The 56526-nt window shown below is 70.7% G+C and carries 49 protein-coding genes and 8 pseudogenes (2 of these 57 cut by a window edge); 34 read left to right on the top strand and 23 right to left on the bottom strand.

All coding sequences use genetic code 11. The features are described from left to right. Positions 1–42 (bottom strand): annotated as a pseudogene (locus ACFXAE_RS11030) (helix-turn-helix domain-containing protein) (it extends 903 nt beyond the left edge of the window). 305 nt (positions 43–347) lie between these two features. On the opposite strand from ACFXAE_RS11030, the pseudogene ACFXAE_RS11025 reads away from it, so the two are divergent. Continuing rightward, a pseudogene (locus tag ACFXAE_RS11025) lies at positions 348–599 on the top strand (ATP-binding protein); the annotation flags it as partial. 252 nt (positions 600–851) lie between these two features. On the opposite strand, the gene ACFXAE_RS11020 reads toward ACFXAE_RS11025, so the two are convergent. Beyond that, positions 852–2795 (bottom strand): pentapeptide repeat-containing protein, encoded by a 1944-nt coding sequence (locus ACFXAE_RS11020; protein ID WP_384711331.1) that lies wholly within the window; start codon positions 2793–2795, stop codon positions 852–854. 249 nt (positions 2796–3044) lie between these two features. Next, positions 3045–4022, bottom strand: a complete 978-nt coding sequence (locus ACFXAE_RS11015; RefSeq protein ID WP_384711328.1) for a helix-turn-helix domain-containing protein — start codon at positions 4020–4022, stop codon at positions 3045–3047. Between the two features lie 251 nt (positions 4023–4273). Here ACFXAE_RS11015 and ACFXAE_RS11010 point away from each other — a divergent pair, with 251 nt between their 5' ends. Beyond that, positions 4274–4864, top strand: coding sequence for a L,D-transpeptidase family protein (locus ACFXAE_RS11010; RefSeq protein WP_384711325.1), 591 nt, complete (start codon positions 4274–4276; stop codon positions 4862–4864). A gap of 29 nt (positions 4865–4893) precedes the next feature. On the opposite strand, the gene ACFXAE_RS11005 is transcribed toward ACFXAE_RS11010, so the two are convergent. Beyond that, positions 4894–5697: a VOC family protein gene (locus ACFXAE_RS11005; RefSeq protein WP_384711322.1), complete on the bottom strand. Its 804-nt coding sequence runs from the start codon at positions 5695–5697 to the stop codon at positions 4894–4896. A 320-nt stretch (positions 5698–6017) separates the two neighbouring features. Between ACFXAE_RS11005 and ACFXAE_RS11000 the strand changes: the two genes are divergently transcribed. Next, positions 6018–6869, top strand: a complete 852-nt coding sequence (locus ACFXAE_RS11000) for a sulfurtransferase (protein WP_384711319.1) — start codon at positions 6018–6020, stop codon at positions 6867–6869. Positions 6870–6959: 90 nt separating this feature from the next. Here ACFXAE_RS11000 and sepH read toward each other — a convergent pair whose 3' ends face one another. The 3 genes from sepH to ACFXAE_RS10985 form a co-directional block, all read right to left on the bottom strand. Beyond that, positions 6960–8009 carry a septation protein SepH gene (gene sepH, locus ACFXAE_RS10995; protein ID WP_384711316.1) on the bottom strand — a complete coding sequence of 350 codons (1050 nt, stop codon included), beginning with the start codon at positions 8007–8009 and terminating at the stop codon, positions 6960–6962. A 313-nt stretch (positions 8010–8322) separates the two neighbouring features. Next, complete coding sequence (locus tag ACFXAE_RS10990) at positions 8323–9642, bottom strand: D-arabinono-1,4-lactone oxidase (protein WP_384711313.1); 1320 nt, start codon at positions 9640–9642, stop codon at positions 8323–8325. Next, positions 9602–10840, bottom strand: coding sequence for an MFS transporter (locus ACFXAE_RS10985; RefSeq protein WP_384711459.1), 1239 nt, complete (start codon positions 10838–10840; stop codon positions 9602–9604). The genes ACFXAE_RS10990 and ACFXAE_RS10985 overlap by 41 nt, the downstream gene beginning before the upstream one ends. 148 nt (positions 10841–10988) lie before the next feature. On the opposite strand from ACFXAE_RS10985, the gene ACFXAE_RS10980 reads away from it, so the two are divergent. Together ACFXAE_RS10980 and ACFXAE_RS10975 are read left to right on the top strand one after the other, a co-directional pair. Next, on the top strand, positions 10989–12116 hold the full coding sequence (locus ACFXAE_RS10980) for a ferrochelatase (RefSeq protein WP_384711310.1): 1128 nt from the start codon (positions 10989–10991) through the stop codon (positions 12114–12116). Between the two features lie 8 nt (positions 12117–12124). Next, on the top strand, positions 12125–12940 hold the full coding sequence (locus ACFXAE_RS10975; RefSeq protein WP_384711307.1) for an inositol monophosphatase family protein: 816 nt from the start codon (positions 12125–12127) through the stop codon (positions 12938–12940). Positions 12941–13002: 62 nt separating this feature from the next. Here ACFXAE_RS10975 and ACFXAE_RS10970 read toward each other — a convergent pair whose 3' ends face one another. After that, positions 13003–13176 (bottom strand): hypothetical protein, encoded by a 174-nt coding sequence (locus ACFXAE_RS10970; protein WP_167748545.1) that lies wholly within the window; start codon positions 13174–13176, stop codon positions 13003–13005. Between the two features lie 449 nt (positions 13177–13625). On the opposite strand from ACFXAE_RS10970, the gene ACFXAE_RS10965 reads away from it, so the two are divergent. The 4 genes from ACFXAE_RS10965 (at position 13626) to ACFXAE_RS10950 (ending at position 17179) form a co-directional block, all read left to right on the top strand. Continuing rightward, complete coding sequence (locus ACFXAE_RS10965; RefSeq protein ID WP_007387794.1) at positions 13626–14279, top strand: response regulator transcription factor; 654 nt, start codon at positions 13626–13628, stop codon at positions 14277–14279. A 6-nt stretch (positions 14280–14285) separates the two neighbouring features. Further along, positions 14286–15530: a sensor histidine kinase gene (locus ACFXAE_RS10960; RefSeq protein ID WP_384711303.1), complete on the top strand. Its 1245-nt coding sequence runs from the start codon at positions 14286–14288 to the stop codon at positions 15528–15530. A 394-nt stretch (positions 15531–15924) separates the two neighbouring features. Further along, positions 15925–16221 carry a DUF4193 domain-containing protein gene (locus ACFXAE_RS10955; RefSeq protein ID WP_003993510.1) on the top strand — a complete coding sequence of 99 codons (297 nt, stop codon included), beginning with the start codon at positions 15925–15927 and terminating at the stop codon, positions 16219–16221. A gap of 13 nt (positions 16222–16234) precedes the next feature. Continuing rightward, positions 16235–17179, top strand: a complete 945-nt coding sequence (locus tag ACFXAE_RS10950) for a hypothetical protein (protein WP_384711300.1) — start codon at positions 16235–16237, stop codon at positions 17177–17179. 43 nt (positions 17180–17222) lie between these two features. Here the strand turns inward: ACFXAE_RS10950 and ACFXAE_RS10945 are convergent, their stop codons facing one another. Then, positions 17223–17693 carry a DUF3093 domain-containing protein gene (locus ACFXAE_RS10945; protein ID WP_384711298.1) on the bottom strand — a complete coding sequence of 157 codons (471 nt, stop codon included), beginning with the start codon at positions 17691–17693 and terminating at the stop codon, positions 17223–17225. Between the two features lie 58 nt (positions 17694–17751). Between ACFXAE_RS10945 and ACFXAE_RS10940 the strand changes: the two genes are divergently transcribed. The 8 genes and pseudogenes from ACFXAE_RS10940 (at position 17752) to ACFXAE_RS10905 (ending at position 25161) form a co-directional block, all read left to right on the top strand. After that, the gene (locus tag ACFXAE_RS10940; protein ID WP_384711295.1) at positions 17752–18336 is read left to right on the top strand and encodes a PaaI family thioesterase; all 585 of its coding nucleotides are present in this window, start codon (positions 17752–17754) and stop codon (positions 18334–18336) included. After that, complete coding sequence (dut, locus tag ACFXAE_RS10935; protein ID WP_384711292.1) at positions 18333–18893, top strand: dUTP diphosphatase; 561 nt, start codon at positions 18333–18335, stop codon at positions 18891–18893. The genes ACFXAE_RS10940 and dut overlap by 4 nt, the downstream gene beginning before the upstream one ends. A gap of 1 nt (position 18894) precedes the next feature. Then, positions 18895–19647, top strand: coding sequence for a DUF3710 domain-containing protein (locus ACFXAE_RS10930; protein ID WP_384711289.1), 753 nt, complete (start codon positions 18895–18897; stop codon positions 19645–19647). Between the two features lie 247 nt (positions 19648–19894). Further along, a pseudogene (locus ACFXAE_RS10925) lies at positions 19895–20608 on the top strand (ABC transporter ATP-binding protein); the annotation flags it as partial. A gap of 56 nt (positions 20609–20664) precedes the next feature. Further along, entirely contained in the window at positions 20665–23217 is a 2553-nt protein-coding gene (locus ACFXAE_RS10920; RefSeq protein WP_384711285.1) for an ATP-binding protein, read from the top strand. Then, positions 23214–23894, top strand: a complete 681-nt coding sequence (locus ACFXAE_RS10915; RefSeq protein WP_384711282.1) for a response regulator — start codon at positions 23214–23216, stop codon at positions 23892–23894. The genes ACFXAE_RS10920 and ACFXAE_RS10915 overlap by 4 nt, the downstream gene beginning before the upstream one ends. A gap of 100 nt (positions 23895–23994) precedes the next feature. Then, entirely contained in the window at positions 23995–24393 is a 399-nt protein-coding gene (locus tag ACFXAE_RS10910; RefSeq protein WP_073930701.1) for an OB-fold nucleic acid binding domain-containing protein, read from the top strand. Positions 24394–24396: 3 nt separating this feature from the next. Then, on the top strand, positions 24397–25161 hold the full coding sequence (locus ACFXAE_RS10905; protein WP_384711279.1) for a DUF3159 domain-containing protein: 765 nt from the start codon (positions 24397–24399) through the stop codon (positions 25159–25161). A 48-nt stretch (positions 25162–25209) separates the two neighbouring features. Here the strand turns inward: ACFXAE_RS10905 and ACFXAE_RS10900 are convergent, their stop codons facing one another. Beyond that, on the bottom strand, positions 25210–25878 hold the full coding sequence (locus tag ACFXAE_RS10900) for a TrkA family potassium uptake protein (RefSeq protein WP_217129030.1): 669 nt from the start codon (positions 25876–25878) through the stop codon (positions 25210–25212). Further along, entirely contained in the window at positions 25878–26549 is a 672-nt protein-coding gene (locus tag ACFXAE_RS10895) for a potassium channel family protein (RefSeq protein WP_384711276.1), read from the bottom strand. Before ACFXAE_RS10895 ends, ACFXAE_RS10900 begins: the two co-directional genes overlap by 1 nt. Before the next feature lie 116 nt (positions 26550–26665). Between ACFXAE_RS10895 and ACFXAE_RS10890 the strand changes: the two genes are divergently transcribed. The 4 genes from ACFXAE_RS10890 (at position 26666) to ACFXAE_RS10875 (ending at position 33127) form a co-directional block, all read left to right on the top strand. Next, entirely contained in the window at positions 26666–26896 is a 231-nt protein-coding gene (locus ACFXAE_RS10890; protein WP_384711273.1) for a hypothetical protein, read from the top strand. Between the two features lie 310 nt (positions 26897–27206). Next, entirely contained in the window at positions 27207–29252 is a 2046-nt protein-coding gene (locus ACFXAE_RS10885) for an APC family permease (RefSeq protein WP_384711270.1), read from the top strand. Positions 29253–29319: 67 nt separating this feature from the next. Next, entirely contained in the window at positions 29320–30648 is a 1329-nt protein-coding gene (locus ACFXAE_RS10880; protein WP_384711267.1) for a class I SAM-dependent RNA methyltransferase, read from the top strand. A 1666-nt stretch (positions 30649–32314) separates the two neighbouring features. Continuing rightward, positions 32315–33127, top strand: coding sequence for a LysR family transcriptional regulator (locus ACFXAE_RS10875; protein ID WP_384711264.1), 813 nt, complete (start codon positions 32315–32317; stop codon positions 33125–33127). Between the two features lie 112 nt (positions 33128–33239). Here ACFXAE_RS10875 and ACFXAE_RS10870 read toward each other — a convergent pair whose 3' ends face one another. After that, on the bottom strand, positions 33240–34796 hold the full coding sequence (locus ACFXAE_RS10870; RefSeq protein ID WP_384711261.1) for an MFS transporter: 1557 nt from the start codon (positions 34794–34796) through the stop codon (positions 33240–33242). A 100-nt stretch (positions 34797–34896) separates the two neighbouring features. Between ACFXAE_RS10870 and ACFXAE_RS10865 the strand changes: the two genes are divergently transcribed. The 4 genes and pseudogenes from ACFXAE_RS10865 to ACFXAE_RS10850 all read left to right on the top strand — a co-directional run bounded on the left by ACFXAE_RS10865 (position 34897) and on the right by ACFXAE_RS10850 (position 39611). Beyond that, entirely contained in the window at positions 34897–37731 is a 2835-nt protein-coding gene (locus ACFXAE_RS10865; RefSeq protein WP_384711258.1) for a BTAD domain-containing putative transcriptional regulator, read from the top strand. 544 nt (positions 37732–38275) lie between these two features. Further along, the gene (locus ACFXAE_RS10860; protein WP_384711256.1) at positions 38276–38620 is read left to right on the top strand and encodes a condensation domain-containing protein; all 345 of its coding nucleotides are present in this window, start codon (positions 38276–38278) and stop codon (positions 38618–38620) included. Between the two features lie 5 nt (positions 38621–38625). Further along, a pseudogene (locus ACFXAE_RS10855) lies at positions 38626–38889 on the top strand (hypothetical protein); the annotation flags it as partial. A 77-nt stretch (positions 38890–38966) separates the two neighbouring features. Next, on the top strand, positions 38967–39611 hold the full coding sequence (locus ACFXAE_RS10850; RefSeq protein WP_384711456.1) for an AIPR family protein: 645 nt from the start codon (positions 38967–38969) through the stop codon (positions 39609–39611). A gap of 785 nt (positions 39612–40396) precedes the next feature. Here ACFXAE_RS10850 and ACFXAE_RS10845 read toward each other — a convergent pair. Together ACFXAE_RS10845 and ACFXAE_RS10840 are read right to left on the bottom strand one after the other, a co-directional pair. Further along, positions 40397–40744, bottom strand: a complete 348-nt coding sequence (locus tag ACFXAE_RS10845) for a hypothetical protein (RefSeq protein ID WP_384711253.1) — start codon at positions 40742–40744, stop codon at positions 40397–40399. Between the two features lie 778 nt (positions 40745–41522). Beyond that, on the bottom strand, positions 41523–41732 hold the full coding sequence (locus ACFXAE_RS10840) for a hypothetical protein (protein ID WP_384711467.1): 210 nt from the start codon (positions 41730–41732) through the stop codon (positions 41523–41525). Between the two features lie 9 nt (positions 41733–41741). On the opposite strand from ACFXAE_RS10840, the pseudogene ACFXAE_RS10835 reads away from it, so the two are divergent. The 4 genes and pseudogenes from ACFXAE_RS10835 to ACFXAE_RS10820 all read left to right on the top strand — a co-directional run. Then, positions 41742–42017 (top strand): annotated as a pseudogene (locus ACFXAE_RS10835) (ATP-dependent helicase); the annotation flags it as partial. Positions 42018–42069: 52 nt separating this feature from the next. Continuing rightward, positions 42070–42474, top strand: coding sequence for a CBS domain-containing protein (locus tag ACFXAE_RS10830; protein ID WP_384711250.1), 405 nt, complete (start codon positions 42070–42072; stop codon positions 42472–42474). 52 nt (positions 42475–42526) lie between these two features. Further along, positions 42527–42826: pseudogene (locus ACFXAE_RS10825) on the top strand (SCO5918 family protein); the annotation flags it as partial. 348 nt (positions 42827–43174) lie between these two features. Then, positions 43175–44413, top strand: a complete 1239-nt coding sequence (locus tag ACFXAE_RS10820; protein ID WP_384711453.1) for a PP2C family protein-serine/threonine phosphatase — start codon at positions 43175–43177, stop codon at positions 44411–44413. Between the two features lie 341 nt (positions 44414–44754). Here ACFXAE_RS10820 and ACFXAE_RS10815 read toward each other — a convergent pair. Next, a pseudogene (locus ACFXAE_RS10815) lies at positions 44755–45095 on the bottom strand (transposase family protein); the annotation flags it as partial. Positions 45096–46279: 1184 nt separating this feature from the next. Between ACFXAE_RS10815 and ACFXAE_RS10810 the strand changes: the two are divergent. Beyond that, a complete protein-coding gene (locus ACFXAE_RS10810) occupies positions 46280–46828 on the top strand; it encodes a Uma2 family endonuclease (protein WP_384711450.1) in 549 nt (182 codons plus the stop codon). Between the two features lie 313 nt (positions 46829–47141). Here ACFXAE_RS10810 and ACFXAE_RS10805 read toward each other — a convergent pair whose 3' ends face one another. After that, a complete protein-coding gene (locus tag ACFXAE_RS10805; protein WP_384711248.1) occupies positions 47142–47651 on the bottom strand; it encodes a hypothetical protein in 510 nt (169 codons plus the stop codon). Positions 47652–48375: 724 nt separating this feature from the next. Here ACFXAE_RS10805 and ACFXAE_RS10800 point away from each other — a divergent pair. Continuing rightward, complete coding sequence (locus ACFXAE_RS10800) at positions 48376–48891, top strand: GNAT family N-acetyltransferase (RefSeq protein ID WP_384711245.1); 516 nt, start codon at positions 48376–48378, stop codon at positions 48889–48891. A 469-nt stretch (positions 48892–49360) separates the two neighbouring features. On the opposite strand, the gene ACFXAE_RS10795 is transcribed toward ACFXAE_RS10800, so the two are convergent. The 3 genes from ACFXAE_RS10795 to ACFXAE_RS10785 all read right to left on the bottom strand — a co-directional run bounded on the left by ACFXAE_RS10795 (position 49361) and on the right by ACFXAE_RS10785 (position 51474). Then, entirely contained in the window at positions 49361–50341 is a 981-nt protein-coding gene (locus ACFXAE_RS10795; RefSeq protein WP_384711242.1) for a threonine/serine dehydratase, read from the bottom strand. Further along, on the bottom strand, positions 50290–50838 hold the full coding sequence (locus tag ACFXAE_RS10790) for a recombinase family protein (protein WP_384711239.1): 549 nt from the start codon (positions 50836–50838) through the stop codon (positions 50290–50292). Before ACFXAE_RS10790 ends, ACFXAE_RS10795 begins: the two co-directional genes overlap by 52 nt. Positions 50839–51141: 303 nt before the next feature. Next, positions 51142–51474, bottom strand: a complete 333-nt coding sequence (locus tag ACFXAE_RS10785) for a winged helix-turn-helix transcriptional regulator (RefSeq protein ID WP_384711236.1) — start codon at positions 51472–51474, stop codon at positions 51142–51144. 158 nt (positions 51475–51632) lie between these two features. Between ACFXAE_RS10785 and ACFXAE_RS10780 the strand changes: the two genes are divergently transcribed. Next, positions 51633–52523 carry an NAD(P)-dependent oxidoreductase gene (locus ACFXAE_RS10780; RefSeq protein WP_384711233.1) on the top strand — a complete coding sequence of 297 codons (891 nt, stop codon included), beginning with the start codon at positions 51633–51635 and terminating at the stop codon, positions 52521–52523. Positions 52524–52715: 192 nt separating this feature from the next. Beyond that, positions 52716–53588 carry an NAD(P)-dependent oxidoreductase gene (locus tag ACFXAE_RS10775; RefSeq protein ID WP_384711230.1) on the top strand — a complete coding sequence of 291 codons (873 nt, stop codon included), beginning with the start codon at positions 52716–52718 and terminating at the stop codon, positions 53586–53588. Between the two features lie 176 nt (positions 53589–53764). On the opposite strand, the pseudogene ACFXAE_RS10770 reads toward ACFXAE_RS10775, so the two are convergent. From ACFXAE_RS10770 to ACFXAE_RS10760, 3 genes and pseudogenes are all read right to left on the bottom strand, one after another. Continuing rightward, positions 53765–54040, bottom strand: a pseudogene (locus ACFXAE_RS10770) (Tn3 family transposase); the annotation flags it as partial. Beyond that, positions 53965–54141, bottom strand: coding sequence for a hypothetical protein (locus ACFXAE_RS10765; protein ID WP_384711447.1), 177 nt, complete (start codon positions 54139–54141; stop codon positions 53965–53967). The gene ACFXAE_RS10765 and the pseudogene ACFXAE_RS10770, both read right to left, overlap by 76 nt. Before the next feature lie 266 nt (positions 54142–54407). Then, positions 54408–54971, bottom strand: coding sequence for a hypothetical protein (locus tag ACFXAE_RS10760; RefSeq protein ID WP_384711227.1), 564 nt, complete (start codon positions 54969–54971; stop codon positions 54408–54410). A 295-nt stretch (positions 54972–55266) separates the two neighbouring features. On the opposite strand from ACFXAE_RS10760, the gene ACFXAE_RS10755 reads away from it, so the two are divergent. After that, positions 55267–55395: a hypothetical protein gene (locus tag ACFXAE_RS10755; RefSeq protein WP_384711224.1), complete on the top strand. Its 129-nt coding sequence runs from the start codon at positions 55267–55269 to the stop codon at positions 55393–55395. An 853-nt stretch (positions 55396–56248) separates the two neighbouring features. On the opposite strand, the gene ACFXAE_RS10750 is transcribed toward ACFXAE_RS10755, so the two are convergent. Beyond that, a protein-coding gene (locus tag ACFXAE_RS10750) for an MBL fold metallo-hydrolase (RefSeq protein ID WP_384711221.1) crosses the window boundary here: on the bottom strand, positions 56249–56526 show its end. 658 nt of this gene lie beyond the right edge of the window; 278 of the gene's 936 nt are visible here — the last part of the coding sequence; its start codon lies off the right edge, out of view — the gene reads right to left on this strand; its stop codon occupies positions 56249–56251.

Genomic DNA, 56526 nt, shown 5'->3' with positions numbered 1-56526 from the left:
AACCGCCTCGACCCCGGCCTCCGCACCCTTGCGCTCAGTCATGTCACCACCGCCCCTTTCGCTCAACGCCTCCGTAAGGGACGCCGTCACGGCGCGCGGTTCCGACACGCGCGTGCAACACGGGTACAGCCGCCCCCTGTCGCTGTGTCACCACTGCTCACGCCACGCGACCGACGGGACCGTGAGGGGCGTGACGACGAAACCCGTCAATCCCACTGACACCACCCAACCCGCCACTCTCCGCACCCCCTTGAAGGCACCCTCGCCGCCGGGCCCCGCCTTCGGAGACGCGCTTCACCTCCACACCGCGCGGAGCCCGTCTCGCCCGCCGCCTCGCGGCCGTCCGGCTGGACGCGTGGGGCATCCCGTACGGCACCGACCCGCACGACGTGATCGTGCTGATCGTCGCCGAGCTCACCGCCAACGCCGTGAACCACGGTCACGTCCCCGGCCGGGACTTCCACCTCCGCCTCCACACCACTTCCGACGGCCGCACCGTGCGCGTCGAGGTCACCGACACCCGGACCGAACGCCACCCTCGCCGCCCCACCGCCCCGGAGGAGGCCGACGGCACCGGCCGCGGACTGCTCCTCGTGACGCAGCTCGCGACCCGCCGGGGCCGGCACCCGCGCCCGGACGGCCCGGGCAAGACCGTTTGGGCGGAATACGCCTTTCCGGCGGTCCGGGAGTACCCCCGTGGCCACCGGGATGAGCGTCGGGTCGTACGGAAGACCGCAGCGGGCGCGACTGCGAACCGGGCATTGGAGTCCTCAGGGCGGTTTGGGTGCACCGGATGCTGTGGTGTTCCAGTGGTCCGTGTCCTGCGGACCTCTTGCCGCCGCAGCGCACGGTCACCGTTTGACACGGTTGCGGACGGCCAGGACCGCCAGGCCCAGCAGGACGGGCTCTGCCACGCGGGAGGCCATCTCGATGTAGGTGCCGGCGGTGGTCAGGTCCTGTCCGCTGGAGCGGAACACCACGGAGTTGAGCGTGACGTTCAGGGCCTTCTCGAAGCGCTTGCCGGTGAACCTGTTTCCGGTGGGATTCCGCGGGTCGGCCTCGTCGATCTCGAAGGTGACCTTGCCCCCGCCGGGCGGCACGGTGCCGGTCGCTTGCTGCTTCAGGGAGTTCTGGGGGAGTCCGAAGCCCATCAGCAGCACGATGGTGACGAGCATGGCGGCAGCGAGCCAGCCCAGGGCGCGGGAGGCGCGCAGTCCGTAGCCGGACAGTATCCAGTAGCCGTGCAGCAGTCCGCGTTCGGCACGGGGGGTGCCGGTGCGGTCGTGGCGGCGCATCTCCATCTCGCCGTAGTAGAAGTCCGCCGCCCCCGGTTCGTTCTTGCCGTCCTCGAACGCCTTGCGGAGTGCTCGGTACACCGGCGCCAGCTGCGCCGGCCCGGCGTGCCCGGCGCCGAGCACCGCTGGATTCCAACCCCGAACGGCTCTCGGCCGACGCGCGCGCCAGTGGTGTTCTTCGGCGAGGGTACGTCGCTGGGTGAACCGCACCGGGCGTCGACGCCGCCAGTGCGTGCGGGACAGGACCGTGTCGAAGGAGCAGGCGCCCTCCAGCCGCAGCTGGTCCAGGTGGACGGTCCCGGTGAACAGGCACTCCGACAGGTCGACGTCGGCGAGAACCAGATGGGCGGCGTCCACCCCACGCAGCGAGGCGATCCGCACCGCGGTGTCGGGTGCGTGGGCAAGAGCCTGTTCTGCCACAGGCTGTCCGTCGGGAAGCACGAAGGGGTCGGCCTCCGCGGCGATCGTGAGGGGGTACTCGAAGACGGCGTGGGCGAAGTCCACTGTGGCATAGCGCAGACCCAACTCGGCCGTCGACGACCAGCGGGTCCGTCGGCACTCCAGGCGACGGGCGGCGAACGAGAGGGTCGCCGGGCAGCTGAACACCGCTCCGGACAACTTCACCCGCCCGGCGCACACCAGTGGACCAAGGCTGACCGACTGCTGGAAAGCCGCCTGTTCGAACCACGCGTCTCCCTGAAAAATCACCGACTCGAACCGGGTGTCGCGCTGAAACGTGGCCGACTCGAACCAGGCGTTCCCCTGGAAGGTCGCCGAGGCGAACAGGACGTCGCCCGAGAAGATCGCCCTCTCGAACCAGGCGTCCCCCCGGAAGGTCGTAGTACGGAACCGGGCGACGCCTTGAAAGGTTGCCGAGCCGAATCGGGCGACGTGCCCGAAGGCGGCCGTCTCGAACCAGACGTCCCCCTGAAAGGTCGCTGAATTGAACCGGGCGGTGCTCTGGAAGGTCGCCGTCTCGAACCAGGCGACGTGCCCGAAGGCCGCAGACTTGAACCAAGCCTCCCTCTGAAACGTGGCCTCCTCGAACCGGGCGTCGTCCTGGAAGGTGGCCTCCTCGAACCCGGCGACGCCCTGGAAGGTCGCCGACACAAACCCGGCGACGCCTTGGAAGGTGGCCTCCTCGAACCCGGCGACGCCCTGGAAGGTCGCCGACTCGAATCGCGCGACGCCCTGGAAGGTCGCCGCATCGAACCGTGCGGAACCGAGGCGGGGATGTCCGGTGGCGGGGTCGCGGAGGGCGTCGAGAAGCGAGTCGAGAAGGGATTCGGTGAAGGAGGTGCCGCGGTGGTCGATGCCGACGCCGGGGGTCAGACCGGCCAGGTAGGCGTCGCGGTCGGCGTCGGCCAGGTGAGCGAGGCACGCGGTGTGACCGGGGACGTGGATGCCATGGCAACCGACCGGGTCCTCCGGGTCGGCGCCGTGGCCACAGTGCGGCCAATCGGGCGGAGACGTGGACGGTGCGGGGCTGGGATGCGTCATGTCCGAAGGACGATCACGCGCGGTCGGACGGTTTCCCGCCGCTGCCGGGCCGCTGTACCTACCGAAGGAAACGCTGGGGTGGATCGTGCGCTCCTGAAATCCTCCCCTGCGCTTCCGTGGCGGTCATCGTTTCCGACGACTCCGTGTGGGCCACCGGGATCGACCACTGGCTGGCCGGAACGGACAGCATCACCGCCGAGGAACGCCAAGCGGTCTCCGTGCTCCCCGCGCCGATGCCCGGCCGTCCCGTCATTCCCGTCCGATCAGGAACACCTGATCGTCGGCGTCCCCTTCCGCGCACTGTTCCACCGCGACCGCCGCTCCTGCCTCCTCCGCACCCCCGCGAATGCCCACGCACAGCCCGCCGTCCCGCGCCGGCCGCAACCGCCACCCGTCCGTGCCGTCGGCCCGCTCGATGCGGAACCACTGGGATTCGCCGCCCGCCCGGCAGTCGGTCCAGGGTTCGAGCGTGCCCTTGAACGCTGCGTCGTTCAGGACGGTGAGACAGCCGGGGCCGTGCACCGGGTGGTGGAACAGGATCTGGTAGAGGCCGTCGTCCGCCCGCTGGAGGTCCACGCGCGGAGGAACGGCCTCCGCGCAGGGCCGCTGCACCGCGAGCAGCTTGGATTCCCCGGAGCCGTCCGCGCGGACGTCCCCGTCGGTCAGGCACAGCTCGGGTGCGCGCGCCGGGCGGACGCGTGAGAAGCCGGCGGGCGGGCCGGGGGCGACCGCCGGTTTCGTGGTCGCGCCCTCGCGCGCCGCACCGCCGGTGGGTGTCCCGTCGTCCTGCCCGAACAGCACCGTCGCGCCGACGGCGAGCAGCGCCACCGTGCCGAGGGAGGCGACCGCGGCGGTCAGCGCGGTTCTGCCGCGACCGGTGCCGGCCGGCTCCGGCGACCCGTCCGGGGGTTCCGGTTCCCGAACCGTCCCCTCGGCCGCAGAGGCCTCCCCGGCCGCCAGCCGCTCCCTGGCCGCCAGCCACTCCGGCACGTCCCGCCCGGCACCGCACGCCCGGACCAGCGCCGCGACCACCTCCGCGCGCGGCAGCGCGTCCCGCCGCAGGACGTCGGCCAGGGTGCTGCGCGCCAGCACCTCGTCGCGCTCGGCGGCCCGCTGCTCCAACTGGCGGTAGGTCAGCCCGCTGTGCTCCTTCAGCTCCCGCAACAGGGCGACGTACTCGCGTGCCGTTCGCGCATCCGCGGGATTCACGCCCTCCGAGACCACCATGCCGTCATTCTCATCACCCCCGTCACGGTAGGCAACTCTTGTCCGGCGTGGATCGGCCAGCCCAACTTCACTGTCCGAAGGAGCCGTTGACCAGGCCGGACAGTCTTCTTCCTGTCCCGGACACCTCAAGTCCTTGCCGGACAGGATCCGCCCGCCAAGACTCCGGTGCTGTCGACGCGTTCCGGACCCACGGGGGTGGACCGGACGCGGAGCCGTCACCGAACCCCCTCCATGACAGAAGGAGTTGTCCCATGCTCACGCACGCTCTGCGCACCCGGATCGCCCCGCTCGCCCTCACCACCGCCCTGGTCGGAGGTCTGGCCGTCACCACGACCGCGACCGCCCCGGACGCCCACGCGGCGGGCGGCAGCTACTACCTGTACTTCAAGAAGAACACGTCCAACCCGATCAACTCCAAGCTCTACCTGATGAAGAGCATCGCCAACGCCAAGGACAAGGTCGTCGCCAAGTACCGCGCCGGCTCCGGCAACGGCAGCCAGAACGAGTGCGCCGTCAGCAAGGGGTGGCTGCCCGGAACCAACACGAAGAACGGCAAGTACAAGATCGAGTTCCACCGCACGAACTTCGACGGCATCATCAACGGCTACGTCATCAAGCTGTCCGACAAGAAGTGCAGCAAGGGCACCAAGCGCACGGAGCTGTTCGTGCACAGCGAGATGAAGCCGAACGGCAAGCAGGGCACCATCGAGTCCGAGCGCTGGGACGGCACGCGCGACTACTACTCCAACGGCTGCGTCAAGCTGAAGCCGGCCGACATCAAGGACCTCTTCGCCAAGGCCAAGCGCTACGGCTGGCCGAAGACGCTGTACGTCGTCAAGTAAGTCGCCGGCGGCAGGCGGGAGTCCGCGCGTCAGCGCGGGCTCTCCAGCACGGCGAAACGTGCGCCCTCCGGGCCCGTCACCAGGGCGACCCTGCCGTGGTCCCCGTCGCGGGCCGGTGCGAGGACCCGGCCGCCCAGGCGGAGGACCCGGTGCACGGCGTCCTCGGTGTCCCGCACGGTGAAGTACGTCGTCCAGTGCGGGCCCCGGTCCCGGGGAAGGGCGTTGCCCACGCCGTGGATGCCGACCACCGGGCGGCCGTCCAGGCGCAGGGTGACGTGGTCGGGGTCGGCGGAGACAGCCGGTTCCTCGTCGTAGCCGAACACGGTCTCGTAGAACTTGGCGGTATGGGCCGACTCGAAGGTCGTCAGTTCGTTCCAGGCGGGCGTGCCGGGCACACCGGTGACGGCGGTGCCCGGGCTCGCGGCCGCCTGCCAGACGCCGAAGACGGCACCGTGAGGGTCGGAGCCGATCGCCAGCCGGCCGGCGTCGGCGGCGTCCAGCGGGCCCACCCCGACAGTGCCGCCGCACGACCGCACCACGTCCGCCGTCAGGTCCACGTCGTCCGAGGCGAAGTAGGGCGTCCAGGCGACCGGCAGATCACGGTCCGGCGGCAGCACGCCGATGCCGGCCACCTCACGCCCGTCGAGCAGGGCACGCACATAGGGGCCGAGCTGCTGGGGGCCGGGGCGGAACTCCCAGCCGAACAGCGCCCCGTAGAACTCCTCGGTCGCCTCCAGGCCGTGCACCATCAGGCTCACCCAGCAGGGTGTGCCGGGTGTGTGCCGGGTGGGCGCCTCGCCGTTCGGGCGGGCGTTCCCCCGTGGATCGGTCATCGTCACTCTCTTCTCGGCCGTCGCGCGGTGGCCGTGCTCTCCTCGACCCGGCGGGGTCGCATCGTGTGCGATCCGCGGGTGATCCCCGTGCCGATCGGGGCACCGGCGCGGTCCGTGCCGGTGCGCGCTTCCGCGCGGGCCTTGTTCCCGGAGGATGCCCGACGCGCGGGTCCTCGTCCCCTTCGGCGCGCTTGCCGACGGGTGTCGATCGGTTGTACAGCATGTGCCCGATCCGGTACGCCTTGTGATCGGAGCCGCCCGGCCGAGCAGAGTAGCCGGACGTGGACGGATCGGCCACCCCGTGCGCGAGGATGGTGGCCATGAACGCCATCATCTCCGCATCCGAACTCGCGGGCGCGTCGGCGGGCGCCAACCCGCCGGTGCTGCTCGACGTCCGCTGGCAGCTCAGTGTGGCCGCGGCGGCCGGTGAGCCGCCGTTCGACGGGCGGGCCGCGTACGAGGCCGGGCATCTTCCCGGCGCCGTCTTCGTCGACCTCGACGAGGAACTGGCGTCCGCGCCGGGCGGTCACGGACGCCATCCGCTGCCGGACCTCGCGGTGTTCGGCGCCGCGATGCGGCGGGCGGGCGTGTCGTCCGGGACGCCGGTGGTCGTGTACGACGGGGGCATGGGCTGGGGTGCCGCCCGCGCGTGGTGGCTGCTGCGCTGGACGGGTCACCCGGACGTGCGAGTCCTCGACGGCGGGTTGCCGTCCTGGGAGGGGCCGTTGGAGACGTCGGTGCCGCAGCCGGCCGAGGGGGACTTCGTACCGGTGCCGGGGGCGGCCGGGCTGCTCGACGCCGACGGTGCGGCGGCGCTGGCGCGTTCGGGGGTGTTGCTGGACGCCCGCGCGGGGGAGCGGTACCGCGGTGAGGTGGAGCCGATCGACCGGGTGGGCGGGCACATTCCCGGCGCGGTCTCGGCGCCCACGACGGAGAACGTCGGCGCCGACGGCCGCTTCCTGCCCGCGGACGAACTGAGCGCCCGCTTCAAGGAACTGGGCGTGTCGCGGGGTTCACCGGTCGGTGTGTACTGCGGCTCGGGTGTCTCCGGCGCGCACGAGGTACTGGCGCTGGCGGTCGCGGGCATCCCGGCGGCGCTGTACGTCGGTTCCTGGTCGGAGTGGTCGTCCGACCCCGGGCGGCCGGTCGCGGTGGGCCCGGACCCGCAGTAGACCGGAGCCCGGACGTGTGTGAGGGCGCTCGCCATGCGGGGAGCGCCCTCACTGCGTCAACCGGACGCGGTCACGGATCGCCCGACCGGGCTACTCCTGCTTCTTCCGCCGCGTCCCGAACACGATCTCGTCCCAGCTCGGCACCGCCGCGCGGCGGCCCGGACGGACGCCGTCCGCCTCGGCCTGACGGTCGGTCGAGCCGATGAGCCGGTCCCGGTGGCTGGTGACGGAACGCGGCATGAGGACATCCGCGTACGCGGACCCGGCCGAGGCCGCGGGGGCCGGCGGCTCCTCCGCCTCGGGCTCGGCGTCCGGCTCCTCGGGAGCGGTCTCGGGCGTGCGCTCCGGCACCACCAGGTCGCCCCGGAAGCTCGGCACCGCCTCCAGCAGGCTGGTCAGCGAGTCCCGTTCACCCGACGCCGTGGCCGTCAGGGACTCCTCGTCGGGCTCGGACGCCTGCGCGGGCAGGCTCGGCCGCTCGCGGTCGACGGGACGGTCGAGCGGGCGGTCCCGCGGCAGCCGGGCGATGCGCGGCACGAACGGGAAGCTGGGCTCGGGCGCGGCGAGGTCGTCGGACTCGCCGATCAGCGAGCGCGCCTCGTCGTCGACGGCCTGGACGAGCCGCCGGGGCGGGTCGTACGTCCAGCTCGCCGAGTGCGGCTCGCCCGCGACCCGGTAGACCAGCAGCACTTCCCAGGTGCCGTCGTCACGGCGCCAGGAGTCCCACTGGACGGTGTCCTTGTCGGCGCCGCGCAGCAGCAGTCGCTCCTGTACCGCCTCGCCGAGCGGAGGGCCGGAGTTCTCGCCGGGGCGGCGGACCGGGGTCTTGCGGGCCCGCTCGGCCATGAACGCGCGCTCGGCGAGGACCGGGCCCTCGAAGCGGCGTACGCGGTCCACGGGGATGCCGGCCATCTGCGCGACCTCTTCCGCGGTCGCGCCGGCCCTTATACGCGCCTGGATGTCGCGGGGGCGGAGATGGCTCTCCACCTCGATCTCGATCTGGCCGAGGCGGGGACGGTCGCCCCGCACGGCGGCGCGGAGCCGTTCGTCGATCGGAAGCGTGTACTCCGTGCTGTCCGCAGCCTTCAACACCAGCCGTGTGCCGTCATTCGAGACGGCCACGACACGCAGTTCCGGCATGGGGACCTCCCGGGTGGTGCCTGCCGACGTCACGTGCGTCGCTGCTTCCGCTAGTCGAGTGTGGCCTGCCCGGGTGCAGCCTGCCACAACCTTGCCGAGTTGCCCGGCGTGTCGGGCGCGGGCCCTGGAACGCCGTTATGGCACGGTTACTTATTCGCAACGCTAAGTGACCAACTGCCTCACCCTGTGCAACTAGTCCCCTCCCGGCGGTCCTCAAGGTCCCGAGCACCCTGCCGGGACAGCGGACCCAGGGCTCGCAACAGTACTCCATTTGGGCCACCTGCGTGGATTGGCACGCCGCGCAACGAATCCTCTACGACCCCAGGACCCTCCGCAAGTAGTCGTTCCGGAAGCGGCGTTCCGGGTCGAGCCGGTCCCGGAGCGCCGTGAACTCCTCGAAGCGCGGATACACCCGGGAGAGGTACTCCGCGTCCCGCGTGTGGATCTTCCCCCAGTGGGGCCGCCCCTCGTGCGCGGTGAAGATGCGCTCGGCCGCGGTGAAATACCTCTGGTGGGGAGTGCCCCTGAACATGTGGACGGCGATGTAGGCGCTGTCCCGGCCGGACGCGGTGGACAGCGTGATGTCGTCGGCCGGCGCGGTGCGCACCTCCACGGGGAAGCTGACCCGCAGCGGCGAGCGGTCGACCATCGCCTTCAGCTCCCGCAGCGTCTCCACCAGGGCCGTGCGCGGAACGGCGTACTCCATCTCCACGAAGCGCACCCGGCGCGGCGAGGTGAACACCTTGTACGGGATGTCGGTGTACGTCCGCGCGGACAGTGCCTTGCTGGAGATCCGCGCGAGGGCCGGAACGCTCGCGGGGACCGCGCGGCCGACCCAGTTGGCCGCCTGGAACACCCCGTTGGAGAGGAACTCGTCCTCGAACCAGCCCTTGAGCCGCGGTACCGGCCGCTCCGGGCCCGCGCTGCGGTTGTTGCGCTTGGTGTTGGTGCTGCCGGTGTGCGGGAACCAGTAGAACTCGAAGTGCTCGTTCTCGGCGTGAAGTTGGTCGAACTCGGCGCAGACCCGGTCGAAGGGCATCGGTTCCTCGCGGGCCGTGAGCAGGAAGACCGGCTCCACGGCGAAGGTGATCGCGGTGACGACGCCGAGGGCGCCGAGCCCGATCCGGGCGGCGGCGAAGACGTCGGGGTTCTCCCGCTCGGAGCAGGTGAGCACCGAACCGTCGGCGGTGACCAGCTCCAGGCCCCGGATCTGGGCGGCCACGGAGGCCGAGTCGCGGCCCGTGCCGTGGGTGCCCGTACTGGTGGCCCCGGCGACCGTCTGCTCCATGATGTCGCCCATGTTGGCCAGCGACAGACCCTCCCGCGCGAGGGCCACGTTCAGTCTCCTGAGCGGGGTGCCGGCCTCCACCGTGACCGTGCCGGCCGCGCGGTCGACGTGCCGTATGCCCGTCAGCAGCCCGGGGCGGATCAGCAGGCCGTCGGTGGAGGCTATGGAGGTGAAGGAGTGCCCGGTGCCGACCGCCTTCACCGGCATGCCGTCCTCGGCGGCCCGCCGCACGGCGGCGGCCAGCTCGTCGACGGAGGCGGGCGTGGTCTCCCGCGCGGGGCGGACGGAGACATTGCCGCCCCAGTTACGCCACGTGCCGTTCCTCGCGCTCGCTGTGCTGCCCAACGGAGCCTCCCCGACCCGGAGCCGGCCGCTTGAGCCGACGGTACCCGAGGAAACCGACCGCGACCGCGACGGCGCCGGCCACCGCCGGAACCCCGTACCCGGCACGCGCCCCGGCCGTGTCGATCACCCAGCCGGCCGCGGAGGAGCCGAGTGCGACCCCGACCGCGAGCCCGGTGCTCACCCAGGTCATGCCCTCGGTGAGCTGCGCGCGTGGTACGTGCTCTTCGATGAGGGACATCGTCGTGATCATCGTCGGAGCGATGGACAGACCCGCAACGAACAGCGCCACGGCCAGAAACGGCAGGTTCCCGACCAGTAGGAGTGGGATCATACTCACGGCCATGGCGCACACACCCAGGAGCCAGCGCCGTTCCGGCGCCCCCGCGAAGTGCAGCAGCCCGAACACGACGCCCGCGACGCAGGAGCCCAGCGCGTACACGGCGAGCACCACACTCGCGGTGGCCTTGTGCCCCTCCTCCTCGGCGAACGCCACGGTGACCACGTCCACGGCACCGAAGATCGCCCCCGTCGCCACGAACGTCGCGGCCAGGACCTGAAGGCCCGGGGCGCGCAGCGCCGTGCCGCCGCGCCGGTGCTCGCGCGGGTGCGGCTCGGGCTCGGTGGCGCGCTGCGCGGTGAGCCAGAAGACGCCGGCCGCCAGGAAGCAGGCCGCGAGCAGCGGGCCGGCCTCCGGGAACCAGGCCGTGGACAGCCCGATGGAGATGATCGGCCCGAAGATGAAGCACATCTCGTCCACCACGGACTCGAACGAGTACGCGGTGTGCAGCTTCGGGGTGCCCCGGTACAGGGCGGCCCAGCGGGCCCGGATCATCGAGCCGACGCTCGGCACGCAGCCGATGCCGACACACGCGACGAACAGCACCCATTCCGGCCACTCGTAGTGCGCGGCGAACAGCAGCACCGCCGCCGCGGTGAGCGAGACCAGCGTCGCGGGGCGCAGCACCCGCCGCTGCCCGTACCGGTCCACCAGACGCGAGACCTGCGGGCCCGCCACGGCGGCGGCCAGCGCGATGGTCGCCGACAGCGCGCCGGCCAGCCCGTACCTCCCGGTGAGCTGGGAAATCATCGTCACCACGCCGATGCCCATCATGGACAGCGGCATCCGGCCGAGGAATCCCGCGGCGGAGAAGGCCCTGCTGCCGGGTGCGGCGAACAGGGCACGGTACGGGCTGGGCACGGGTTCTCCGAACATCTCAGTAAGGTGCGACCGCAACCGATACAGCTTACGGGTCAGGTCACCCCGACGCACCCGGAAATCCCGCGTCGTAGCCGGTGGAACCCCCCGCCCCGTCCCGGCTGTCAGCGTCGGGTGGCAGGATCGAGACATGCCAGACGTGCTCGATGCCAGCCCTTACGACGCCCTGCTCCTGCTCTCTTTCGGTGGTCCCGAAGGCCCGGACGACGTGGTCCCGTTCCTGGAGAACGTGACGCGCGGGCGCGGCATCCCCAAGGAACGCCTGAAGGAAGTCGGGCAGCACTACTTCCTCTTCGGCGGGGTCAGCCCCATCAACGACCAGAACCGCGCCCTGCTCGACGCGCTGCGGGGGGACTTCGCCGAGCACGGCCTGGACCTGCCGGTCCACTGGGGCAACCGCAACTGGGCGCCCTACCTCACCGACACCCTGCGCGAGATGGTCCAGGGCGGCCGCCGCCGCATCCTCGTCCTGGCCACCAGCGCCTACGCCTCCTACTCGGGCTGCCGCCAGTACCGCGAGAACCTCGCCGACGCCCTCGCGACCCTGGAGCAGGAGGGGCTGGAGCCGCCGAGGATCGACAAGCTGCGGCACTACTTCAACCACCCCGGCTTCGTCGAGCCCATGATCGACGGGGTCGTGCGGTCGCTCGACGACCTCCCCGAGGACGTCCGGGACGGCGCGCACATCGCCTTCTGCACCCACTCGATCCCCACCTCCGCCGCCGACACCTCCGGCCCGGCCGAGGAGCACGGCGACGGCGGCGCGTACGTCCGGCAGCACCTGGACGTGGCCCGGCTGATCGCCGACGCCGTCCGCGAGCGCACCGGCGTCGACCACCCCTGGCAGCTCGTCTACCAGTCCCGTTCCGGCGCCCCGCACATCCCCTGGCTGGAGCCCGACATCTGCGACCACCTCGAGGAGCGGCACGCGGCCGGGGTCCCGGCCGTGGTCATGGCCCCCATCGGCTTCGTCTCCGACCACATGGAGGTCATCTACGACCTCGACACCGAGGCCACGGCCAAGGCGGCGGAGCTGGGCCTTCCGGTACGCCGTTCGGCGACCGTCGGCGCCGACCCGCGGTTCGCCGCCGCGATCCGTGAGCTGATCGTGGAACGCGCCGCCGCCGAACGCGGGCAGGACGTCGCGCCGTGCGCCCTGGGCGCGCTCGGCGCGAGCCACGACCTCTGCCCGGTGGGCTGCTGCCCGGCCCGCGCCCCGCGCCCCGCCGCCGCGGGCGCCGACAGTCCCTACGCATGAGGAGCGCCGTGACCGACCCCCTGCACACGGAACTGCTGGAGCTCGCCCGGGAGGCGGCCCGCCGCGCGGGTGAGCTGCTGCGCGACGGGCGCCCGGCCGACCTCGCGGTCGCCGCGACCAAGTCCAGCCCGATCGACGTCGTCACCGAGATGGACATCGCGGCCGAGAAGCTGATCACCACGCTGATCGCCGAGCGCCGCCCGGAGGACGGCTTCCTCGGCGAGGAGGGCGCCTCCACCGAGGGCAGCAGCGGCATCCGCTGGGTGATCGACCCGCTCGACGGCACGGTCAACTATCTGTACGGCCTGCCCACCTGGGCCGTCTCCATCGCCGCCGAGCAGGACGGCGAGACCGTGGCCGGGGCGGTCACGGCCCCCATGCGGGGCGAGGCGTACCACGCGGTACGCGGCGGCGGCGCCTGGGCCACCGGTGCCTGGACGGGCGAGCGGCGGCTGACCTGCCGTCCCTCGCCGCCCCTGGACCAGGCCCTGGTGTCGACCGGTTTCAACTACGTCGCCGAGGTCCGCACCCACCAGGCCGACGTGGCACAGCGGCTGATCCCCCTGCTGCGGGACATCCGGCGCGGCGGCTCGGCCGCGATCGACCTGTGCGACCTCGCCGCGGGGCGCCTCGACGGCTACTACGAGCGCGGGCTGCACCCCTGGGACATGGCAGCCGGTGACCTGATCGCCCGCGAGGCGGGCGCCCTGACCGGCGGCCGCCCCGGGGACCGTCCGTCCTGGGACCTCACGGTCGCCGCGACCCCGGGCGTCTTCGAGCCGCTCCAGCGGCTGCTGGAGGACCACGGCGCCTGGCACGACTGAGGCACACGGACACGAACGGGCCCCGGCGCTGGATTCGCCGGGGCCCGTTCTGCGCGAGCCGGTCAGACGCTGTACGCGCCGACCTCCACGCCGTGCTCGGCGGCGAGGCGGCGCAGGTCGTCGAGTTCGCCCTGTTCCACGTCGACGAGGAAGTCGTCGCCGTCGTCACGGGCCCGCGACAGATCGGACTCGGTCGCCTTTATGCGCTGCAGAAGTCCTGCGGTGAATGCGTCCATGCTGCGCCCCCTCGTCCTGGGTCGGTGGGTCGGTGGCACGGGGGTGTGCCGTTCGGAAGGGATGATCACGTCCGAGGCGGATGCCCAGCGCCGCTCGGCCGGGCGGCGACGGTGCCGGACATCCACGCCCGCTCTGCGGAAGCGGACTGATACGTACCGCATGGTGGTGCGGTACGTGCAGAGCGTGATCGCGGGATGTAAAACCCGTCCTCCCCAAGCTCTCTTCCGGGGAAACCTAACCGCGCGAGAAATTCTCGTATTCCCACCCCGTTCGCCCGGATGTTCCCCGGTCCCGCGCCTGCCCGCCACCGCCCCCTCACTCCGCCTTACAGCCGACTTACGGCCGAAAAGGGCAGGATGGAGGTCAACACACCCACCCGTACCCCTGCCCGAGTGCGCCCTCAAGGCGCTGTCCGACCAAGGGCGGGACATGAGGAAGGACAAGCGACGTGCGCGTACTCGTCGTCGAGGACGAGCAGCTGCTCGCCGATGCGGTGGCCACCGGACTGCGCCGGGAGGCCATGGCCGTCGACGTCGTGTACGACGGTGCGGCCGCCCTGGAGCGCATCGGCGTCAACGACTACGACGTGGTCGTCCTCGACCGCGACCTCCCGCTCGTGCACGGCGACGACGTCTGCCGCAGGATCGTCGAGCTCGGCATGCCCACGCGCGTGCTGATGCTCACGGCGTCCGGCGACGTCAGCGACCGTGTCGAGGGCCTGGAGATCGGCGCCGACGACTATCTGCCCAAGCCCTTCGCGTTCAGCGAGCTCATCGCGCGCGTGCGCGCCCTCGGGCGGCGTACGAGCGTGCCGCTGCCGCCCGTCCTGGAGCGTGCCGGGATCAAGCTCGACCCCAACCGCCGCGAGGTCTTCCGCGACGGCAAGGAGGTGCAGCTCGCGCCGAAGGAGTTCGCCGTCCTGGAGGTGCTCATGCGCAGCGAGGGCGCGGTCGTCTCCGCGGAGCAGCTGCTGGAGAAGGCCTGGGACGAGAACACGGACCCGTTCACCAACGTGGTGCGGGTGACCGTGATGACCCTGCGCCGCAAGCTGGGGGAGCCGCCGGTCATCGTGACCGTGCCCGGCTCCGGATACCGGATCTGATGACTGATGGCCGCCACACCCGCGCCCCCCACGGCGCCCCCCAAACCCACCTGGGACCCCCGCTCGGCCACCCCGCTGCCGTGGCTGCGTCCCACCATCCGCATACGGCTCACGCTGCTGTACGGCGGCATGTTCCTGATCGCAGGCATCCTGCTGCTGTCGATCATCTACCTGCTCGCCGCCCAGGCCCTGCGCACCGGCAGCCAGCCCTTGTTCAAGATCGTCGACTTCAACGGCCTGAAGGTCTCCAGCAACGACTGTCCGGGCATCGCCAACGGCAACCTGGAGCTGTCCGAGTTCAACGCCCGGATCAGTGAGTGCATCGACCACCAGCGCCAGGTCGCCCTGGACAACCTGCTCAGCCGCTCCCTGCTGGCCCTGCTGGGCCTCGCCGTCATCGCCTTCGCCTTCGGCTACGCCATGGCCGGCCGGGTCCTGTCGCCGCTGGGCCGGATCACCCGCACCGCCCGCGCGGTGGCCGGCTCGGACCTGTCCCGCCGGATCGAGCTGGACGGCCCGGACGACGAGCTGAAGGAGCTGGCCGACACCTTCGACGACATGCTGGAGCGGCTCCAGCGGGCGTTCACCGCCCAGCAGCGCTTCGTGGGCAACGCCTCGCACGAGCTGCGCACCCCGCTGGCGATCAACCGCACCCTGCTGGAGGTGCACCTCTCCGATCCCCATGCTCCGGTGGAGCTCCAGCAGCTGGGCAGGACGCTGCTGTCCACCAACGAGCGCAGCGAACAGCTCGTGGAGGGCCTGCTGCTGCTCGCCCGCAGCGACAACCAGATCGTCGAGCGCAAACCCGTGGACCTCGCCGAGGTCGCCACCCAGGCCATCGACCAGGTGCACGGCGAGGCGGAGGCCAAGGGCGTGGAGATCCGCGGCACGCGCCGGCCCGCGGTCGTCCAGGGCAACGGTGTGCTGCTGGAGCGGATCGCGCTGAACCTGCTGCAGAACGCCGTGCGGTACAACGTGTCCGGGGAGGGCTGGGTCGAGGTCGCCACCGACGTGGAGCACGGACAGGCGGTCCTGGTGGTGTCGAACACGGGCCCGGTGGTACCCGCGTACGAGATCGACAATCTCTTCGAGCCGTTCCGGCGGCTGCGTACCGAGCGCACGGGCAGCGACAAGGGCGTCGGACTCGGTCTGTCCATCGTGCGATCGGTCGCCCGGGCGCACGGCGGACACATTTACGCACAACCGCGCGAGGGGGGCGGGCTCGTGATGCGTGTCACCCTGCCGATCTGAGATGATGCCGCCGACACGACGAGGTGTTCGCTTTGAGCGGAATTTTCGGGGCACCTCTCCGGTGATTCCATGTGTGATCGATCACAAGAGCGATTCCCCGGCTGCCCACTCTCCGTGATCATGTATCCCCTCAAAAGTCGGGAAAATCCCGGTTTTCGAGGGGCTTGATCACGGGAAGTACACGGTGAGGCGCCTTTGAAGTGCGACATTCGGACCGTGTACGGTCCCCATCGCCATCCAAGCCGATCACTCATGAGGAGTCCGGTTGGGTGTCGATTGAGTAACAGACCTTGATGTGAGGCAAAATCTCCGCCTCAGGTCGGGCACAAGTCCGGCCTCTCACGCGTTACGTGCGCTGGAGACACCGCATACACCCAGAGGGGGAGAGCGACCAATGGCAACCGACTACGACACTCCACGCAAGACCGACGACGACGTCGACTCGGACAGTCTCGAAGAGCTGAAGGCCCGGCGGAACGACAAGTCGGCCTCGGCCGTGGACGTCGACGAGTTCGAGGCCGCCGAGGGCCTGGAACTGCCCGGAGCGGACCTCTCGAACGAGGAGCTGGCCGTCCGGGTCCTGCCCAAGCAGCAGGACGAGTTCACCTGCATGAGCTGCTTCCTGGTCCATCACCGCAGCCAGCTGGCCCGCGAGAAGAACGGCCAGCCGATCTGCCGCGACTGCGACTGAGGCGGGGTCGGCCGTGACTGGCTCGACCCCTCCGCGGAAGCGCCGCTTCTTCAAGAGGGGAGCGGACCCGGGGCCCCAGGGGGGCCCGCAGCACGACACGCGTGACCAAGAGCGGGGCTCAACCGGTACCGGGGCGGCCTCGCTCGAAGCGGCAGTCGGTCGGGGTGACCTCCCGGCATCCCTGGAGGTCACCGCGCCGGCGGCGCACCGGCGGGCCGCCGTGATCCGTGAGAAGGCCAGGGAAGGCGCCCGCAAGGGCGGTGCCCGCGCCCGTGCGGGACTGGCGCATCTCGCGGACCGGATCATCGAGATCGCCCCGCGGGTGCCCGTACGCGACCTCGGGACGCTGCGCCGGCAGTTCCCCGGCCTCGGCCCCGAGGAGCTCGCGGACAGACTCGTGGCGGGCGCCGCGAAGGCCACGGCGACGGTCGGGGCCGGGGTCGGCGCGGCGGCCATGATGCCCGTACCGCCCGCGATGCCGGCGGAGCTGGCCGCCGAGATCACCGGCGTCGCCGCGATCGAACTGAAGCTGATCGCCGAACTCCACGAGGTCTACGGCGTACGGCCGGCCGGCACCCTCGGCCGGCGCAGCACCGTGTATCTCAACTCCTGGTCGGAGGAGCGCGGGGTCGAGGCCACCAAACCCTCGACCGTGAGCGCGGCGCTGAACAGCCGCATGAAGCGCGAACTGCGCCAGCGGATCATGAAGCGCACGGTCCGCAACCTGCCGAACCTGATGCCGTTCCTGGTGGGAGCCGCCGTGGGCGCCGCCATGAACCGCAGGGACACCAGAAAGCTCGCCGCACGCATCCGGGACGACCTGCGCAGAATCCAGGTGCCCTGGGACGCGCTGCCGGCCCTCCCCGCCCTGGAGCGCCCCGACGACGCCCTCCCCGAGGACGCCCTCAAGGAGCTCGGCGGCCACCCGGGGAAGGGTGACGGGCACCAGGCCCCGTGAGTCCTCCGGGTGGCGTCCCGCCCGCGTGTTCCCCGTACCGCCGCTACGCGGCGTCCGCCGCGTCCTTCGCCGCCCGCAGCGCCCGCGCCAGCCGCTGAGGCTCGCGTGTCGACAGGAAGACGTAGGGGGTCGGGTCCTCGGGGTCGGTGACGTCCACGCGCAGCGCGCCCGGAATGTACGCCCGCAACAGCATGAAGCAGCGCGGGTCGGCCTTGTGGGTGCGCCAGGCCCGGGCCTCGTCGGCGTCCAGGATCTCCGCCTCGCCCAGCGCCGACACCGGGATCTTCGCCTCGCCCGCGATCAGATGGCCGCCCACGACCCGGATGCGCACCGAGCCGTACGAACTGGCCACCACGGCCGCCGCGGCGGTGCCGCCGGCCAGGCCGCCGAGCATCGGCAGCGTGCCGAACGGCAGCAGGATCAGCGCCAGGGAGACCCCCGCCAGGAAGGAGAGCAGCCACCAGGAGCGGGGGGCGGTGAGGCGTTCTTCGTACGGGGAGGCCGAGAGCTGCATGAATCCAAGCTTGGCACGGTGTCGGGCCCGGACTCACGCGCGGGTAAGGTCTGCGGCTGTGAGTGGTACTTCCGCAGCTCTTCAGCCCCCGGCCGACGCCGTGACCCCCGTGCGCCACCCGGACGCCCCCGCACCCGGCGAGCTCCTGGGCGCGCACTACGGCCGGTGTTTCGGCTGTGGCGGCGAACAGCCCCACGGGCTGCACCTCGAGGCCCGCGCCGGCGAAGGCGTGTCGATCACCGCCGAGTTCACCGTGCAGCCCGCCCACCAGGGCGCCCCGGGACTCGCGCACGGCGGGGTGCTCGCCACCGCCCTGGACGAGACGCTCGGCTCGCTCAACTGGCTGCTGCGCACCATCGCGGTGACCGGCAGGCTGGAGACCGACTTCGTCCGGCCCGTGCCGGTCGGCACCGTGCTGCACCTTCGGGCCGAGGTGACGGCGGTGGCCGGGCGGAAGATCTACTGCACCGCCACCGGACACATCGGCGGCCCCGACGGGCCGGTCGCGGTCCGCGCCGACGCCCTGTTCATCGAGGTCAAGGTCGACCACTTCGTCGACCACGGCCGCCAGGAGGAGATCCGGGCCGCCATGGAGGACCCCGACCAGGTCCGCCGCGCCCGTGCCTTCGAGGTGAACCCGTGAGCGGGCCCCGATCCGGCGCACTCGAGGTGCTGATCAGGCGCGTCGACCCCGACGTGCCGCTTCCGGCGTACGAGCACCCGGGGGACGCGGGGGCCGATCTGCGGACCACCGAGGCCCGCGAACTGGCTCCCGGAGAGCGGGCCGTGCTGCCCACGGGGGTGTCTGTGGCGCTGCCCGACGGGTACGCGGCCTTCGTGCACCCGCGATCCGGTCTTGCCGCCCGCTGCGGCGTCGCCCTGGTGAATGCCCCGGGGACGGTTGATGCCGGGTACCGTGGGGAGATCAAGGTGATCGTGGTGAATCTCGACCCGCGCGAGACCGTGCGGTTCGAGCGCTTCGACCGGATTGCCCAACTGGTCGTCCAGCAGGTCGAGAGGGTCCGCTTCGTACCGGTGGCGGAGCTTCCCGGCTCGGCGCGGGCCGAGGGGGGCTTCGGGTCCACCGGCGGGCACGCCTCGGTGGAGGGCGAGAACGGCACAAGCGGTCAGGCCGCCGTCGGCGGCACAGCGGGTGGGAATCGATACGCTTCGGTCGTATCCGACCGGGAAGGACAGTGACGTGTTCGGACGTCGCAAGAAGAAGGATGCCGCCGACGGTGCGGCCGGCGAGGCCGAGCAGGTCGTCGACGGTGTCGACGCGGAGGCGGGCGAGGAGGCCGAGCGGCTGAGGCTCGAGCCGGCGCCGCGGCCCGACGGACCCTGGGACAGCACCGAGGTCAGTGAGCCCGGCGAGGGCCGGGTCGATCTGGGCGGCCTGTTCGTGCCCGGTGTCGACGGCATGGAGCTGCGGGTGGAGGTCGCGGGCGACGCGATCGTCGCGGCCACCGTCGTGCTGCGGGACAGCGCCATCCAGCTGCAGGGCTTCGCCGCGCCCAAGCGGGAGGGCATCTGGGGCGAGGTGCGCGAGGAGATCGCGGCCGGCATCACCCAGCAGGGCGGCATCATCGACGAGGTGGAGGGCCCGCTGGGCTGGGAGCTGCGGGCCCAGGTGCCGGTGCAGCTGCCGGACGGCACCGGCGGCTTCCAGGTCGTGCGGTTCGTCGGTGTGGACGGCCCCCGCTGGTTCCTGCGCGGGGTGATCTCGGGCCAGGGCGCGGTGCAGCCGCAGGCCGCCGGACTCCTCGAGCAGATCTTCCGGGACACGGTCGTGGTGCGCGGTGAGGGCCCGATGGCCCCGCGCGACCCGATCGTCCTGAAGCTGCCGAACGACGCGCAGATGGTCCCCGAGAACGTGCAGCAGGAGGAGGGCTCCCGCTTCGCCGGCGGCATGGGCCAGCTCCAGCGCGGACCGGAGATCACCGAGGTGCGCTAGTCGGCGGCCTCCGGCCATGGTCCGTGCGAGGGGCAGCGTCCCGTTTCGGCGGGACGCGGCCCCTCGCCGTGCGTGGAGCGGCTTCTCCGGTGTGCGGCCCCGTCGGCCGGACGCACCCGCCCGTCCGTCGACACCCTCTTCGCCGCCCGGGGCCCCTTCACCCACGGGGGACGATCCGGCCCGACCGTTGATCGACCGGGCGTCGGGCGGGGATACCGGCGCCCGGTCCACGGGGGAGGGCGGTCGGATGGGTCAGGTGGTCACCGGAACCATGGTGCGCGTCGAGGACGTGCACAAGTCCTACGGCACCGGAGCCGCCGCCGTCCACGCGCTGCGCGGTGTCTCCTTCGACGTCCCGCGCGGCGAACCGGTCGCCCTTAAGGGCCGCTCCGGATCCGGCAGGACCACGCTCCTGAACATCGTCGGCGGCCTCGACGCCCCCGACCGGGGGCGGGGCGCCGTCGACGGACGCGACCTCGCCGGCCTCGACGAGAACGGGCTGCTCGCCCTGCGCCGGGACCACGTCGGCTTCGTCTTCCAGTCCTTCGGCCTCATCCCTGTCCTCACCGCCGCCGAGAACGTCGGCGTCCCGCTGCGGCTGCGCCGCGCCGACCCGCGCGAGCGCGAGGAGCGTGTCGACCTGCTGCTGTCCCTCGCCGACCACGCCGCCCAGCGGCCCGGCGAACTCTCCGGCGGCCGGCAGCTGGGGGTGCCCCCAGGCCCGTTCAGGCACTGGGGGAGGGTCGCCGTCGCCCGCGCCCTCGCCAACAGCCCCTCCCTCCTCATCGCCGACGAACCGACCGGCCGGCTGGACGCGGAGACCGGGCACGCCGTGACGGAGCCGCTGCGCGCGGTCGTCCGCAGCGAGCACGTCACCGCGCTCGTCGCCACCCACGACACCACTCTCCTCGATCTCGCCGACCGCGTCCTGGAGCTGAGCGACGGCGGGATCGTCGAGCACCGACCCCCGCCGGGCCCCGCGTCCGGCCGGGCGGCACGGCGGAAGACAATGAGGCCATGGGACGCGGCAACCTTCGGATCCATCTCGGTGCGGCACCGGGCGTCGGCAAGACGTACGCGATGCTCTCCGAGGCCCACCGCCGTGCCGAACGCGGCACCGACTGCGTGGTGGCCCACGCCGAACCGCACGGCAGGCCCCGTACCGAGGCGCTGCTGCACGGACTGGAGCAGATCCCGCACCGGGACATCGAACACCGCGGGGCAGTCCTGACGGAGATGGACCTCGACGCCGTCCTCGCCCGCCGCCCCAAGGTGGCCCTCGTCGACGAACTCGCCCACACCAACGTCCCCGGCTCGCGCAACGCCAAGCGCTGGCAGGACGTGGAGGAACTGCTCGCCGCCGGGATCGACGTGCTCTCCACGGTCAACATCCAGCACCTGGAGTCGCTGGGCGACGTCGTGGAGTCGATCACCGGCGTACGGGAGCGGGAGACCGTACCCGACGAGGTGGTGCGGCGGGCGGACCAGATCGAGCTGGTCGACATGACGCCCGAGGCACTGCGCCGCCGCATGGCGCACGGGAACATCCACCAGCCGGACGAGGTCGACGCCGCCCTGTCCAACTACTTCCGCCCCGGCAACCTCACCGCGCTCAGGGAGCTTGCGCTGCTGTGGGTGGCCGACCGGGTCGACGCCCACCTCCAGCGCTACCGCAGCGAGCACGAGGTCTCGGCGATATGGGGCTCCCGCGAGCGGATCGTCGTCGGCCTGACCGGCGGCCCCGAGGGCCGCACCCTCCTCCGGCGGGCCGCGCGGCTGGCGGAGAAGGGCGCCGGCGGCGAGCTGCTCGCCGTCTACATCTCCCGCAGCGACGGGCTCACCGCGGCCTCACCCGGGGAACTGGTCGAGCAGCGCACCCTGGTGGAGGACCTCGGCGGCACCTTCCACCACGTCGTCGGCGACGACATACCCGCCGACCTGCTGGCCTTCGCGCGCGGGGCCAACGCCACCCAGATCGTGCTCGGCTCCTCGCGCCGCCCGGCCTGGCAGTACGTCTTCGGGCCCGGCGTCGGAGCGACCGTCGCCCGGGACTCGGGACCCGACCTGGACGTGCACATCGTCACCCACGAGGAGGTCGCCAAGGGCCGCGGGCTGCCCGGAGCCCGGGGCGCACGGCTCGGGCGCTCCCGGCTGGCCTGGGGCTGGGCGGTCGGCGTGGCAGGACCGGTGGCGGTGGCGGCGCTGCTCAGCGCCGTGGACCTGGGACTCGCCAACGACATGCTGCTGTTCCTGGCCCTGACGGTGGCGGCGGCCCTGCTCGGCGGGCTCTGGCCGGCGCTGGCCTCCGCGGCGGTCGGCTCGCTGCTGCTGAACTACTTCTACACCCCGCCCCTGCACCGTTGGACCGTCTCCGACCCGAAGAACATCACCGCCATCGTGATCTTCGTCGCGGTGGGCGCGGCGGTGGCGTCCGTGGTCGACCTCGCGGCCCGGCGCACCCACCAGGCGGCCCGGCTGCGCGCCGAGTCGGAGATCCTGTCCTTCCTGGCCGGCAACGTACTGCGCGGGGAGACCGGCCTTGAGGACCTGCTGGAGCGGGTCCGCGAGACCTTCGGCATGGAGTCCGCCGCCCTCCTCGAACGCGCGGGCGACGTCGAGCCGTGGACCTGCGCCGGCCGGGCAGGGCGCGGACGCCCGGTCGAACGGCCCGAGGACGCGGACGTGGAGGTGCCGGTCGGCGACCACATGGCGCTGGCGCTGACCGGCCGGGTGCCGCCCGCCGAGGACCGCAGGGTCCTGGCCGCCTTCGCCGCGCAGGCCGCCGTCGTCCTGGACCGCCGCCGGCTGCGCGAGCAGGCCGGCCGGGCCCTCGCCCTCGCCGAGGGCAACCGCATCCGCACCGCCCTGCTGGCCGCCGTCAGCCACGACCTGCGCACCCCGCTGGCCGGGATCAAGGCCGCCGTCTCCTCGCTGCGCTCCGAGGACGTCGAGTGGTCCCCCGAGGACCGGGCCGAGCTGCTGGAGGGGATCGAGGACGGCGCCGACCGCCTGGACCACCTGGTGGGCAACCTGCTCGACATGTCCCGGCTGCACACCGGCACGGTCACCCCCCTGATCCGGGGGATCGACCTGGACGAGGTGGTGCCGATGGCGCTCGGCGGGGTGCCCGAGGGCAGCGTCGCCCTGGACATTCCCGAAGCCCTGCCCATGGTCGCCGTGGACCCGGGGCTGCTGGAGCGGGCGATGGCCAACGTGATCGAGAACGCCGTCAAGTACAGTCCACCCGGCCTGCCCGTCCTGGTCGCCGCCAGCGCCCACGCCGACCGGGTCGAGGTGCGGGTGGTGGACCGCGGCCCCGGCGTCCCCGACGAGGCCAAGGACCACATCTTCGAACCCTTCCAGCGGCACGGTGACGCCCCGCGCGGGGCCGGTGTCGGTCTCGGACTGGCGGTCGCCCGGGGCTTCGCCGAGGCCATGGGCGGCACCCTGAACGCCGAGGACACCCCCGGCGGCGGCCTCACCATGACGCTCACCCTGTGCGCCGTCGCGGCGCACCCGGAGAACCCGCGGGCCGCGACGGCCGCAGAACCCGAAAGGCAGCCCTCATGACCCGTGTACTGGTGGTCGACGACGACCCGGCCATCGTGCGCGCCCTTGTGATCAACCTCAAGGCACGCTCGTACGAGGTCGACTCCGCCCACGACGGCGCCGGCGCCCTCCGTACGGCCGCCGCCCGCCATCCCGACGTGGTCGTCCTCGACCTCGGCCTGCCCGACATGGACGGCGTCGAGGTGCTCAGGGGGCTGCGCGGCTGGACCCGGGTGCCCGTCCTGGTGCTGTCCGCCCGGCACGCCTCCGACGAGAAGGTCCAGGCGCTGGACGCGGGGGCCGACGACTACGTCACCAAGCCCTTCGGCATGGACGAACTGCTGGCCCGGCTGCGGGCCGCCGTACGCCGCGCGGAGCCCGCGGGGGACGGCGGCGACGTGGTGGTGGAGACCGCCGCCTTCACCGTCGACCTGGCCGCGAAGAAGGTCAACCGCGGCGGCAAGGACGTACGGCTGACCCCCACCGAATGGCATCTGCTGGAGGTGCTGGTGCGGGCCGGCGGCCGGCTGGTGGCGCAGAAGCAGCTGCTGCGGGAGGTGTGGGGGCCGTCGTACGGCACGGAGACGAACTACCTGCGCGTGTACATGGCGCAGCTGCGGCGGAAGCTGGAGGCGGATCCGTCACATCCGAGGCACCTCATCACCGAGCCGGGCATGGGCTACCGCTTCGAGAAGTGAAGGTCGGGAGCATCCCCGCGCGCAGTGCCCCGGAGAGGCCCGTTCGGACCGGGGCGGCAGGGGGTACGTAACCGTCAGTGCACCCCGGTACGCTTCAGATATGAGTGCTGTTCCTCGATCCGAGAAGCCGGCAGGCCGGTTCCGGCGCATGCTCGACCGGCTCTCCTCGTCTCAGGAGGACCTGGAGTCCGAGGAGCTGCGTGAGGACGCCGAGACGGCCGGCTGTACGCGGATAGGCGACTGCCGCGACCGGCAGATCGTCACGGTTACTGGTACCTTGCGCACGGTCACGCTGCGGCCGCGCGCGGGGGTTCCGGCCCTGGAGGCCGAGCTGTTCGACGGCTCCGCCGCACTCGACGTGGTGTGGCTCGGCAGACGCTCCATCGTGGGGATAGAGCCGGGGCGCAAGCTGATCGCATCGGGCCGGATCTCGATGAGCCGGGGCCGCCGGGTGCTGTTCAATCCGAAATACGAACTGAGACCCCTCGGACGGGAGTAGCCGGTGACGTCACTCGACAAGCCGACGACCGAAGACACATCCGCGGACGACGCCCGGGCGGTGACCGAAGCCGCCCTCTTCGAAGCGTTCGGCGGGGTGCGGGGCATGGTCGAGACGGTGCTCCCCGGGCTGCTCTTCGTCAGCATCTACACGGTCAACAAGGACCTGCACATGTCGGCGATCGCGGCGCTCGCCGTGTCGCTGGTGATGGTCGTGGTCCGGCTGGCGATGAAGGACACCGTCAAGCACGCCTTCAGCGGCGTCTTCGGCGTCGCCTTCGGTGTGGTCTTCGCGATGATGACCGGGAACGCCAAGGACTTCTACCTGCCGGGCATGCTGTACACCCTGGGCCTGGCCCTGGCGTACATCGTCACGGCGATGGCGGGCGTCCCGCTGATCGGTCTGATGCTGGGCCCCGTCTTCAAGGAGAACCTCTCCTGGCGCACCCGCAACCCCGGCCGGAAGAAGGCGTACACCAAGGCCAGTTGGGCCTGGGGGCTGATCCTGCTCGGCAAGAGCGCGATCCTGTTCCCGCTGTACTGGTGGGCGGACACCACCCAGCTGGGCTGGGTGCTGATCGCGCTGAAGATCCCGCCGTTCCTGCTCGCCGTGTATCTGACCTGGGTGTTCCTGGCGAAGGCGCCGCCGCCGATCGACGTGTTCGCCGAGATGGAGGCGGAGGAGCGCGCGGAGGAGGAGCGCAAGGCCGCCGCCGCGCGGGAGAACGGCGAGACCACGACGGCCGGCCGTCACCGCCGCGAGTCCTAGTCCGTACGAAAGCGGGGGCGCCCGGAGTTCTCCGGACGCCCCCTTCTTCTACGACTCCTTGCGGACCGAGAGCAGGTCCTCCAGCTGCTCCTCACGCGCCTGGGCGGCCACGAAGAGGAGCTCGTCGCCGGCCTCCAGGGAGTCCTCCCGGGTCGGCGTCAGGACGCGCGTGCCGCGGATGATGGTGACCAGCGAGGTGTCCTGCGGCCACTGGACGTCCCCGACCTGCGTGCCGGCCAGCGCCGACTCCTCCGGCAGGGTCAGCTCGACCAGGTTGGCGTCGCCGTGGCTGAAGCGCAGCAGCCGGACCAGGTCGCCGACGCTGACCGCCTCCTCCACCAGGGCCGACATCAGGCGCGGGGTGGAGACGGCGACGTCCACGCCCCAGGACTCGTTGAAGAGCCACTCGTTCTTCGGGTTGTTCACCCGGGCGACGACGCGCGGGACGCCGTACTCGGTCTTGGCGAGCAGCGAGACGACCAGGTTGACCTTGTCGTCGCCGGTCGCGGCGATGACGACGTTGCAGCGCTGGAGCGCCGCCTCGTCCAGCGAGGTGATCTCGCAGGCGTCGGCGAGCAGCCACTCCGCCTGCGGCACGCGCTCGACCGAGATGGCGGTCGGCGCCTTGTCGATCAGCAGGATCTCGTGGCCGTTCTCCAGCAGCTCGCCCGCGATCGAGCGGCCGACGGCGCCGGCTCCGGCAATGGCGACCCTCATCAGTGACCGCCCTCCTTCTCGGGCCCCTTGGCGAACGCCGCCTCGACGCGGTCGATCTCGTCGGTGCGCATCATCACATGCACCAGGTCCCCCTCCTGCAGCACCGTCTGCGAGCTGGGCAGGATCGCCTCGCCGAGCCGGGTCAGAAAGGCCACCCGCACCCCGGTCTCGTCCTGCAGCCTGCTGATCCGGTGCCCCACCCAGGCCGTGGAGGTGTGCACCTCGGCGAGCTGGACCCCGCCGGTGGGATCGCGCCACAGCGGTTCGGCGCCCGAGGGGAGCAGCCGGCGCAGCATCTGGTCGGCCGTCCAGCGCACCGTCGCCACGGTGGGGATGCCCAGACGCTGGTAGACCTCCGCGCGGCGGGGGTCGTAGATGCGGGCGGCGACGTGCTCGATGCCGAACATCTCACGGGCCACCCGCGCGGCGATGATGTTGGAGTTGTCGCCGCTGGAGACGGCGGCGAAGGCGCCCGCCTCCTCGATGCCCGCCTCGCGCAGGGTGTCCTGGTCGAAACCGACCCCGGTGACCCGGCGGCCGCCGAACGAGGAGCCCAGCCGGCGGAAGGCGGTGGGGTCCTGGTCGATCACGGCGACCGTGTGCCCCTGTTCCTCCAGGGACTGGGCCAGGTCGGAACCCACCCTTCCGCAGCCCATGATGACAATATGCATCGCGTCACACCGCGCTTCCTGCAGGCCGTTGGACCTTCATGACCTTCGTGCTCATGTCTCTCTTTCGGCTCGCCAGGCAAACATCGCGGCCTGCGTGCGGGCCGCCAGGCAACATCATGCCGGGGGATCGCGGTCCCGACGCCCTCCGGGGCCCGGCCGTCGCGTTCGCAGCCACTTTCCCGTACGGCCGGCTCGGCGGCGAAGGCGCCCTCCACCGCGCCCGGCTCGGGGCGGTGGCGGGGGCGTACGCCTGCACGGTGCCGTCGACGCGGGTGGCCGCCATCGGACCGGAGGCCCTGCTCGCCGGAGTCCCCGGGCGCCTGCCCGGGGCGGTCAGCGGCGCGTGATGCTGCGCACGCTCGCCAGCGCGAGGATGCCGAGGCCGAGGAGGGAGGCCGCGGCACCGATCAGTTCTGGGGTCGGGTGCATGGAACCTCCACGGAGCGGCAACGGACGGGGAAGCGGCGGGGCGGCGGACGACGCTCGGTCATAGAGGCGACGACGCTCAGTCATATAGGCATGGAAGTGCCCCGACCTGCCGAATCCGCGGTCCGGCCATCCGGTGATTTCACCCGGAGAGCAGAGGCGTATGGAAGCCGTATGGATGTGGGGTGGTGGTTGGGCGGCCCCTGGCCCGAAGGCCTACGATCCACTGCTGTGTCCAAATTGACCGACGTGCCCAAACGGATTCTGATCGGGCGCGCACTGCGCAGTGACCGGCTGGGTGAAACGCTCCTGCCGAAGCGCGTCGCACTGCCCGTCTTCGCCTCCGACCCGCTCTCCTCCGTGGCGTACGCCCCCGGCGAGGTGCTGCTGGTCCTGTCGATCGCGGGCCTGTCGGCGTACCACTTCAGCCCCTGGATCGCCGTCGCGGTCGTCGTGCTGATGTTCACCGTGGTCGCCTCCTACCGCCAGAACGTCCGCGAGTACCCCAGCGGCGGCGGCGACTACGAGGTGGCCACCACCAACCTCGGCCCCAAGGCCGGCCTGACCGTCGCCAGCGCCCTGCTCGTCGACTACGTCCTCACCGTCGCCGTGTCGATCTCCTCCGGGATCGAGAACCTGGGCTCGGCGATCCCGTTCGTCGTCGAGCACAAGGTGGCCTGCGCGATCGGCGTGATCGTGCTGCTGACGCTGATGAACCTGCGGGGGGTCAGGGAGTCGGGCACGCTCTTCGCGATCCCCACGTACGTCTTCGTCGTGGGCGTCTTCACCATGATCGCCTGGGGGGCGTTCCGCGGGGCCGTGCTCGGCGACGACATGCACGCACCGAGCGCGGACTACGAGATCAAGCCCGAACACCCGGGCCTCGCCGGCTTCGCCCTGGTCTTCCTGCTCCTGCGCGCCTTCTCCTCCGGCTGCGCCGCGCTCACCGGTGTCGAGGCGATCTCCAACGGCGTACCGGCCTTCCGCAAGCCCAAGTCGCGCAACGCGGCGACCACGCTCGCCATGATGGGCCTGCTCGCCGTCACCATGTTCTGCGGCATCATCGCGCTGGCCGCCGCCACCGACGTCCGCATGGCCGAGAACCCCGCCAAGGACCTGATCCACGACGGCGCCCCGCTCGGCGCCGACTACGTCCAGGACCCGGTGATCTCCCAGGTCGCCGAGGCCGTCTTCGGCCACGGCAGCCTCCTGTTCATGATCCTCGCCGCCGCCACCGCGCTGGTGCTGTTCCTCGCCGCGAACACCGCCTACAACGGCTTCCCGCTGCTCGGCTCGATCCTCGCCCAGGACCGCTACCTCCCCCGCCAACTGCACACGCGCGGCGACCGCCTCGCCTTCTCCAACGGCATCGTGCTGCTCGCGGGCGCGGCCGCCCTGCTGGTGTGGATCTACGGCGCCGACTCCACGCGGCTGATCCAGCTCTACATCGTCGGCGTGTTCGTGTCCTTCACGCTCAGCCAGACCGGCATGGTCCGCCACTGGAACCGGCTGCTGGCCACCGAGAAGGACCAGGCCAAGCGCCGCCACATGATCCGCTCGCGGGCCATCAACACCTTCGGCGCCTTCTTCACCGGCCTGGTCCTGGTCGTCGTCCTCGTCACCAAGTTCACCCACGGAGCCTGGGTCGCGCTGCTCGGGATGTGCATCTTCTACGCGACGATGACGGCGATCCGCAAGCACTACGACCGCGTCGCCGAGGAGATCGCCGCCCCGGAGACCCCCGGTGACGACATGGTGCGGCCCTCCCGCGTCCACTCGGTCGTCCTGATCTCCAAGATCCACCGCCCCACGCTGCGCGCGCTCGCCTACGCCAAGCTGATGCGCTCCGACAGCCTGGAGGCGCTCAGCGTCAACGTGGACCCGGACGACACCAAGGCGCTGCGCGCGGAGTGGGAGCGGCGCGGCATCGACGTACCCCTGAAGGTGCTCGACTCGCCGTACCGGGAGGTCACGCGGCCGGTCATCGACTACGTCAAGAGCCTGCGCAAGGAGTCCCCGCGCGACGTGGTCTCCGTGATCATCCCCGAGTACGTGGTCGGTCACTGGTACGAGCACCTGCTGCACAACCAGAGCGCGCTGCGGCTCAAGGGCCGGCTGCTGTTCACGCCGGGCGTGATGGTGACCTCGGTGCCGTACCAGCTGCAGTCCTCCGAGGTGGCCAAGCGGCGTGCCCGCAGACGGCAGGAATGGGCCGCACCCGGCTCGGTGCGCCGCGGCCCGGCGGAGCGGGCGAAGGACTCCTCCACACACACGTAGACTGGTGGGCTGTTGTCCCGGGCCTTGAGGGGCCCGCCCGCTCTCGATGTTGTGGAGTCACCCCGCCATGCAGGCAGAACCGAGGAAATCGCTGGTGGGGGAGGAGTACGAGGTCGAGGTCGGCCCCGTCGCCCACGGCGGCCACTGCATCGCCCGTACGTCCGAGGGCCAGGTCCTCTTCGTCCGGCACGCGCTGCCCGGCGAACGGATCGTGGCGCAGGTCACGGAGGGCGAGGAGGGGGCCCGCTTCCTCCGCGCGGACGCGGTGCGGGTGCTGGACGCCTCCAAGGACCGGATCGACGCCCCCTGCCCCTTCGCGGGCCCCGGCCGCTGCGGAGGCTGCGACTGGCAGCACGCCAAGCCGGGTGCCCAGCGGCGCCTGAAGGGCGAGGTCGTCGCCGAGCAGCTCCGGCGTCTCGCCGGACTCACCCCGGAGGAGGTCGGCTGGGACGGCACGGTGATGCCGGCCGAGGGCGACAAGGTCCCCGCCGGCCAGGTCCCGGCGTGGCGCACGCGCGTGCAGTACGCCGTCACCGCCGACGGCCGCGCGGGACTGCGGCGGCACCGCTCGCACGAGGTCGAGCCGATCGACCACTGCATGATCGCCGCGGAGGGCGTCAGCGAGCTGGGCATCGAGAAGCGGGACTGGACGGGCATGGACTCCGTCGAGGCGATCGCCGCGACGGGCTCCCAGGACCGCCAGGTCGTCCTCACCCCCAAGCCCGGCGCCCGGCTCCCGCTGGTCGAGCTCGACCGCCCCGTCTCGGTCATGCGCGTCGACGAACGCTCCGGACAGCTCCACCGCGTCCACGGCCGCCCCTTCGTCCGCGAACGCGCCGACGGCCGCACCCACCGCGTCGCCGGCGGCGGCTTCTGGCAGGTTCACCCGAAGGCCGCCGACACCCTCGTCACCGCCGTCATGCAGGGCCTGCTGCCCCGCAAGGGCGACATGGCCCTCGACCTCTACTGCGGCGTCGGCCTCTTCGCGGGCGCCCTGGCCGACCGGGTCGGCGAGGCGGGCGCGGTCCTCGGCATCGAGTCCGGCAAGCGCGCGGTCGAGGACGCCCGCCACAACCTCGCGGACTTCCCCCGCGTCCGCATCGAACAGGGCAAGGTCGAGTCGGTCCTCCCTCGCACGGGGATCGACGAGGTCGACCTCATCGTCCTCGACCCGCCGCGCGCGGGTGCCGGCCGCAAGACGGTGGAGCACCTGTCCTCCCTGGGCGCCCGCCGCATCGCGTACGTGGCCTGCGATCCGGCGGCGCTGGCCCGGGATGTGGCGTACTTCCGGGACGGGGGGTACCGGGTGCGGACGCTGCGGGTGTTCGACCTGTTTCCGATGACTTCGCATGTTGAGTGTGTGGCCATTCTTGAGCCTGTTGCGAAGGGCGTCTGACCTGCGTCTTTATGTATCAGATTCGTTTCTCGACCCGTTTCCCCTGTGTAACAGGTCGGTCGGTCCGAGGCGCTGTGACCTGCGCTTTTGGAGCGAGAGCAGGATCGAAGGTTGTCGCGGGGACTGCTTTGCGAACGTTCTTGACGTTCAAGTGACGCCCGCTTTGATGACCCGTTGAGCCTATGAGCGCACCGAAAATGCAGTCGTCCAGGCCCGTCCGGAGCGCTCCCGGACGGCCTTTGTCGGTCCTGCCGCACTGCGTACGCACCCCAAGCGGGAATCACCCGACACTGTGGCCCCGGAGCTGAGGCGCCGGATGACCCTCAGTGCACCCCAGGAAGGTCAGCCGCCTGCTCGGACACTGACGGTGTGGCGCGCTGCCCCGTGCGCCCTGGGGCGCTGTCCACGTTCGTGCCATCCTGCGGCTGTGGAGCGCCCGTCTCCCGACGGCCCAGCCGGATCAGACACCGGGGAGCGTCGCCGCCGGCGACTGGAACCAGGCGCCGTGGGAGAACGGTTCCGGCGGGCCCAGGGCGAAGCGGCTCAGGTCGGACAGGGTGCAGCCGTCGTTTGTAAGGGCGGGGAGCAGGTTCTCGGCACTGTCCCGATCGATCTCCTGGAGACGCCTTGCGATGTACTCCGGCGGGTGGGCAAAAGATGCGCCGGGCCGCCCCACCGTTTCCGGGACTTACGAAGGACAGGTGTGCTGGCCACGAGATTCGTGTCACACCCTTTACTGCCGCTGTACCTTCACCGGGCGACGATCTGTCTAGACTTCAACTTCCGCGGGATCGCTCGTTCATGAGCGGGACGGAGGCGGAGATGGCGCATGACCGGTGTCCGAAAGAGGATGCGCCGACTTTCCTTCATTCGGGGCGGCGCACATCTTATTTTCGCCGCCCGGACGGTCCGCATCGACTGATCGTCCCTTTTCCCGCTGGCCGCACTCAGCGTCCCACCTGCACCGAAATGATTCGGCCCGACGTTTCACACAACCCGAACGCGAGCCACGTGACCGGTGTATATCAGTCCTTCGCCGAGAGGCTGTTGAACACGTAAACGCCACCGGTCACACTGAGGACCGAAGCCGCCGTGGGCACGGGCAGTGCCTGATTCGTCGGCTCCAGGGTCTACTGCACGCCGATATTCGTCGTTCCCTCTACGCCCATGCGGGGTATTACACGTGTGCCCCCTTCCTGGAAAGCGATGACGTGACCCGAAAGCCATGGTCGGCCCCTGCCGGGAACCGGCCCTGGGGATATCTCCCCGACCCGTAAGGGGAATGGGCCCGCCTACGGGGCCGGCCCGTGGAGCGGGTGGCGTGGCACCGGTGCTGCGACGGAGTGAGGGCGACATGTCCGGGACGGTCTCGTGGAGTGGGGTACGGAGCCGGCCGCGTCCGGGCCGGCGATGACACGGGCGCCGCGGGCGGACCGGCGGACGACGGGCGCCGATGGGCGCTTCTTCCGATGTCCGGGAACCCTCGCACGCTCCTGACCGGGTGAGCCTCCGGGCCGCGTCGCGCCCTCCGGTCCCCGGGGCGGGCGGCCTTTCCGCCATGGCCTACCGGCGCCCTCTTCCCGGCGCGCCCCCCGTTCTCGTCGAACGCGCGCCGGTGCGGTCTCCGTGCACTCCCCGTATTTCTCTGCGAAAGGAAAGCAGCGTCATGGCTGTGGGAATCCACCACTTGAGGACGTTCCTCATGGCGGTCGACGAAGGCAGCATCCCGAAGGCCGCGGCCCGTCTGTACGAGGCCCAGTCCGCGGTGTCGCGCAGACTCGCGGAGTTGGAGCGCCACGTGAAACAGACCCTGTTGGAACGCTCCGCGGAGGGGGTACAGCCCACCGTGGCGGGAAAGATGTTCTGCGCCAAGGCGGATGCCGCCGTCACCGCCTTCGACGACGCCATGCACTCGGACCTGCACCGGGCGCGGGCCCTGCGAGTGGGGCACGCCTGGTCGGCGATCGGCGTGTACACCAGCGAGATACTGCGCCAGTGGAAGAAGGCGAACCCGGAGGTCCTGGTACGCCTGAAGCGGGCCGACGACCCCGCGGGCGGGCTCACCACCGGCCAGTCGGACGTGGCGATCATGCGCACGCACACCGGGCGGCGCAGTCTGCACGAGGAGTTGCTCCTCAGGGAGCCCCGGGTCGTCGCGGTGCCCTCGGACTGTCCGCTGATCGATCTGGACGAGGTGTTGCTGCGGGACCTGGCCGACTGCCCGCTGGTGATCAACTCCTTCTCCGGAACCACCAACCTCGACCTGTGGGAGGAGGGCGGGCAACCCGTGGTGGCGGTGGAGGTGGACACGATCGACGACCGGCAGAGCTACATCGCCGCCGGTGTCGGGATCGGCGTGACCCCGGCTTCCACCGCCTGGATGCACCCGCATGCCGAGATCAGCTACCTCCCCTGCAGGACGCGCCCGCGATGCCGGTGTACCTGGTCTGGGCTTCCAACCATCGCCATCCGGCGCTGAGCTCGTTCATCCAGTTGGCGCGGGACGTGGTCGCGGAGGGAACCGAGCAGGCCCGTGCGCGCGCCGCCCCGTCGCCCCCGCGAGCGGGGGCGACGGGGCGGGCCGCGGCTGGTCAGACCCGCGACTTCGCCGGCTCCGCCTCCGACGCGGCCTCCGGTTCGTCGCTGATGGCTCCGATGTGCCGCAGCACGGCGGCGGACAGGATCGACAGGACCACCGTGCACGCCGCGGCCACGACCATCGCCGTGTTCATGCCGGAGGTGGCGGCCTCCTTGGCGAGGTCGAGCCAGCCGGCGGGCATCTGCTGGGCCGAGGAGACGGCGCCGGCGAGGCTGTCGCCCGCGGCGTCGGCCACGTCCGCCGGCGTGCCGGCGGGGATCTCGTCGTCAATCCGGCCGCGGTAGATCGCGGTCGCCAGGCTGCCCAGGATCGCCACGCCCAGCGCGAGGCCCAGTTCCTGCACGGTCTCCGACATCGCCGAGGCCGAGCCCGCCTTCTCCGGCGGCGCCGCCCCGACCACCAGGTCCGTACCCAGGGCCGCGATCGCCCCGAGACCGAGGTAGACGAGGCCGAATCCGACGACCATCAGGGCGATGCCGCCCGAGGAACCCACCAGGGCGAGCAGGACGTATCCGACCGTGGACAGCATCAGGGTGGCCGCCACCACGAGGCCCGGCGGCACCCGCCGCGCGACCAGGGGCGAGCCGATCGCGGCCAGGAACATCAGCAAGGCGGGCGGGCCCATCCACAGCCCCGCCTCGACCGGCGGCAGCCCCTCCACGAACTGGAGCTGCTGGGTGATCAGCAGCATCGAGCCGCCGACGCCGACGAGACCGATGAGCAGGACGCTCAGCGCGGAGCTGAACGTCCGATTGGCGAAAAGGCGCACATCCAGCAGCGGGCTCTCCAGCTTGCCCTGCCTGCGGACGAACAGCACCGCGAAGAACACGCCGATCACCGCGGCGGCGATCATCGGCAGATCGAAGCCGTCCTTGGCGAAGCGCTTCACCGCGTAGACCACCGGCAGGATCGCCAACAGCGACAGCGCCACGCTGATCAAATCGAACCTACCGCTCTGCGGCGCCGAGTACTCGGGGATCAGGAGCGGCGCGGCCACCAGCAGCACGATCGCGACCGGCACCGCCAGGAGGAACACCGAACCCCACCAGAAGTGGTTCAGCATCACTCCGCCGACCACCGGGCCGAGCGCCATGCCGAGCGCGAAGCTTGTGGCCCAGACACCGATCGCCAGGGAGCGCTGCCGCTGGTTGGTGAACATATTGCTGATCAGCGCCAGTGTGGACGGCATCAGCGTGGCACCGGCGACCCCGAGGGCCGCTCGCGCGGCGATGAGCATGTCGGCGCTGGCGGCGTAGGCCGCCAGCACCGAGACGATCCCGAAGGCCGCCGCCCCGATCGTCAGCAGCCGACGGCGGCCGATCCGATCACCCAGCGTGCCCATGGTGAGCAGGAAACCGGCGATCAGGAACCCGTAGGCGTCCATGATCCACAGCTCTTGGGTACCGGACGGGCGCAGATCCTCGGCCAGTGAGGGAAGGGTCAGGTACAGCACGGTGACGTCGAGGCCCAGCAGCACGGTGGGCAACGAAAGGACGGCCAGCCCTCCCCACTCCCGGGCTCCCGCTCTGCCTGTGGTCGTTGTGCTCATGGCACTCCCTGTCTTTTTCTCGGATCGTCGACATGCGATCGCCACTGTGCCGCCCCTCACGCACGGTTTCCTGAGGGTCGTTCGGCGATAAACTGCGGCCATGCGTTACGGGGTGCTCGGTCCGCTGGCCGTCTGGGACGCCGAGGGGCGGCTGGTCAGGGTCCCCGAAGCGAAGGTGCGCGCCCTGCTGGCGAACCTGCTCGTCCACGGTGGCGGGCCGGTGCCGGCGGACCGCCTCATCGAGGACCTGTGGGCGAGCAACCCGCCGGGCGGGTCGGCCAACACCCTGCAGACCAAGATCTCCCAGCTGCGGCGGGTGCTGGGCCGGGAGCAGGTGGTCCGTGAGCCCGCCGGCTACCGGCTGCTGCTCGCGGACGCCGTGGTCGACGCACTGAGGTTCCAGGAGCTCGCCGACCGCGCCCGCACCCACCGGGAGCCGGCGGTGAAGGCGGACCTGTTCGCAGACGCGCTCGCCCTGTGGCGGGGCCCGGCCTACGCGGACGTGGCCGAGTCCCTGTTCGCCCGCAGTGAGATCGCACGGTTGGAGGAGCTGCGCCTGGCCGTCGTCGAGGACCACGCCGAGGTCCGGCTGACCCTGGGCGAGCACACGGCGCTCGCGGCGGAACTGGGGGCAGTGGTGGCACGGTACCCGCTGCGCGAGCGGCTGCGCATGGCCCACATGCGCGCCCTGTACCGCTCCGGGCGGCAGGGCGAGGCGCTGCAGAGCTTCCAGGAGCTGCGCCGGGAGCTGGCCGAGGAGCTGGGCGCCTCGCCCGGTCCGGATGCCGCCGCGCTGCACGAGGCGATCCTGCGCCAGGAGCCGGAGCTGGCCACGCCGGCGATCGGGTCGCGGTCGTGCCGGACCGACCTGCCCGCTCCGCTGACCCCGCTGATCGGCCGGCGCGAGGCGGCCGCACAGGTGCTGTCCCGGCTGGACCCCGGCGCGAGCACCCGTCTCGTCACCCTCACCGGTCTCGGCGGGGTGGGCAAGACGCGGCTGGCGATCGCCGCGGCGGGTGACGCGGCCGGGCGGTACGCCGACGGGGTGTGGCTGGTCGAGCTGGCCGGCCTGGGCGCCGCGTCCGACCCGGACGACATCGCCGAACGCGTCATCACGACGCTGGGCCTGTGCGACACGGCTGCGACCGAACCGGACCTGGACGACCTGGTGGGCTGGCTGTGCCAGGCGGTGGCCGACAAGCGGCTGCTGATCCTGCTGGACAACTGCGAGCACCTCGTCGAGCCGGTGGCCGTGCTCGCCAAGTCCCTGCTGTCGGCCGTGCCGGCGGCCCATCTCCTGCTCACCAGCCAGGAAGCCCTGGACATCCCCGGGGAGGTGGTGCACCCGGTGCCGCCGCTGGCCCTGCCGGAGCACACCGATCCGCGGGCGGTCGCCCGGTCCAGCGCCGTCGAGCTGTTCGTGCAGCGAGCCGCCGCGGCGGCGCCCGGCTTCGTCCTGGACGCGGACAACGCGGAGGCCGTCGCCACCATCTGCCGCCGCCTCGACGGGATTCCGCTCGCCCTCGAACTCGTCGCGTCCCGGCTGCGGACGCTGAGCCCGCAGGAGCTCGCCGCCCGGCTGGACGACCGGTTCGCCCGGCCCGACGTACGGGTGCGTGGGCTCCCGGACCGCCAGCAGACGCTGCGGGGCATGCTCGACTGGAGCTGGCAGCTGCTGCCGCCGGACGAGCGCACCGTGCTGCGCCGCCTGGTCGTGCACGCCGACGGCTGCGTCATGCCCTCCGCCCAGGCGGTCTGCGCCGACGGGGAGCTGCCCGCCGAGCGGATCCCCGACCTGCTCTCCCGGCTGGTGGACCGCTCGCTGGTGGTCCGTGAGGGCGACCGGTTCCGGCTGCTCGAATCGGTGGCCGCCTACTGCGCCGAGCGGCTGGCGGAGGCGGAAGAGGAGAGCGCCGTACGCGCGCGCTTCGTGCGGTACTGCACCGAGTCGGCCGAGCGGGAGAGCGAGCGGCTGCGCGGCCCGGACCAGCGGTGCTCCCTGGAACGCCTCAACGCGGAGACCGTCAATCTGCGCCGCGCACTGGACCTCGCGGTCGCCCAGGACCCCGCCGGGTACGCGGTGCGGCTGGTGAACGCGCTTGCCTGGTACTGGTTCCTGCGCGGACGGTTCCCCGAGGCCCGCAGGTCGCTGCGGACGGCGCTGACGGCCGACGTCGGCGCCGAGCCGGCCGCGCGCCTGACGGCACGGGTCTGGCTGGCCGGTGTCGAGCTGCGCACCTCGCAGGCCGACGCCGTGCCCGGCCCGGCGGGCGAGGACCCCACCGCCGGGGTCGAGGACCCGGTGCTGAAGGCCCGGCTCCAGTGGTTCGTCGGCACCGGGCTGACCGGCCGCGGCCACCACCGCGAGGGGCGGCGGCTGGTGGAGGCCAGCCTGGCCGGCGCCCGCGCCGCCCGGGACCGCTGGTGCCAGGCCGCGGCGCTGGTGGAGCTGGCGAGCCACGCCCCGGACCGGGACGGGTCGGCGGAGCTGGGCGCCGCGCTGTTCCGCGAGGTCGACGACCGCTGGGGTCAGCTCCGGGCCACCCGGTCCCTGGCACTCGCGGCCGAACGCGAGGGCGACCGCGTACGGACCGAACGGCTGCACCGCGAGGGGCTCCTGATGGCCGAGGAGCTCGGCCTGTGGACCGAGGTCGTCGAGACGCTGACCTTCCTCGGCCGGGCCGCGCTGACGAGCGGCTTCACCGAGCGGGCGACGGAGCTGTACGAGCGCGCGCTGTCCGTGTCGGCCGAACGCGCCTACCACCGGGGCGAGATCCGTGCCGAGATCGGCCTCGGGCACGCCGCACGGCTCCGCGGCGACCGGGACGCCGCCACGTCCCATCTGAACCGGGCCCTGGCCAAGAGCCAGTCCTCGGAACACGCCACGCACGCCGCGGCCGCGCTGGCGGAACTGGACCTCGTCGCCCGGGCGTGACCGAATCCGCCGGGGGCGTGGCCGGCGCGTCTTCCGGGTGGGAGGGCCCCGCGTTCCGGTGGTCCGGCCCGCTCCGGCGGCGTGCGCCGGAGCGTGGGCGTATTCGTTCGTGCTCCCTACTCGAATACGCCCTGCTCGATTACGCAGTAGCCGCACCAACCCCTTCACCCTAGCCTGATCCGAGCCGTTATTTATTCGCGTACGAATGGCAGGCGAAGGAGTGGCTTTCCGCGGGGACAGCAGCTGAATCAGGGGCCCTCTGATTAACCGGCTACCAGCGCGACATCTGGGCGGCCGAAGCAAGGACACCGGGGAACTGCCAATTCAACGTACTGGTCCACGAGCGGCTGGCGGGGGCCGTGTACCGGGAGCTGCTCGGTGCCTGCCTGGCCCGTGCGGTGCGGGAGCACGACGCCTTCCGGCTGCGGTTCGGCGAGGACGACGAAGAGGTCCCCCGGGTCCGGCGGATCACGGAGGAGCCGGACGCCGGGGCGCCGCCCTTCGAACACATCGACTCTCCGGCGGGCCGGACCCCGCCGGGGCCGTGCGGATCTGGTGCGAGCAGGAGCTGGGCCGGCCGCTGGGCCTTGAGGGCGGCCCGCTGTTCCGGGCCGCCGTGGTCACCGAGGGGCCGGAGGCCGTCCACCTGGTGCTGACCTCGCACCACATCGTGACCGACGCCTGGGCCCTGAACGCGCTGACCTTGCGGATTCTCTCCGACTACCGCTCGCGCCTGTCCGGAAAAACGTTCCGGCCGCCGGTGAAAAAGCAGCCGAGTCGGCAGGACGGACCGAATCCGCCTCATACTGGGATTCCATCCGGAAAAGCGACTCCGCCTTCGGGGACGCGGACCGCGAGAATGACCGCGCGTTCTACCGAGAACATCTGACGGGCGTGGAGCCCGCTCTCTTCACACGTTCCGGCGCCGCCCGGCCCGGCCGCGGCCGGCACTCCTTCCCGGTCGGCGAGGAGCTGGTGCGGCGCATCCTCGACGCGGGCGCGTCCCCCTTCCCCTACCTGCTCCCGGCGTTCGCGGTGTGCCTCGGGCACATCCACCAGGCCGACGAGGTCGTGTTCGGGGTGCCCTTCCTCAACCGCCGGACCGAAGGCGAACGCTCGATCGTGGGCCAGTTCGCCAACAATCTGCCGGTGCGCATCCCGGTGGCGGAGGACCTGCCGCTGGTCGAACTCGCCGAGCGGGTCCGCCGAGAGATCGACCGGCTCACGGGGCCCGCCTGTTCGACCGGAACATCCGGAACCCCCTCGGTACGACTCCGCTCAACCTCGGGATCATGGAGACGCTGCGGACCGCCCCGGAGAACTTCTCGTACTTCAACAACGGCATCACGCTGCTGTGCGACTCCATCGAGACCGAATTCATCTCCCGCCCCGTCGAAGGCGCTCCCGTACGACTGCGGCTGACAGGTGCCACGGTCGTCAACGGCGCCCAGACCATCGCCTCCGTCTACCACGCGCACCAGAGGTATCCCGAGAACGTCGTGCCGGCCAGTGTCCCGGTGAGGTTCATCTCCCTGGCGAACGCACCCGAGGGCTTCACCCGGTCCGTCGGTGCCGCGACGAATACCCAACACCACACCGGGTCGCGGGACTTCGCCGCCCTCGACGAGGTGCAGGCACGTATCCGGGACGACTTTCGGACCAGCCTCGACAAGGAGTACGTGTTCAGGCGGGGCGAGTTGGTCCCCACTCCTGCCGCGGGCTGCTCGATGGAGGAGGGGGCCGTGGCGCTCGCCTGTGGCCACCCCGACGCCTCCCTCAGCGCCTTGGCCAATGCGTCGACGGAGCACCTGTGGGAGGCGACGTCGGAGGGGGCCTGCACCCGCCTGTTCGGACGGCAGCCGAGCGCGCTTCAGATCTGACGCTCCGTACTCCTGCTCCGCGCTGTCCGAGAAGCCCTCCACGAACTGAGACCCCGTTTGAACGGGCGCCCGGCCGTTATCGCGGAGCGCGGAACCCTGCTTGTCACCCATCTCGTGTTCCGGCTCAGCGGAGCCGAGGGGATCGACGATCCCGACGCGGAGTGGGAGCAGCTTCTGGACGAGGTGCCAGGGCTCGTACGCCCGGTGCTGGCTGCTCTGATCCCGCTGGTGGACGACCTCTTCGGCAGCAACTCCTTCGTCGCCACAACTTTCCGCGAGACCGGGCGGTGCCGCCAACTCGCAGAGGCGGCCCTGCACGCCCTCGCTGACGTGGAGCGGACCCCACAGCTTGTGGTCGCGTCCCCGCCGAAACCACGGAGGAGGCCCGGCTCCGCCCGGCTTCTCGTCGACCATCGGCGGATCCCTGACGGAACGCAGCTGTCGTACCAGCCGGGGGAGTGGAAGAAGCGGCCATCGGCCGCTGGCTCGACGAGGACCCTCTCCGCTACCTCGGGACCTGGAACAACGATGCCCGGCAGCCGCTGCGCTGGGCAGCGGACGGGCGTCTGTACTCGATCAACGGACTGACCTGGCACATCTGGCAGCGTGCCGACTGGCGCGAGGCATGGAGCGCTGTCCAGGGTCCTCGCTACCGGGTGGTTCCCGGCGAAGGCAGCCTCTCCGAGCTCGCCGAAGCTCTCTGGGACTCCGATTCCCCCAGGATGCCGAGGTTCCTCAGGACACGGGCGAGTGAGCGTGCCGGGGGTACACCGTCGCGTAGGTCGCTACAAACTCGGAGAACTCATCGACAGGGGAGGGATGGGGCAGGTCTGGGCGGGACACGCCCCCGAACTGGGCCGGCCCGTCGCCATCAAGCTCAAGGGCAGGTCCTCGTGCAGGACGGTGCGGTACAGGCTCATGTGCTGGCGAGGCTTGCCCAGGTCGTATGAGGTCATCCCGGACCAGGCCATGTGCAGCGGCAGATCCACGACACCGTGGGTCGGCCCGCGCAGCTCGTCCAGCGACTCCGGCAGGCGGCGGCGGAACTTCTCCCGGTACAGCGCGAGGTCCTCGGCGACCGCACCCGAGAGGTCGCTCGGCGTGGATGCGGGATGCTGTGGGCTGGAGGGCATGACCCCATTATGGCGGCCGGAGACGTTGCGAGGGTCATGATGTGCGAGCCGGCGTCCGGAGCGAGCGGGAGCGGATCTCCGGGTGAGCTGGTTGCCGCAGTCTGCTCAGCTCTGAGCAGCACGGACTCTCTGGCTTGACGCTCGTTTGACGCTCTGGGCGTCTGCACGAAGGACGATGAGCCGAGAAACCGGCTCTGACCAGGGGTTTTCTTGGATCCCTTCAGGCCGACACCTTTCCGATGACGCATCACGTGGAGTGCGTGGCGATTCTTGAAAAGGCCGCAAAGGACGTCTGACCTGCGGTTGCGCGGCCCGGGTGGGTCGCTCGACCTGTTTTCCTCCGTACAGCGGGTCGGGCGCACTCACTGCTTGTTCAAACTCGCCTGACCTGCGGTTACAGGGTGTGGCGGGGTTCGTGCGAATGATTCGGCGACGTGCGTTCATCATTGTTGACGCTCGAATGACGCTCGATTCGTGGGACTGAAGCAGGGCCGCGTTGCTCGGCCGGCGATGGGCGAGTGGGGCCGGCAGGTCGCCCTCGTTCGCGGCGCGTCGGCGTGACTGTCGCCCACGAGGGACGGCCGACAGCCGGCTTGCGCAAAGGGCGCAAGCCGGTGATCGGTCATGACGTCGTCCGGCCCCGTCGGTGATGACGGAGCGCATGCCGGAGGAGTCTCATGGCCGCTCCCTGGCCGTCCGGTCGCGGACGGCCAGGACGTCACCCGTACGGACTCGGTGCGACTCGGTGCGCGGCACGTCCCGGGTGCTCCGATCCGCTTCAGCCGCCGATGGGCGTGACCCCTGGGGGAGCCGGGACCAGTCGGTACCCGCCGTCCTCGCGTAGCACGTGTCCGGCGGTCGGCGGCGGGAAGTGGCTCCCGAGCAGGAGAGTCGACGTACCGGCCAGTGAGCCGAGCACCTGGTTCCGGGTCCTGGCCGCGAGTTCGGGAGCGACGTCCACACAGCTGCAGAGCTCCGGATGCGCCATCTGGACCGCAGCGTCGTCACCCTGGTCACCCCTCAACCAGCGCCGCGACATGACCCGCCTCATGACCGCCGCCGGCATCACGCCCCAGACCACCCAGGTCCGCTCCGGCGAAGAGGAACTCGGTCAGATCACGGCGCCCGGACACCCTCCGGCATCCCCGTGACGATCACCGCGCCGGTCGCCGAGCGGCGTCAGCGCAGCACGTCGTCCTCACGGGGCCGGCGCAGCCCCGCCTCGGTCGCCCGGCGCAGGACCCGACAGTCCTCGTTCGACCCGGCGGCGTAAGGACTTCGTGTTCAGGTTCAAGGCACTGGCCCACCTCTGCAGGAGGCACGTTGTGACGATGGTTCAGGTGGAGCCCCGCTCGACGGGCACCGCTCCCGTGCCCAGGGCGGTGGCCGACGCCATGGAAACCGCCGGACCGCAGGTCTGCGACGACATGACTGTCGAGGTGGCCCTGTCCGTCATGGCGAGCGCCCGCACCGGACACCTGCTCGTCTGCGACAACGACGGCGTGTGCACCGGACTTCTCACCCAGGTCCAGCTCACCACGGTCCGCGACAGCTCTGCGTACACGGACCGGGTCCAGTTGCGGGACATCCTCGTCGACCCGGGGCCCTTCGCCTCGCCCGTGACCACCATGGCCGAAGCCGAGCACTCGATGCGCTACCACCGCCTCGATGCCCTGCCCGTGGTCGACGAACACGGCAACACCCTGGGCGTCCTCGCCCTGGCCCGCTGAACCGCCGCAACCGCGACAGAACCATCCCTCGTTCTTCTCCCTGTGAGGCATCATGCGCTGTGTCATCGCCCGCTTCCCCTTCGACCTCACCAAGAGCGGCGTCCTGGAATCGATGAAGGGCGTCAAGCCCGAGGAAGTCATCGGGGCGTCCGTGACCATCGGTCGTCGCACCTACCCCGTCAAGCAGGTCGGGCAGATCGTCACCCGCCAGGACCGCCGCGACTTCAGCGCCGGCGAGGTCCTGCGGGCCATGACCCAGCTCGGCTTCACCTGCCGCGACCTCTCCCAAGCGGCCGCACCCACGCGCACGCTCAGCGCGTTCCAGGAGGCTTCGGCGATGCTCGGGGCCCCGCAGCCGCCTGACCCACGGCCAGACGCGAGCCGCCGTCGAAGCCGTAGTGAGCTTCGCCGCCTTCACCGAGCACTTCAGTGCCGTCCTTCTGGCTGCCACATGAGGCGCATACGGCAGCGCAGGACGCACGGACCCGGGCCTGACTGCACACGGCCCGAGAGTGATGACGGCCGGGCGGCTGGATACCCGGGCGCAGGCTGGGACACGTGGTGCCATTGACTCGTTCGGTGCTGGACTGGGCACCGGCCCCCGAGTGTCCGGGACGCGAGTCCTGAGCGGCATCGAGTTGAGGAGCGAGGAGGTGCCGTGACCGCACGGGGAGCAGGCGGAAATCGCGCGGGCGACGCGTTGACGCTGGCGGGGACGTTGGAGGCGGCGGAGGCCGCGGCGCCCGTGGAGTCGCTCGATGTGGTCGCGCGCATGCTCAAGGAGCGTCTGGGGGCGGCGTCGGTGTCCTTCCTGATCACCGATTTCAACGGCAGCTCGGTCGTACGGCTGGGCGCTGCGGGCAGTGTCGAGACCGGTGCGCCAGCCCGCCGCATCCCGCTGCGGGGCACCCTTTACGACGAGGTGATCCGCACCCAGCGGCCCGGTGTCGAGGACAGGGGCGAGGGCGCGCCGGTGCGGATCGTCGCTTCGGTGACCAATCGTGGGGACGCCATCGGCGTTCTGGAACTGTTCTTGCCCGCGGCGCCGGACGCGGAGACGATGCGGGAGATCGGTGAGACGGCGCACGCGCTGGCCTACATCGTCATCGCGAACCGGTCCTTCACCGACGTCTACCAGTGGGGCCGGCGCACGGTCCCGCTGAGCCTGGCCGCGGAGATCCAGCACCGGCTGCTCCCGGTGTCGCTGGCGTGCGAGGCGGCGCAGTTCGCGGTGGCCGGAGCGCTGGAGCCCGCCGATCACGTCGGGGGTGACACCTTCGACTACGTCATCGACCGGGACGCCGTCCAGCTGTCCGTCACCGACGCCATGGGGCACGACGTCGCCGCCGAACTGCTGGCCACCCTGGTGGTGGGCGCCCTGCGCCGGGCACGGCGGGCGGGCGCCGGCCTCGAGGAGCAAGCCCGCCAGGCCGACCAGGCCATGCGCGAGCACGGCCTTGGAGGCTATGCCACCGGCCAGCTGCTGCGGATCAGCCTGCTCGACGGCAAGGCCGAGTTCATCAACGCCGGACACCCCTGGCCGCTGCGGATGCGAGACGGGAAAGTGCAGCAGATCGTTCCCAGGGTCGATCTGCCGTTCGGCTTCCAGCCCCCGCACCCCTACCGCGTCCAGTCGCTGGACCTGCAACCCGGCGACCGGCTCGTGATGCTGACGGACGGCATGCTGGAACGCAACGCCAACAGCTTGGACCTGGCGGACCTGACCGTTCGCACCCGTGTACTGCACCCCAGGGAGGCCGCTCGCACCCTCATCGGGGCGATCGTCGACGCCAGCCACGGTCACCTGGAGGACGATGTGACCGTCATGTGCCTGGACTGGCACGGTGTCGGCCACTCCCAGCGAGACGCCTCCACCGGCGCCGATCTCACCGACGCCTCGCCTCCGTCAAGAACGGGACCAACCGCTGCAGCGCGTTAAACCTCGGGCCGCATGGCGGGTCCCACGCCACCAATGGCTTCGTGCGAGACCGCAACGCCGGTCAGCGAACCGAGCATGACCAAGCGTTCCTCGACTTGATCTTCCGGTGGTATCGCGCCACGGCAGAGCTGACCCACCACCTGATCTCGTCACCCTCCGGAACAGCTCTCGATACCATGGTCGATCCTTTGAGTTCGGGGTCCGGACCTTGACCCAAGGCCGGGTAGCTAGCGTTTTCGCAGGTCACGCAACTGGCCCTGGGGACCATTGTGTCGCGGCGTAGAGGCCGGGGCCGAGCTTGTGGATTACTGATCGTTTCAAATGAACCTTTTCCATCTTGGTCAGGTGGCGAGTTCGAGGGTGACGACGGCTCTGACGACGGCGGTGATCCGGGTGGTGCTGCAGCGGAGCTTCCGCGGGAGCCGCCAGGACTTGAGGATCGCCATGGCGCGTTCACCGAGGCTGTGGATCTTCGTGTGGTCCCGGTTGTGACGTCGGCGCCCGGCCGCGCAGGTGCTTGCCACGGATCGGGACGCGGATCGCGGGGTGGGCGTCCTGGTATGCCTGGTCGGCTCAGCACGTGGTGTCCTCCGCGGTGAGGGCGGCGGGAATACCGTGGGCCCGCGCCGCGGTCAGGTCGTGTGTGGGCTCCCGGCAGGGCGGCCGAGGCCCGGATCAGGCGTCAGACGGCGGAGATCTTCTCTCCTTTGCTCTGGTGACCGCACGCAAGAACCAGGTGGTCGACTCCGGAAGTCCTTCGGGGCTTGACGTGATGGGTGTGGCTGTGTAGTGCACGGCGGGCTGGGCATCGGCCGAGGCCGCTGCCCAGCGCTGATGAGGGTCATGTGCGAGGTGCTCCCGCGTCCGGGGTCATCACTTCCGTCCTGGCGGGGTTCAGCGCGGGAGCCGCTTCGTGGTCGGCGCTCGCTGCGTGTTGTCGGGCGACGCGGAGGATGCGCCTGGTGCTGCCGTTCACGACGACGAAGACGGCGGCAGGGGACGCACGTCGGTAGAGGTCGCGGCACGCAGCAGGGAGACGGCCGGTGCGGGCCCCCAGGGGTGCGGCACCGGCCGTAGTGGCACCGCTGTCGTCCCACGCGCTGGATCCGGGGCAAGGGACGAACTTCAGGCGCCGCAGGGTGACGGTGGTCCAGCGGCGGTCACTCCGGCAGCGCCGCGAGCCGGCCGCCGACGACGGTGTACCGGGAGGGCGTCGTCGACGGTGCGGAACAGCACGGAGGGCGTGTGGCCGGCTCATCCGTTGAACGCCACGGCGAACCGGGACGGGGCGGTGGCGCCGGAAGCGTTTGGGTTCGCCCTCCCGACAAAGCTCCGATGCGGGCCCTGGACGGCTCGCCGCGGCGCCCCACTGTCCACCGTGCCGCCGGGCGCGGGCCGGCCGGGCGCCCCTCCGGCGGGGAAACCCGGCACATCACCGGCGGCCGGGTGCGGAATTTCCAGGTTGCTTTCTCACGGTGTCCGCGAGCGAAGCCGCCCGCATGGCCGGGAACGGCTGACGGGAGAGTTTCCGCGGGGGATCGACCGTGACGTTCGATTTTGACGCTCGGATCACCGGCGGATCATGGTCTCCTGCTGCGACGGCCGCCGCGATGGTGGTCATGTCTCAGGCCGGTGCGCTGCGGCTGTCGCGCATGCGTACCGGCTGCGGAGAGCGACGCGGCATATCGGGCCGGAGGGGGTGACGTGACAGATGGTCGAGCATAAGGGCGAGTCGGGTGGCTGACCAGCGGGGTCGATTAGTCTGGTGCAGGGTTGCGCGGCCCCGGTCCGTCTCCCGGGACAAGGGCCTGTGACTGTCTTCCGAAGGCGTCTGGAGGAGCTGTGACCGCCGAACTGCCCGACTGGATGATTCCGCCCAGGCCGAGCGGCTGGGAGGCCGACGACCTCGACCACCTTCCCCAGGCTCCCCGTCACACCGAACTCATCGACGGAGCATTGATCTTCATGATGTCGCCGCAGCGCTCCTGGCACGCCAGGCTCGTGGAGAACCTGACGTTCGCGCTGAGGCATGGGGTACCCGCCGGGTTCGAGACCGAGCGGGAGATGACCGTCCGTCTCGACCGCAAGAGCCGGCCCGAGCCCGACATCCTGGTCTCCACCGCCGCCTACGACCCCGACCGCACCTGGTACGCGCCTGAAGACGTCACGCTGGTCGTCGAGGTCGTCTCGGAGGAGTCCGCGGACCGCGACCGGTCGCTCAAGCCCTTCAAGTACGCGCAGGCCAGGATCGCGCACTTCTGGCGTGTCGAGGACGAAGCCGGGGCTCCCGCCGTCCATACGTATGAACTGGACGGTATGACTCGCACGTACGTGCCGACTGGCATTCATCGTGGTCGGTTGAAGGTTTTGGTCCCCTTCCCGCTGGACATCGATCTCGACACGCTCGTGCCCTGACCGGCATCCGAACGCGGACAGGAACGCGTAAGGACGTGGGAGAGGCGACGGATCGGATCGGAGGGGAGCGGCAGCCGGACCGTCGGCTGATCACCGCTTTCCTCCCTTCCCGCAACGGCGGCGTCGGCGCGATCTCTCCAGACCATGACCATGACCATGGTCTCGCGCCCTCCTCCGCGTTCTGTAGCCGCGACCGCGAGTGCTTGTCGCGCCTGGCCGGCCCACCTCCCCTCCGCGCGCTCCACCTTGGTGACAGGGTCGGTCCTCCCGTTCGTAGGGTGAGGGCGTTTGGGGAGGGCGCCGGGAGTGGCTGTCAGGCCGCTGCGAGCGCGGCGCGGGCGTCGACGCGCTGGTGATGGCGACGCATGACCTGCCGGGCGACCGGCTGGGCGAGCAGCGCCTCGACGAGGAACGCGATGGTGCAGTTCCGCGGCCACAGGTGTGCGAACTGCTCGAAGGGCTCGGTGGAGATCTGCCGTGTGCCGATCCAGGTGCCGACCACCGTCATCACGAGGGAGATCAGCAGCACGCTGCACAGGGCGTTCAAGATCATATGGGCGCGGAAGCTGTCGCCCGGGCGCACGAGCCGCGCGGTGAGCATCTGGGCGGGCTTCATCGTCAGCAGCACGACGGCCACGACCGCGACCAGCAGGACCGGCATCACCCGCAGCAGATCGGTCCACATGGCCACGGTGAAGCCGGCGGTCAGGCCGCCGATCGCCACCGGGATGGTGCTCACCGAGATCACTGCGATGACCAGCATGAACGCTGTGAACTCCTTCGGGTTGCGCGGCAGGTGGGTGTGAAAGGGGTTGTCGCTCACAGGACGGCTCCTCGTAGCTCGATACGGAGACCGGCAACAAAAAAGCGCCCGTCCCCGAGTGGCTCGGGAGACGGGCGCTGTTTCGAAGTGCTTGTACGCGCCGGACTTCGCAGCAGAGAATACAGGCCCGCAGCGTCTGTCGCTGACGAGGACGGTGATGTGCGGCCTCTGTTCATTCCTGCGGCAGGGCGCCTCTGCGGCAGCGGTACGGCGAGTGGCCGCTCCGTCCGCCAAGCGGAGTGTGTGAGGCAGCCCACCGTGGCAGACGCGGTCGGCCAGCTCCTGATCATGGTCCCGGTACCGGATGCGGTGTCCCGGCCGCCTGGCCGACGTGACGCGCTCCCTGCCCGGCCGCCGTTTGAGAGCGGTTTCGGGTGCGGGCGGAGCTTGCGACGGCGCGCAGTGGAGGCTCCGCGGAGGGACGCCCCTCGACCGCGCCGTCACGTCGGTCTGCCTCGGGGGCCCCGGCACGCCGAATGCACGTGCCGGACGCCGCCCGGCCCGCCTTCGGGCGGACGACGGGAATGCGGCCCGGGTCGGCAGTCCGGAAAGGAGTTGCCCCGGCAGAGGAGGGGCTACTACCCTCACGCTGGCGCGACAGACGCGTGATCTCGGGATGAGGAGGTTGATGAATATGGCTGCCGTTGGCCGTCATCAGCATGCCCTCATCCGGCCCGTGCGATAACAGAGCGCGGCCGGTCGTTCCAACGACCAGGAGAGACACATGTCTTCCTCTTCTTCACACGTCCACTCCGACGTGGTCACCGAGCGCCTCGTCCTGCGGACCTGGACCGGGAGCGAGGTCGCCGCGGTCCTCGACGGCACCCGGTCCCCGCACTGGGCGGACGACTTTCCCGCCGAAGGCGATCGCGTGGTCACGGGCCTCTTCGAGCAGTACCCCGACTGGCTCGGCCCCTACGGCCACCGTCTGGTCATCGAGCGCGACAGCGGTCTGGTGGTGGGCTCCATCGGCCTGTTCTGGCCGCCCAGCGAGGGGGTCCTTGAGATCGGCTACGGCATCGTGGTCTCCCGGCGTGGCCGAGGCTATGCCTCCGAGGCCACCCGGGCCCTCGCCGGCTTCGCCCTCACCTTGCCGGATGTCCACACCGTGTCCGCCGACGTGGAACTGTCGAACCCGGCCTCGGTCCGAGTACTGGAGAAGGCCGGCTTCCGCCGTTGGACGACCGGGGAGAACGTAGTCAAGTTCGGGATCTCGGCCCCGGACCGCGAGCTGCGCTGATTGCGGGGGGTCCTGGAAGCAATGCCCTCCAGGACCCCCACCGCGGTCGCTGAATTCCCGGGCTGCCGGCGTGACCGGAGAGCCGGGACCTGTCGTTGCGATGATGCTTGCTCCGAGTGCTGGGCAGTTCTCAGGGGCTGTGTCCGCGTCGTTTGCAGTGACTCGGCCGCGCCGGATGTCCGCCGTCTCCGGCGCCCTGCCGGCCGGCGCAGGATGCGGCCGGCAGTCATGGCAGGCACCGTTGCAGTGCCGGGGTCCTGGCGGGCTCGGTGGGGGCGCCGTCACGGGGGCGCCCGGATTGGGCGGGAGGATGCCGGGGTGTGTCCGACGAGGCGGATCACCTCCTTGGGGATGTCGTCCGGTTCGGTGCCCGCCCGGGCGATGGTCCGGCACGTTCAGGCCGTTGCCGAAGCCAACGGCGGCATCGGCCGGGACATCAGCATCGACTCCACCTCGGTCCGGGTGATTGTCAGGACCTGGGGAGGGGAGCCGCGCCGACCCAGCGGTGGTAGGCGTCCACGTCGACGTTGCTGCCGCACACGATGGTGGCTACGTGCCGGCCGGCGAAGCGGTCACGGTCTTCGAGGATCGCCGCGACGCCGAGCGCGGCCGACGGCTCGACGACGAGGCCGGCGTGGTCGAGGAGCATCCGCATACCGGCGATGATCGATGCCTCCTGGACCAGAACGGCGTCGTCGGCCACCAGGAGCAGGTCGTCCAGGACGGCCGGGATGGGTCGCCGGCCGGCGACGCCGTCAGCGATCGTGCTGGTCGAGTCGGTAGTGACCACTCGTCGCATGCGCCACGAGTGTGTCATCGCCGGTGCTCCCAGCGGTTGGACGCAGATCACCTCGACCTCGGGCGCCAGGGCCTTCACCACATGCCCCACACCGGTGGCCAGCGCCCCACCGCCGAGAGCGATCAGGACGGCGTCGAACGACAGCCCGGTGCCCACCAGTTCCAGGCCGATGGTCGCCGCGCCCTCGCAGGTTTCGATGTCCAGGCTGTCTTCGACCAGCCGGATGCCGTCGTACCGCGCGATGGCAGCCGCCCGCTCGCGCGCCATCTCGTGGTCTCCGTCCACCAGTTCCAACCCGGCGTCCAACGCGCGGATGCGATCAAGCTTGGCCCGAGTCGCGAAGCGGGATGCCACGACTGTGACGTCGATCCCCCGGCCGCGTCCGGACCATGCAAGGGCTTGGCCGAGGTTGCCCGCGCTCGCGCACACCGCGGCTCGCGGGGCATCGTCGGCCAGCAGGCTCGCGACCACCTCGGTGCCGCGGGCCTTGAAGCTGCGGACCGGGTTCGCCGTTTCCAGCTTGATGCTCACCGTGCACCCGAGGCCGGGCTCCAGCGCCTCGCAGCGGTAGAGCGGAGTGTCGAGGAAGACCGGGTTGATCACCCGGCGAGCCGCTCGGATCCGGGCGGTGTCGAGGCGCGTTTCCTGCACGACACGGCAGCGTAGCGCCACCAGCGCTGGGGTCGCACGGTCGCCGCCATTCGCATCATCGAAATCGCCTGGCGCTCAGTGAGCAAGTCCCGGGCGTGACGGATCTGTTCCCCGGCCATGGCGGTCGAGACGGAGGCCACGGGGTGGGCTGCGTCCAGGTCCTCGTGGGTGCCCTGGACGACAAGTTCGCGGATGAACTCCGCGAATGCCGCGAACACGTGGAAGACCGGGCGCCCGCCCGGGGTGGTGGTGTCGAGCGCCTTGTGGAGCGAGGTGAAGCCGATGCCATGCTTACGCAAGCCGGAGACGATGGTGATGAGGTCCCGAATGGAGCGGCCGAGCCGATCGAGGGAGAGGACGGCGGGGGTGTCCCCTTCGCGGAAGTGGTCGAGGTCCTTCCGCGGTTCCTCGCGCTCCGCGTTCTCGCCGGACCTTCCGCCGGCGAAGATCCGAATGCGGCCTGCTCCGGTGAGGGCGTGGATCCGCTGGTCGGGCACCTGTCCCTGGGCCGAGACGCGGGTGTACCCGGCGAGCGCGCCCCGCGCGGCGGGGGCCGGGCGAGGAGATCGGCGGTCTCGCCGTCCGAAGGTGTCTTCACCCGCGAGACCGTACAGAAAACGATGGCTCTCGAGTTCGCGAGCACACCGACTTTTCGACTCCGTTTCTGCCACATGTTCCGGTGCCGTTCCGACTGTAGCCCGCCGCTTACTGATGTTGTCGAGGAATTGGCCGATCCCCGAACACGGGAGTGTCTGAGAGGTCCCTTCGGCGCGTCACGTGCCGGAGGAGTGAAGGACTGGCTAGGGGATGGCCTCGATGCGCTCCATATGCTCCTCGCCCCACTCCCCGAGCGGTGCGAGTGCCGTGTTGAGGGAGCTGCCGAACTCGGTCAGCGAGTACTCCACCTTGGGCGGGACCTGGTGGTGGACCTCGCGGTGCACCAGGCCGCTGGCCTCCATCTCCCGGAGTTGAAGAATCAGCATTCTTTCGCTGATTCCGGGCACCGCCCGCCTCAACTCTCCGAAACGCAACGGCCCCTCCTCGCCGAGCGAAAACAGGATCAACCCCTTCCACTTACCGCCCATGACGGCGATGGCGGCGTCGAGCCCGCAGATATAGGTCCGCTTGGTCATCAGCACTCCTACTGACAAAAGTGTGGGTACCGAACAGAATTGTAGGTACTTGATCAAATGTGTGTGGGGCTTCCAGAATGGAATTGGGAGCCGCGCCCGACGCGCAGATCGGCGATTGCGTGGTTGCTCGACCATCCGACTGCTGACCGGAGTGACACATGACCAAGAATGCCCCCACCCCCGTGACCGTCGTCGGGCTGGGGTCGATGGGCCGGGCGCTGGCCGGAGCGTTCGCCGACGCGGGGCACCCGACAACGGTGTGGAACCGCACGCCGGCCAAGGCCGCACCGCTGGTGGCCAAGGGCGCCGTCCATGCCCGGGCGGTGGAGGCCGCGGTCGGGGCGAGCCCGCTGGTCATCACGTGTCTGACCACCTTCGAAGACACCCGCTCCGCCCTGGAGCCGGCCGCGGCGGCGCTGTCCGGGCGTGCCCTCGTCACGTTGAACAGCGGTTCGCCCGCCGGCGCCCGCGCCATGGCTGCCTGGGCGACCGGTCATGGCGCCCGGTTTCTGGCCGGAGCGGTCAAGAACGTGCCGGAGGCCGTGGGAGCGCTGGACACGCTGTTGTACTACAGCGGAGACAAGACGGTGTTCGACGAGTACGAGACGACGCTGAAGGTACTGGGAGGCGACACCGTCCATCTCGGAGACGAGACCGACCTCGCCGCCCTGTACGAGATGGCGGTGGGCGCCATGCTGCTGCCCGCGCTCGTCGGTTTCTTCCAGGGGGCCGCGGCCGTTCAGGCTCGTGGGCTGGAGGTGAGCAGCATGGTGCGGTTCGCCGGGAAGTGGCTGGACATGATCAAGTCTCTGCTGCCGGTCTACGCCGCAGAAATCGACAGAGGCGATTACACCGATGCCGCCTCCTCCGTGAACCTCTTCCTCGCGGGCGCGGTCCATGACATGGAACTGGCCAAGGAGACCAACGTCGACGTGGCCTGGCTCGCCCCGCTGCACGACCTGGTGGAGCGGGCGGCTGCGGCGGGTCATGGCGACCACAGCATCTCGGCCCTGACCGAAGTACTCCGGAATTCAGCACAGAAAGCGTAATGCGACGACTGTTCCGAGGCGCACGTTCCCGCGGATCGGGCCATGGTCGTGGTCACCGCCACGCCGCCTGCGACAGGTTGCGGCGGCCACCCGGCCTCGAAGGTGCCGGCACAGGTCGTTCGGTGACGGAACGGCACGTTCAAGTCTTACCCGGAAAAATGTTCAGGTTTTGATGTGATGGTGAGGGGTGTCATGAGCAAACGCGACGTAACGGTCATCGGGCTCGGGCCAATGGGGCGTGCGATGGCGAGCGCGTTCCTCGGCAAGGGCTACCGGGTCACCGTCTGGAACCGGACCGCAGGCAAGGCGGACGAACTGGTGGACGAGGGAGCCGACCGGGCCGCCACGGTCCACGGCGCGCTCGCCGCGAGCGAACTGGTGATCCTCAGCCTGACGGACCACCGCGCGATGTACGCCGTCCTCGAGCCGGCCACCGAGGCGCTGTCCGGCCGGGTTCTCGTCAATCTCGGCTCGGACACCCCCGAGAATGCCCGCAGAGCTGCGCGGTGGGCGTCAGGACACGGTGCCCGGTACCTCACCGGAGGTGTGCAGGCTTCACCCCCGGGCATCGGGCAGCCCGGGGTCTCCACCTTCTACAGCGGGCCCCAGGAGGTGTTCGACGCGCACCGGGAGGCCCTGGAGGTGCTCACCGGCACGGACTACCGCGGCGAGGACCCGGGGCTGGCCGTGTTGTACTACCAGGTCGGGATGGACCTGTTCTGGACGACGGTGCTCGGCTGGCTGCACGCCCTCGCACTGGCGGATGCCCACGGCGTCTCGGCCGAGGAGATCCTGCCGTCAGCATCATCCGTTCTGTCTGAAATGCCGGACTTCCTGACCTTCTACACGCAGCGGATCGACGCGGGTGAGTACCCGGGCGACATCGAAAGGCTCGCCATGGGTGCGGCGAGCGTCGACCATGTCCTGCAGACCGCCAAGGACACGGGGGTCGACACCTCGCTGCCGACGGCGGTCCTGGAAATTTTCCGGCGAGGAACAGCAGCCGGCCATGCCGGTGACAGCGTGACCAGCTTGGTCGAGGTCCTGAAGAAACCCGCCGCATAGCCGCTTCGCGCCGGTCCGGCTCACGCGAGGTCTCAGTCGGCACCGCGAATCCCGCTGTCTCCTTGTTGGCTCCGACCTACTCGAAGGACGACATTGGTGAGGCCCGTCATCAGCTGACCGGCAAAGATCAAGGCGGCGCGCTACCCGCGGTGGCTGTTCCGCGCCGCCCCTCGGCCTTACGGCCTGTCTCGCCCGTCATCGCGGGGCGGCGTCGATGTGTCGAACAGCACCACAGCGTCGTTCAGGGGCAGGCCGAGCGTGCCCAGCTGGTCCTTTATGCCCTCGCGGTAGTGCTGGCGCAGTTCACCTCTCTGCCCGAAGAAGATCTTCCGGGTGAGACGGTGGCGGGCGTCGGTGACGTTGAGCTGGGCTCCGATCACCCGGCGGTATCCCTCGTCGGAGACGAACCGGAGCAGGTGCAGGGTCTTGAGGATCCGCCCCTGCTGCGCGAAGGCGTCTCCCCGTCCGGTGGCTTGCCGTCTCGGGAGAGCATGCGGATCAGGTCGTGGCCGCGGACCTCACCCAGGGCGAGGGAGCCGGCCACGCGGAGCATGTCGCCCCAGTGCGCGCGGACGTGGTCGAGGCGGACGGTGTGTTGGACACCGGCTGGAACGGCCCGTAGCCGGCCGCAGTGGTCGCCCGGGCCCTCGGCTCCCACGACCAGACCGCCACCCATCTCGTCATGGAGGCCGGCAGAACCTGGGGCCGATATGCCCCTGGCGACCACAGCCAGTGATGGCTACACGTCGCCGATTACGCCCGTCTCCACGAAGCGGACGACGCAGCGCCGGGTGTGATCACGTCATGTGTAACACCACGTCAGGGCACGGACCGGCCGTTGACGCGGTACTCCTCGGAGGGCATCGAGTCCCATTCGGTATTCGCGCCGTCGCGCGTCACCATGAACAACGGACGCGATCGGAGGACCGGCCCGACAAGTTGCCCGCGCATCACGACCCCGGAATCATCGGGTCCTGCGTAGCCCTCGGGCGTGTAGCGAAATTGCACGTCCATTGCCTCGGCATGCGCGATGACGTCGCTTTCCAGCTCCGACAGATCCCTCCCGACCAGCGGGATTCCGTCGTAGACGACCTGGGGACCGTACACAGCGTCGGCGGCGGTGCAGAACAGCCCCGCGACCTGGCTCACATAGGCCGTGACGGCAGGCAGTGAAGGAGCCACCCCGCGACGGTGAACGTCGACCCTCCAGGTCGACGAGAAGATCGCATGGCCCCGCGCACACTCGCCGACCTTCGTCCGGCCGAGTATCCCAGCCGCCTCAACCACTTCGTCGACGGTCATACCGAACCGGAGCGGTCCGACGCCGACAGCCGGCGAATAGGACCACTCGTCCCGTTCGACGGCTCCGGCCTTGAATGCCATAGTCGCTCCTCCAGGAACACCTGAGCCTTGCCGCCGCCCATCGTGTCAGATCACTCAGTGTGAGACCCTTCGGTCTCGGCCGAGAATGCGCGACACCTGAACATGAGCTCACCAGTCCCAAGGGCCGGGATCGAATGTTGCCGCGCCTGCACATCGGCGGGGAGCCGAAGCAGTGGGACGAAACCGGGTGGTGCCTGGAGCGATGACCGGCTTGGGTTCGTGCTCGTGTGACTGCCTTGAATGATCTCGTACGTCCGGACCGCTATCCGCGCTCCTCCGCTATGGCCCTGGCTGGTTGCTCAACCTCGCCAGGGGGCCGAACCCGTTGTGGATGCTGGAGGACCTCGCCCAGGACCTTGATCTGCGCCCGGTGATGTGGATTCTCGACCTCGGTTCCGGCAAGGGCACCGCGTCGGTGTTCTAGCGCCAGGTCCTCGGCGACCGCGCCTGAAGGGTCGCTCGCAGTGAGTACGGGGTGCTGTGGGCTGGAGGCATGAGTCCGTTATGGCGGCCGGAGAAGTGGCGCGGGTCATGTGGAGCGAGCCGGCGTCTGGAGCGAGCGGGACGGAGCCTGCTGGGGAGCTGGTCGTGGCAGCTCGGTTTGCCCCGAGTGGGCGGGACGGGATGCCAGCCGTGACGCTCGTTCGACGCTCTGGACGTACTCACGCTGCGCGGCGAGCCGAGAAAGCTGCTCTGACCTGGTCTTTTCCGTGACTCGCTCAGGCCGACACCTTTCCGATGACGCATCACGTGGAGTGCGTGGCGATTCTTGAAAAGGCCGCAAAGGACGTCTGACCTGCGGTTGCGCGGCCCGGGTGGGTCGCTCGACCTGTTTTCCTCCGTACAGCGGGTCGGGCGCACTCACTGCTTGTTCAAACTCGCCTGACCTGCGGTTACAGGGTGTGGCGGGGTTCGTGCGAATGATTCGGCGACGTGCGTTCATCATTGTTGACGCTCGAATGACGCTCGATTCGTGGGACTGAAGCAGGGCCGCGTTGCTCGGCCGGCGATGGGCGAGTGGGGCCGGCAGGTCGCCCTCGTTCGCGGCGCGTCGGCGTGACTGTCGCCCACGAGGGACGGCCGACAGCCGGCTTGCGCAAAGGGCGCAAGCCGGTGATCGGTCATGACGTCGTCCGGCCCCGTCGGTGATGACGGAGCGCATGCCGGAGGAGTCTCATGGCCGCTCCCTGGCCGTCCGGTCGCGGACGGCCAGGACGTCACCCGTACGGACTCGGTGCGACTCGGTGCGCGGCACGTCCCGGGTGCTCCGATCCGCTTCAGCCGCCGATGGGCGTGACCCCTGGGGGAGCCGGGACCAGTCGGTACCCGCCGTCCTCGCGTAGCACGTGTCCGGCGGTCGGCGGCGGGAAGTGGCTCCCGAGCAGGAGAGTCGACGTACCGGCCAGTGAGCCGAGCACCTGGTTCCGGGTCCTGGCCGCGAGTTCGGGAGCGACGTCCACACAGCTGCAGAGCTCCGGATGCGCCATCTGGACCGGGTGGTGGATGCTGTCGCCGGTGACCAATGCGGTCTCGCCGCGGCTGCTCAGTTCCACCG

Origin of the sequence: Streptomyces sp. NPDC059454, from assembly GCF_042749965.1 — a bacterium.
Classification (GTDB): domain Bacteria; phylum Actinomycetota; class Actinomycetes; order Streptomycetales; family Streptomycetaceae; genus Streptomyces.
Note: the sequence above shows the minus strand (reverse complement) of the source record. Positions and strands in the feature narration are given on the sequence as shown.

Bases quoted from the DNA above. Each gene is read 5' to 3' on its own strand.
- ACFXAE_RS10960 (WP_384711303.1), top strand. From the start codon at position 14,286: ATGGCCGCCACACCCGCGCCCCCCACGGCGCCCCCCAAACCCACCTGG.
- ACFXAE_RS10865 (WP_384711258.1), top strand. From the start codon at position 34,897: ATGCGTTACGGGGTGCTCGGTCCGCTGGCCGTCTGGGACGCCGAGGGG.
- ACFXAE_RS10840 (WP_384711467.1), bottom strand. From the start codon at position 41,732: ATGGCGCATCCGGAGCTCTGCAGCTGTGTGGACGTCGCTCCCGAACTC.
- ACFXAE_RS10895 (WP_384711276.1), bottom strand. From the start codon at position 26,549: ATGCATATTGTCATCATGGGCTGCGGAAGGGTGGGTTCCGACCTGGCC.
- ACFXAE_RS10875 (WP_384711264.1), top strand. From the start codon at position 32,315: ATGGCTGTGGGAATCCACCACTTGAGGACGTTCCTCATGGCGGTCGAC.
- ACFXAE_RS10765 (WP_384711447.1), bottom strand. From the start codon at position 54,141: ATGCTCCGCGTGGCCGGCTCCCTCGCCCTGGGTGAGGTCCGCGGCCAC.
- ACFXAE_RS10775 (WP_384711230.1), top strand. From the start codon at position 52,716: ATGAGCAAACGCGACGTAACGGTCATCGGGCTCGGGCCAATGGGGCGT.
- ACFXAE_RS10900 (WP_217129030.1), bottom strand. From the start codon at position 25,878: ATGAGGGTCGCCATTGCCGGAGCCGGCGCCGTCGGCCGCTCGATCGCG.
- ACFXAE_RS10980 (WP_384711310.1), top strand. From the start codon at position 10,989: ATGCCAGACGTGCTCGATGCCAGCCCTTACGACGCCCTGCTCCTGCTC.
- ACFXAE_RS11010 (WP_384711325.1), top strand. From the start codon at position 4,274: ATGCTCACGCACGCTCTGCGCACCCGGATCGCCCCGCTCGCCCTCACC.
- ACFXAE_RS10955 (WP_003993510.1), top strand. From the start codon at position 15,925: ATGGCAACCGACTACGACACTCCACGCAAGACCGACGACGACGTCGAC.
- ACFXAE_RS10890 (WP_384711273.1), top strand. From the start codon at position 26,666: ATGCCGGGGGATCGCGGTCCCGACGCCCTCCGGGGCCCGGCCGTCGCG.
- ACFXAE_RS10910 (WP_073930701.1), top strand. From the start codon at position 23,995: ATGAGTGCTGTTCCTCGATCCGAGAAGCCGGCAGGCCGGTTCCGGCGC.
- ACFXAE_RS11015 (WP_384711328.1), bottom strand. From the start codon at position 4,022: ATGGTGGTCTCGGAGGGCGTGAATCCCGCGGATGCGCGAACGGCACGC.
- ACFXAE_RS11020 (WP_384711331.1), bottom strand. From the start codon at position 2,795: ATGACGCATCCCAGCCCCGCACCGTCCACGTCTCCGCCCGATTGGCCG.
- ACFXAE_RS10785 (WP_384711236.1), bottom strand. From the start codon at position 51,474: ATGACCAAGCGGACCTATATCTGCGGGCTCGACGCCGCCATCGCCGTC.
- ACFXAE_RS11005 (WP_384711322.1), bottom strand. From the start codon at position 5,697: ATGACCGATCCACGGGGGAACGCCCGCCCGAACGGCGAGGCGCCCACC.
- ACFXAE_RS10915 (WP_384711282.1), top strand. From the start codon at position 23,214: ATGACCCGTGTACTGGTGGTCGACGACGACCCGGCCATCGTGCGCGCC.
- ACFXAE_RS10760 (WP_384711227.1), bottom strand. From the start codon at position 54,971: ATGGCATTCAAGGCCGGAGCCGTCGAACGGGACGAGTGGTCCTATTCG.
- ACFXAE_RS10810 (WP_384711450.1), top strand. From the start codon at position 46,280: ATGATTCCGCCCAGGCCGAGCGGCTGGGAGGCCGACGACCTCGACCAC.
- ACFXAE_RS10870 (WP_384711261.1), bottom strand. From the start codon at position 34,796: ATGAGCACAACGACCACAGGCAGAGCGGGAGCCCGGGAGTGGGGAGGG.
- ACFXAE_RS10945 (WP_384711298.1), bottom strand. From the start codon at position 17,693: ATGCAGCTCTCGGCCTCCCCGTACGAAGAACGCCTCACCGCCCCCCGC.
- ACFXAE_RS10920 (WP_384711285.1), top strand. From the start codon at position 20,665: ATGGGACGCGGCAACCTTCGGATCCATCTCGGTGCGGCACCGGGCGTC.
- ACFXAE_RS10845 (WP_384711253.1), bottom strand. From the start codon at position 40,744: ATGCCCTCCAGCCCACAGCATCCCGCATCCACGCCGAGCGACCTCTCG.
- ACFXAE_RS10880 (WP_384711267.1), top strand. From the start codon at position 29,320: ATGCAGGCAGAACCGAGGAAATCGCTGGTGGGGGAGGAGTACGAGGTC.
- ACFXAE_RS10780 (WP_384711233.1), top strand. From the start codon at position 51,633: ATGACCAAGAATGCCCCCACCCCCGTGACCGTCGTCGGGCTGGGGTCG.
- ACFXAE_RS11000 (WP_384711319.1), top strand. From the start codon at position 6,018: ATGAACGCCATCATCTCCGCATCCGAACTCGCGGGCGCGTCGGCGGGC.
- sepH (WP_384711316.1), bottom strand. From the start codon at position 8,009: ATGCCGGAACTGCGTGTCGTGGCCGTCTCGAATGACGGCACACGGCTG.
- ACFXAE_RS10800 (WP_384711245.1), top strand. From the start codon at position 48,376: ATGTCTTCCTCTTCTTCACACGTCCACTCCGACGTGGTCACCGAGCGC.
- ACFXAE_RS10970 (WP_167748545.1), bottom strand. From the start codon at position 13,176: ATGGACGCATTCACCGCAGGACTTCTGCAGCGCATAAAGGCGACCGAG.